This window comes from Yersinia vastinensis, from assembly GCF_902726565.1.
GTDB classification, from domain to species: Bacteria; Pseudomonadota; Gammaproteobacteria; order Enterobacterales; family Enterobacteriaceae; genus Yersinia; species Yersinia vastinensis.
In genome coordinates, this window is the sequence record NZ_CACVAF010000008.1 from 1 (window position 1) to 57,671 (window position 57,671).

The window sequence follows — 57,671 nt, forward strand, 5'->3', positions numbered from 1 at the left end:
TTTATAACAAAATACAGAATTGAAATAATGAGGGATATAAGATAGGGGGTAAGATTAATGTAGGATGTTTCCCACATTAATGATTATTTATATTGGCTCACAATAAGTGCCAATTATGGCGGGTACACTAACTGCTGGCTTGATCTGACGCTGCTGATGGACAGTAATTTGACATTACAAACGGCGCGCTCAGGTCTTTTTTATGGCATGAGCGCTAAAAGTTAAAATTAGTGGGTTTCTAATATCAAACATCAAGCTACAATTTCTATCAAATTTCCATCAGGGTCTTCGATGATAGCTTCATAATAGCCATCACCCGTCAATCTTGGTGCTCCGACCAAAATTCCTTTTTCTTTTGCGATCAAAGCCAGTTTATCCACTGCTTCTTGACTTCCTACAGATAGTGCTAGGTGTGCCCAGCCACATCTATTATTCGTTTGTTGCTGTTTTTCGAGGCCCGGCTTAGTCATTAACTCGATAGTCGGCCCTTCATTGAGTTGAATGAAGTAAGATTCAAACCCTGGGTTATTCATGCTGCTATATTTTTCATTGGCGATACCACCAAAGAATTCTTGCCAAAAAATAGCCTGTTCTTCCAGATTAGAAGTCCACAATGCAATATGAGCGACTTTCATTCCTAAACCTCCGGTTGATGATACAAAATAAAGTTAAGAACAAAATATTAGCGTTGCGCTAGGTATGAAATAGACAGAAGGAGGTTTGTGTATAATCCCCATGTCGCTGTCTTTATGACTTCCCGCTATTTAGGATATTAAGTACTTCTGTATGTAATTTTGAGTTGGCGCTAGCGACAATAGCCCCACCTTTTTCCGCTCTACCACCGTCGAGAGTGGTAACTATGCCACCGGCATGCTCAATAATTGGAATAAAAGCAACAATATCGTAGGGTTGCAGTGAATATTCGACGCATATGTCAATATTCCCCGCAGCTAACATTGCCATGGCGTAGCATTCTCCGCCATACCGTGTCATCAATGTCTTTTTCTTGAGTTGATCAAAATTATTATCTTGGTACAGATTTACAGACTCGGGTGATGTGGTGTGGAGGATGGCCTGTTCAAGTGGAATATCTCTTCTGGTTGCCATACGGGTGTCACCCAAACGACCTGAAAAGCGAGACGTCTGACCATCGGACCAGAATTTATCGCCAGTATAAGGTTGACTCATCATTCCCATCACGGCTTTGTTATTGTGCATTAATCCAATCAGACAACCCCAGACAGGTAAACCACAGAGAAAAGGCCGCGTACCATCAATCGGATCGATGACCCATTCGTACTCAGCTTCACCTGTCCGGCCAAATTCTTCACCCATGATGGCATGATCTGGATATCGTTCGCTGATAATTTCCCTCAGCAATAACTCTGTTTCGCGATCGACATTTGTCACAGGATCAAAACGAAACCCTTCTTTAACTTTGGTATCGATATCAATCAGTTTTGGGCTTAAATAACTTTGCAATGTTCTGGTTGCTGCAATATCAGCAAGTTCATGTAAAAAGCTTACATCGGGTAAAGGTGTGTTCATGTGAAATCCTTTAGAACGTAGACCACTGAAAATTTATTATGCTTTTTTGTGCTCGATTGTGCAATATTTGAATGTGTATCCGCTTTTTATCGACACAGCAATCATTACATTGCACAATGGTGCAATATCGAGCATTACTGACCGTTTGTCGGCGCTTCTGGTCATCATGCCTCTGGTAACGGTAGCAAAATATCAACCTAATCATGTTCACGGTGACAGAATGATAAAACTTATTATCACAGACCTTGATGGCACTTTCCTGAATAGCCAGGGCGACTACGATAGAGAATTATTTGCCAATGTCAGATTGCTGATGGCTGAAAAGAAGGTTCAGTTTGCAGCATGCACAGGAAAACAGTGTGAAAGAGTTGAAGAGCTATTTGGCGAATTTAGTCGGGATATGTGGATTGTTGGCGACAGTGCAACCCGCATCAAACATAAAGGCGAATATGTATTTCAATCGCTTATCTGCAATGAGCTTGGACGACGAATTATTCATCGGCTTCAAGAGCTTAATCCCCACCACGTTATTATTGCCTGCACTCCTGAAGGGGCTGTTATCTCCACCCATATTCCATCACGACTAAAAGATAAAATCAGAGGCTCTTATACTCACCTTACACAAGTTGATTGTCTGGATACCCTGCGAAGCGATTTCGTCAAGATTACCGTTTATGATGAGGAAGGTAACTGCCCTCAGACGCGTTTGGGCCTAGTTCCTTTTGAACGCGAGGCATACATTGTCGTGTCGGAAGCATCTTGGATTGATATTGCGGATTATGGTGTGCATAAGGGCACGACAGTGCAGAAACTTCAACAGATGCTGCAAGTCGGTCCACATGAAACCATGGCTTTCGGTGATGGCTATAATGATATCGAATTATTGGCCGAAGCAGAGTATAGCTTTGCTATGCGAAATGCATTTGAAGAAACAAAAGCTGTCGCTAATTATATCACTGGGACAAATGACGAGAGTGCGGTTCAAAAAACCATCTGTAGATTACTTTCACTCCAGTCCTGATAGATTTTAATAGCCAAGCGCTAATCCATCGGTGGATTTATTTTCAAGAAGGTAGGGAAAATACCTTCTTGAAACCTTATGGCGAGTCAATACAGTGGATTACTCAGCTAATTCGATATGCATACTGACACCCGAGAAATTCTGAATTTTTGCTCCCTTGATCACCACCGCGATATCAATATCTTCACAGGTTGCCACTTTATATCTTGCGATCTGAGATATTTTATCTTCTGTGGCGGCAGCAATGACTTCATTACTTTGACTGAGAACTTCTTTTTTAAAGCAGGCGTCTTCATAGTAAACCGCACTCAGCCCAGCCTGAGGATCAAGCCCACACACACCAATAAATGTCTGATCGAAAACCATACCGCGAATTTGATTTACCGGCTCAGAACCTAACGTACTTCCCGTTTGGGCATTGACCTTTCCTCCAAGCAGAATCAACTCACCTTTACTGCGCCCACAGGCTGCTGCGGCTATTTGTGGTGAGTTTGTGACAATGGTCAGTTCCAGCTCATCAGGGATAAATTCTACCATGGCGAGGTAGGTAGAACCGGCATCAATAAAAAGACAAGTATCAGGTCTGATCAATTGTGCGCACTTCTGCGCGAGCCTTGATTTTTCTTGCACGTTTTGTGACACGCGAGTATCAAAACTGGCGGATTGTTTTAGCTGACTGACTGCACCACCGTAGACTTTTTTGCACACGCCCTTTCGGGCCAGTTCCTGTAAATCTCTGCGTATAGTGTGCTCTGAAACGCCAAGCTTTCGGGCTACATCGGCGCAAACAACCCGGCCAGTTTCAGTCAGCATTTGATAGATAATGGACTGCCGCTGCTCGGGGAATACATCATAATCGGTCACGTCAGGTCCTTAAATCATCAGAAAGTATCTAAACCAAGCATAGTAAATACGACGCAATGATTTACGTCAAGACTCTCAAGGCGGGGAGGGGGGAGCCGCTAGACAGTGGTGAAAGTATTAATCTTACTTTCTTCACAAAGCAAAAAGCCCTAAAATTTTTGTTACCATAAATACGATGAGTATCTCGTCTTGATGGGGTCATTAGAGTGAATGCTCGGTGTTTTTACATAATGAAGAGACTACTGAGTTAGCCTTAGTGGAGACGACACGAAATGTCTTCATACCGCTGCCTAGTATCTTAGGTGTACTGGCACATACTCAATCAGTCACTTTTTTATCCTATGTGCAATCAGATCTGACAGTTGGTTTGGTGCCAGGAGCGGGCATTACCAGAGCCCCTTTATATTAATCAATAAGTCGCAGATCGGCCTGGTGAGTTTTATCCAAATAAGAATTTACAGCCAGTTATCATTGTAAACGTCATTATCAGATAAAAGAACTGACGTTGTGAAAGCGAGGGGAAGCAACCTTTTCTGGCCAGCGTATAGATGACACCTGCAAGTAAAATAAACGCAGTTGTTGAAGATGGCAGTTCACTAAGTAAAATCCAGAATGAGCGATCCATCAATACATCTCACCGTTGCCAAAACGGAATGTTATATTTTGTTTTCTGGTGTCCCTCACGCCTCCCATGTTGAGTAAATTTTCAACAACGGTGTTTATTGAAGAGCTTGGTATTTCATCATTAAAGTATGGTTGTCTGACTGGTCCTGCAACCAAATCGACATTATTTATTCTCTCAAATGACATTTTCCCTGAGAAGCCAGAACTGCATAGTGAATGAAGCTGCTTACGGATGAAGCCACTGACATATGCAGCAAACCACGGCCTGCTGAATACCGTTGTGTATTTTTTTTCTGAGGGCCATAGGTAGCAGTCCAGTTCTCTGCAGTTGTAGTTCAGTGTGTTTCCATCAATGTGTAAATATCCATACATTCTGAATCCAAACCATGGAAAGCTAATATGAGGATTGACTGTTTTGGTACGGCCCGCCAGAGCTGTCCGTTTGGCAAGCAACACTAAACATCTGTCTGTTTCATCGAGTACTTCATACCAGGAAACCGGAGCTGGCTCTCCCCAGTATTCTTCGTTATACAGGCAATTATAGACCTGAACGATATCCAGATCGTTTAATGTCTTTATACGGTCATTCACCACAGCCTCTGTTAAGGTGCCCTTCAGCGCTGCTAATTGGGATAATCGTTGAAGGTCAGATGCTGGCAGACGGTTTCTGTATGTCTGGAGTTCTTCTCGCATGTGAGCAACGATTTGCTGATCCTCGATAGCTATATCACTGGTGGTGTGATTTAGCAGATCTCCCCAGCTAGAAAACCGATAAAAATACGCGACCATCTCATAGGCATGGTTCAATTGAACATTGCAGTGATCTCTGAGGAAGCGAGCCTGTTTGCGAAGCTGATTGAGTGATGGGACATAACGGTGATCGTTAACATCGAGGTGTCGGAGCATTGCATATGCCTTTTACAAATACTCTGCGGCCTGTAAACACAGAGCAAAGTTAAAAGGATATGCTCTGAAAACTAAAGGGTAAAAAGCGCTTTGGCGGATTTGTCTACAGGCTGACAGGTCTGCGCATAACCTGTTAAGCAGATTATTAAACAATCCAATGACAGTCAATAGCCTGCGTTAATTATGTGCTCATGACTTAACTGGCCCTGAGGCAACTATAGTTTCATAACCCGCATTCTACATATTTTATTCTTAGGGAAAGTGAAGAGCTATCAACGTCCGCTCCTCGCTCACAGCAGTCGCACCTAAAGGTTTTCCATATAATAAAACGCTTTCACTAACTCATCTTCTGTAAGCGGCGATACCAAACTCGCCCCTGTATCTTTCTCAATCTTCATCAATAGCTCGCTACGGGTTATGCCCAATCTATTCGCAACATGGTTAGCGCAACTCCGTGCGTGTGACGCTCTATGCGCAAGAAGGCCTTCTGCGGCTAGAACTTTTCTTCTTGATGACGAATGTGACATTGCTTCCTCCTTTAGTCTAAATTACTCCCCATATAAGCATTATGCGATAAGAAAAATAACGATGTTTCTCGCTAGCTTTAACCGGGAAACACCGTAAGCGCAACTTCGTAAACCACAATAGCTGAAGTTGATAATAGTGTCCTCTGTTCGCTCTTGAGGGACAACCATACTCAAATCTCCCACACTTAAGGAGATTTGAGTATGAACTCGTCACCGTGGAACAAAGACCGTATCATCGGCCAAAAAAGACCGCTTCAGATATCTCATATCTGGGGGATCTGAATTAGACTTGAATTGGAAGGTAAAATGCGCGATCTGGCCCTGTTCAACATGGCTTTGGACAGTAAGCTACGGGGCTGTTATCTAGTTAAACTCAAAGTATCAGATATTGCATATGGCAGTTCTGTTTCAAGCAGAGCGACGGTGTTGCAACAGAAGACTGGTAGCCCAGTGCAATTTGAGTTAACTAAAGGGACAAGAGAAGCTGTTGCCGCATTGATAAAGCTTGGTCTTGAAGATTCGCTGTACAGCACACATTCCATGAGAAGAACAAAACCTTACCTAATCTACAAGAAAACCAAGAATCTTCGTGTAATACAACTCCTGCTAGGTCATAAGAAACTGGAAAGCACAGTCCGTTATTTGGGCATTGAAGTCGATGATGCGTTAGAGATCTCTGAGTCGATTGAAGTCTAAGATTGTCGGGGCTGCAACAGCAGCAGCCCTGTGCCAGGAGTGGACATCGTAAAAAGCTAAGCATATTGATTACTTAGTTACTATTCAGAATCACGAAAAGCACATTAAAGATTGGCGCGGGGTATCAGTAGAGCTTACTGTTGCTATCATGATTTCTGCCAAGCAATCGAGGAAAACAATGGCACGTCGAGCTGAGCTGAGGGGGATAGCCAATGCTCTTAATGAGAGCTTTGTAAGCCGTAACAACGATTTCAAAGGATTCAGGACTATTGGCCAGTTAAAGTTATTCGCTATTAATAACAACCTCAGCACTATGGTTTTTTTCCTTACTCCTCCTAAGAGTGTCCCCCACTGTAATCTGAGACATTATGTTGTACTCCACTATGCAGCCATGCTCGCGCATATATTAAGAAAGCAACAAATCCCTGATTTTTGGATAAGTGAAGCTAGCATTACGATCGACTTTAACGTTAATGCTGAACACGAACATTTGAATAAATGCTCAACATCAGGTGAGCCTTTTAAGTGCCATTGTCAGATAATTGATGACGCGGGTCGCAGTTACTCTTCCGCCGTTTACGGTAGATGCCAGGCTCACTCATCTGTGAAAGAATTAAAATCGACTCGAAAACTAACTGTGTAAAAAATCTGTTGAACTTCCGTTCTTCGCTCTTAGCTGACCCAGCACCTCGCTTGGTGCAGGAGCCGACGTTACCTACTTCACGTTATGCTAATCAAAATTGAACATTTTGAGAGGAATTATAAGGTTGAAGTTTGTTCCCTTTCAAAAAAGACTTTCGGCATGAGTAAAATGGTACGTAAGAATTATCCTGAGGTAGGTGAAGTGAAGGCTCCCTACGGTTGATTTGTCAGCAGTAGCTCAGCGTATAGTGATAAATTAGACTAATCATCTATTGATGTAGGAGAAATAATGTCTTTTGAACAAGCACCTCAACTTCAAACAGATCGCTTGATATTGAAGCAGTTTACACTCGATGATTTTCCTGCACTGAAGGCATCCTGGGACACACCTGAAATGGCAAAAATTAATGGTGGCGAAAATCCTTCAGCTGAAATGGTCTGGACCCGTTTACTCCGTTACATCGGACATTGGCATGCGTTAGGTTATGGGTACTGGGCAGTATTTGAGAAAGCTACAAATCGTTATGTTGGTTCGTTTGGTTTTCAGAATGCACATCGCGATTGCACACCTGAACTGAAATATCCTGAAGCTGGATGGTCTTTAATTTCAAAAGCCCGTGGCAAAGGTTATGCAACTGAAGCACTGGCCGAAATTTTACTTTGGGCCGACAATAATTTTTCTTCTCCAATATGCTGCATTATTGATGATGAAAATGAGCGTTCAAATTATTTGGCAGAGCGTTTTGGTTTCCAGTTTCAAACTTATGCTTCCTATCGTAGTAAGCAGGTAAGATTGTTGGTCCGTCGGTGAACTCTAAATTAGTGTTTTTAAATAGCCAACAGCCACTAACCTATACCCTGTTGGCTAACAACGTCTGGAACGACACCTTGATCAAAACTATCTTGGCAATTTATCGACAGATCTAACGTCTGCTCCTCGCTCATAGCAGTCCAAAAGCACGGTTGCTGGCAGCTTTGTGCCAGGAGCGGACGTTCAGAAAGTCCCATTGCGTGATTCAAACGAGAGTATTTGAGGCTATTGTGATAAAATAGATTATTATTAAACTCTATTTTTGAGGTGACGATGGGCCGTTCAACCAAAATACAGGCCGAATCTAATCGGGCATTGATAGTGGAAAAGGCCAGCGGCCTTTTCAGGGCTCATGGCATAGCTAATGTCAGTGTTTCGGACATCATGAAAGCTGCTGGCATGACAGCAGGCGGATTTTATAAGCACTTCGAATCCAAAGAAAGTCTGGCGCAAGAAGCTGTTAGTCTCGCATTTGACTCTTCCACTACCAACTGGAGCAACGTTTCCTTAGAGCAAGGTGGTAACCTACAGCGTGAGATAGCCCAATATTATTTCACGCAAAAACCGACAGATAAGCGTTGCCCAATGCTTGCCTTTGGTAATGACTTAATGAAACGTGATAACCCCTCACTCGCAGCAGAATGCACTGCAGGCATCAATAATCTGTTTGAGATTTTTGCGGACACAACTACATCGAGTGGATATGAGGATAGTGATCTCGTGAAGTTTGCGGCAATGGTTGGGGCGAATTATTTAAGTGAGCTGAGTAGTGATCCAGAATTTGCAAGTCGAATGAAAAAGGCTGTTCTTGAAAGCTTGTGATCCCAGGTCAGTGAATGCGGGAAAACAGAAGGTTTCCCGCATTTACTTAAGCTATTGGTAACTGTGAGGTAGCGGGTTTTTTGATTGCATTTACCAACTCCTCGGTGGTGAGAACTTCGGTAGCGTATGTTGGACCATCAATATCCATTGCAGCATGCAAGGCTTCGTGAGAACGGGCGGATGTTGCGTCTCTCACCAGAGTAACGTGGAAGCCAAGTTCCATACCAATGCGTGCAGTAGCCTCAAGACAGGTGTTGGCTAAAAGACCCACGCAGATGATTTTCTCCTTACCATAGCGTTTCAGTTTGTGCTCAAGATCAGTGTTTGGGAAACCGCTTGATCCCCAGTGTTCAGTTGCGACCACGTCGCCTTCATGTACCTTGAAGTCATCATGGAAGCTTCCTCCCCAGGTTCCTTTTGCAAATGCCTGACGCTGCCCAGCTCCCAACTGATAAGGTGACGGATATTTCCAGTCTTCATAATCGCCCGGCTCCCAACGATGGTGCGGAACGTGGTAAACGGTAATTCCAGCCTCGCGAGCAGCCGCCACAATTTTGCGCAGGTTCTCGTGCATGTTGTTTTCTTTTGCGATGTCCTTCACCCAGGGGAACAGTTTTCCGCCCTCGGCCAGAAAATCGTTATACAGATCGATACACAGCAATGCAGTGATTTCGGGTTCATACACCGGGTTGGTCATGTCTTACCTCTCAATTAGATGGTGCAAACAGCGTTAATGTAACAATAGATTATGATCATAATCTATTTTAGTAAAGAGAAAGTTAAGACAGCCTCTGGATGGGAAAAATACGAAACCCGTAACAATAATTTGGCGAAGGGATCCCGTGTGAGTAAGAACTTCGGGAAATACACGCCAGACAAAGGCTTACTATCGTTTTGTCGCTCCAGTATACGAGTTGACCGTCTGGTGCCAGCAGCGGACGTTGTTTTTTCTTCGGTATATCAATCATAGGGGAGATTAATTGGTACTATTAGTTGTTAATCGGCATTGCTATGTTTAGCTCATGCCTCATGAATCAAGTACTAGGAGTTATGGCATGGATATCAAAGAGTTTCCTCCGGGAGTGATGGAACATCTTGGCTGGTATGTATATCGATTAATTGATCCAAGGGATGGAAGTACATTTTACGTGGGGAAAGGGAAAGGGAATCGAGTATTTGCTCATATGCGCGGTGAAGTCGCTGCGGTTGATGATGATGATGAATTGCTCAGTAATAAACTCAAGCAACTTCGAGAGATAAGGTTGGCTGATCTTGAGGTCATCCATGTAATCCACCGGCACGGTATGGCAGATGAAAAGACCGCGTACGAGGTTGAAGCTGCACTTATCGACGCCTACCCCGGTTTAACTAACATCATGAGCGGTGCTGGCAGTAATGAATATGGTGCAGCACACATCAAAGAATTAATCGCAACATACCAACCCGAAACAGTCGTGTTCCAACATAAAGTCCTGATGATTTCCGTGAATAGAAGTTCAAAGGATGTAGACCTCTATGATGCCGTACGATTTAGCTGGCGTGTGCGTGTTGAGCGTGCTCGTAAGGCTGAATTTATACTGGCTACAGTGAGGGGAATCGTCAGAGGGGTTTATATAGCTGATGAGTGGCTCGAATCTACCCGCGAGAATTTCCCTGAGATGCCTTCATGGGATGCAGATGATGAGTTTGAATCTACTCAAAAATCCCGCTTTGGATTCAGGGGAAGACTCGCCCCTCCTGATATAGCAAAAATTTACCTTAGTAAAAAGATTCCGGACGTTCTAAGAAAGAAAGGCGCTATGTCTCCTGTGAAATATTCTCCAGATTTTTGATGTCTGAATAGTGAAAGGCCACTGTTTCTGTTAGCGCTTTTTTGGGAAAAAGTGGCAACGTCTTCTTTTCGCTCATCAGTGACAACCATACTCAAATCTCCCACACTTAAGGAGATTTGAGTATGGTTGTCACCGTGGAACAAAGACCGTACCATCGGCCAAAAAAGGCCGCTTCAGATATCTCATATCTGGGGGATCCGAATCAGACTCGAATTGGAAGGTAAAACGCGCGATCTGGCCCTGTTCAACATGGCTTTGGACAGTAAGCTACGGGGCTGTTATCTAGTTAAACTCAAAGTATCAGATATTGCATATGGCAGTTCTGTTTCAAGCAGAGCTACGGTGTTGCAACAGAAGACCAGTAGCCCAGTGCAATTTGAGTTAACCAAAGGGACTAGAGAAGCCGTTGCAGCACTCATAAAACTGGGCAATCTGTACAGTAAAAACTACTTATTTCAATCTCGGGTCAGTAATTGCCAACATATATCAACCCGGCAATACAAACGAATTTTTCATGGGTGGATAGCAAAGATTGGCCTCGAAGATTCGCTTTACAGCACACATTCTATGAGAAGAACAAAACCTTACCTGATATACAAGAAGACCAAGAATCTCAGGGTGATCCAACTGCTGTTGGGTCATAAAAAACTGGAAAGCACAGTCCGTTATCTGGGCATTGAAGTCGATGATGCGTTAGAGATCTCTGAATCGATTGAGGTCTAAGGTAGTCAGGGCTGCAATAGCAGCCCTATACCAGGAGTGGACGTAGATTGAAGGTAGCCTGCAAAAATGACTTTTATCCTTTTAGTTAACTTAACGTGTTGCTTGCGAAAGAACGATGATTACGCAAAAATGAATGAACGTTCATTCGTATCTGAATTGTGATTCATTCAATTCAGTCTGTTGTCAAAACAAGCAGAGGCAAATTATGACCAGTAAAACGCTCAGACTTTTATTTCCTCAATGGCAAGGAGGCAATAATCCCCCCTATCATCTTGGGTCGCTTCTTCTCTCGTATCTTTCCCCCGAATCGGATGGCCCCGTTGAGTCTGTTCCGGTCGATGAGCCCACAACGCAGCCACAGGCCGAAGTGGATGGCATTACCGCTAAACCTCAAATTATCAGGCAGCTCAAAGATGCAGCCACTCTGATTGAGAAACATAATCCCGATTCAATCGTCGTTTTTGGTGGCGATTGCCTGGTATCACTGGCTCCTTTTACACATCTGCTCAATAAATACGGTGATAAACTGGGTGTGCTCTGGATTGACTCTCACCCTGACGTACAGACTACTAAACAATATCCAAACGCTCATGCCCATGTTCTTGGAGCACTCATTGGAACGGGTGATAAAGATTTAGTTGCTCACGTAACCACCAGGCTTAATCCCTCAAAAATAATGATTGCAGGTATCCACGATCCACTGGCTTATGAAGCTGACTACCTTGCTCGTCATAACATTGCGACTATCGGTCCTGAACAAGTCAAAAACGGCGCGAAAGAAGTTATGGAGTGGATTGATAGGGAAAGTCTTGAGTATCTGGCGATACACCTGGATCTGGACGTTCTCGAACCGTCACTTTTCCGTTCTGTTCTTTTCGCCAAGCCTGGTAGAGGAGTGCACGACTTTGGTGACGTGGCAGAAGGCCAGCTGACGATTGAAGATGTACTCAACCTGATAGCTCAGACAACCTCAAAAACTGAACCAGTCGGCCTTACGATTGCGGAACATCTGCCGTGGGATATGCTGAACCTCAAGAATATGCTCAGTGCGTTGCCGCTGATGAAGTAACATCTGATTCTTGGAGCCAGACTACAGAGTTCAACACTGGCTCCAGGAATAAAAGCGCGCTACAGTCCTGACACCAGATTAAACACAATAGTCAACATGTTAAAGAAAACCGAAACCTACCATAAACTGATTACCGCTGCTGCTGCCTGCTTTGCAGAAAAAGGCTTTAGTGCGACAAGCGTGCGTGAAATTTCTACCCGGGCAGGGATCAGTCAGGGAGCGATGTACACGTATTTCAAAAGCAAGGATGACCTCATCAAGGCAATCGTTCTTGAAGAGCAGAATTCAGCGTTAACAGCGCATAATGCTCCATCTAACGGCACTTATTTCGACCGCCTTTGCGAGCAGATTACTTCGTGTATAAGCGATGTAGGATACCCAGTCACGCATCAACTGTGGGTTGAAATCATGGCGGAGTCTGCACGGAACCCTGAATTGCAAAAAACGTATATTTCCAGTGATACCATTATGCGGCAAAGTATTGCAGGGATTATCGTAGAAGGTATTGCTGCGGGAGAGTTTCGCCGGGATATTAGTCTGGAAGAAACCACGATTATACTTTTTGCCTTTATCGATGGTTTAATCGCACGCAAAGCCATAAACGCGTCCTTTTCTTTTAGCCGTGACCTGCCTATGTTTTTTGAGCTAATGTCAAAATTATTGAAATAATGCCAAACAGGTTTAGTCAAAACGATAATCCACGAATTGCAAATGTCCGCTTCTCGCTCATAGCAGACTTAGCGGTCCTACAACCCGACCGCTAAGTGCCAGGATCTGACATCCAATCGCTTTTATCAGCACACTTTTTGCACATGCCATCCCACGCAAATTTTTATTATGGCACTGCCATCGCCAGCCGAATCCCAACTGCAGTAAAGGCCAGTGCGACACCCCAACGAATGCCGGTCATCACCCTGTGATTTCCTAATACACTATGACTAACGGCCGAAGCAAAAATACCATACAGAGAAAATACAGCAAAAGTCATGGCTGCAAAAATAGCCGAAAGAATCAACATACTCTGTGTGGGGTGTACATCCTTGGTGGCGATAAACTGCGGAAGAAAAGCCAGGAAAAATAGCGACAGCTTGGGGTTAAGAAGATTGGCAACTACAGCTTGCTGTATCAAAGCGCGATGAGATAACGCCAGTCCGGGGTAGTCAGCGGATAAAAGTCCCTTATCCCGTAGCGTTTGCCACGCCATAAACAACAGGTAAGCCACACCGGTATATTTCACAAGGGAAAATAGCAATGGACTGGTATGTAATAAGGCGGCAAGGCCAGTAATAGCCGCCAGCATATGAGGCAACACCCCCAGGGTGCATCCCACTGCGGCAATTATCGCGCTACGTTTTCCCTGCCTTAGGCCTGCGGAAAGCGTAATGATGGCACCAGTACCGGGCGACATAACGATCAGCAGAGATGTCACCAGAAAATCATTATAAGGAATCAAAATTTTACCCTCACCGGAAGCTGAAAATAGCCGCTTCAGCATCTGATTAAGAGCGTATTTCTGTCTTGAATAAAATTGCAGAGTAGTGACAGCTAGATTTTAGAAATTTGTTGCACATAGAGGCCCGGCGTATAGCCATAACTGCGGACAAACAGACGAGTCATGTGGCTTTGATCCGCAAACCCACCGGCAATGGCTGCATCAACAAGGCTCATTCCGCCCGTAATAAGCTTTCGAACCAAGGACAGACGCCGTTGCAAAAGATAGGCATGCGGGGTCATCCCACTATAGTGTGCAAAAGCGCGCAGAAACTTAAATTGACCCAGCCCGGCAATTGCCGCCAGCTCAGAAAGGGATATGGCACTCCCCGGCTCATCATCCATTCTTTCCTTTGCGTACAACACTCCTTTTAATGGTATTTTCATCTGAAGTCTGGGCATTTGGGCCAATGTTGAGGTCATGACTAACATCACCTCATCCGCAGCCAACCTTTCTACATCGCCATTACCGCTAATAATGGAGTAATATAATCGATTAAAATTTTCAGCTATGCAGGCATTAGTCAACACAGGCAGAGTAAACTCGCCGCTGACAAATCTCCCATCGGTAATATCCCTAAAACAGCGATTGATAAGCTCAGTATCAAAATAAAGCATTCGCCAGGCTCGCGGACCGCCGAGAGGTGTCCCATCATGAACTTCCCCTGGGTTAACAGTAATGATATCACCAGCGATTGACTCGACATACCCGCGTCCACTCAGTGATTTTTGTCCGCCGTTGTCCATCAAACCGATGCCGAACTGGTCGTGAGTATGCCGCCCAAAAGAAAAATCGCTGTTGGCGTTTACCGCCTCGATACCAGCGACAGTAATAGGGAGAAGTTGAATCGAGTGTTGGCGCACGATATTAGACTTTTTCCTGTCGCAGTTGGTCGTGTTGCTCGAGTTCATAATCGATAAATGCATCGATCATAGTCCGATAGACCTTTTCGATAATCACTTCGGGAAGTCCTGCTTCAGTGGCTTGTTTACATACCTTGTCGATTACCTGCTGGACGCGGTCTGGAGCACGGACGGCTGAGTGGTCAATTTTGAAAACTGCTGCAGCTTTAACACATTCGCTGCGTTGCGCAATCATCTTAACCAGTTCTCTATCAATTTGATCGATTCGGTTTCTAGCGTCTTCAATTGACAAAAAATTCATTTTAAATCCACCTAGCTAGTACGTGAGTTTGTTAGGTTACATAAAATTTCGATTAAATACAGTATTGAACCTAAAAGGTTGTCGCTGAGAGTACGATATATCAAGTAAAACCTACCCAGAAACTCGCAGCTATTGGTCTGGTGATGAATTAGTGAGCCTGAAGGTTCGCCCCTCGATCATAGCTGCTCGATGTTTTTTAGGTGGTTTAGTGCCAAGAACGGACATTGCAAACATCACGGTGTATAAATTAAAGCAGAGTAGGTTGCATAGACAGTGAAACCTACGCGCAGAAAAGTTGTGCAGTAGCAGGGGAATGATAAGATTAACGATTGCTCCCTCTCAATAAGGAAATTAGCATGAGTAAGCTGGTACGGAGGAATTATTCTGAGTTGGGTGAGGTAAAGGCTCCTTATGTCCACTCAGTAAGGCACAATAACACGCTCTATATTTCAGGGCTGACTGCGTTTGGCACTGCCGCACAGCAATCAGGCATTGCCGTACAGGCTGAAGAAATATTCTGTCAGATAAGGGAAATAGCCAGTGCCGAAGGTGCTGATTTTTCGGCCCTTATCAAAGTGACCATATTTATTACTTCTTTTGACGAGATCAACGAACTGCGCACGGTACTCTACCGAAATTACGGTGATCATTTGCCAGCCAGTTCTCTCGTTGAAGTTAGCCGTCTTTTTTCGCCTGACCTCAAGATAGAAATTGAGACTATATTTGGCCTCTGATTCATGTTTTACAACCGGGTAGCAGCAGTATAGCGAAGGCCATACTGATGAATGCGTGCTGGGATATGCGTAACGGTACATTCTTAACACCTTGGGTTTCTGCCGGTGCCAGAATCATCTGGTCAGTTCTAAATCGGTCGCTTTTTGTATCAGCGTTTCAATACTCACTACACTCTTTAATTCAGCCAACCGACATCACTCCACGCAGTCTTACGCATCACTTTTCCTAAATCCTAAAATTTGACCCTATTCTTACGGGGGCTGACACTGGGAAACATGGGGCTTGCGCAGATAGGGCTATACCCAAACGGGATATTCTGCTGGTACTCATTGAATATTGGCGAATCTATTTCTCAACGTTAATGGGGGGTTATTTGCATAAATTTGCCACTCACATCTCTTTGTTGATTAACTGTAATACACAATGATGTTGCCTATCGATAAGTCATTTTTACGTTATTAGTGGTTAACTGATTCACGGTAATAATAGATAAGTCTCTTGTTAACCAATCTACTTCTAAAATATGTCCAATACACATCACATTTTTGAAAAAAATATTTGTAGGCACATTCCTACTATAAGCTTCATAAAGTCTCAGTTTAATTTCCATGATGTTTATTAATGCCTTTAACCATAGTGGGTTATCTGTCGGTTGTAAGAAATGTCTTATACATCAGTATGATGATCTATTTTTTATGAATGTTTGAAATTTACTTTTTGTTACATTTAACGTATTGGTGTTATATGGCTAACGTTTTTACACTGCGCGCACTGGTATTTAATTGATATGCTAATGCGTGTGAAAAATACCTTTTTGATTACAGTTTCATGCCATCCGATGAATGGATAGGGATATCTACAAAGAGTATTTTTACTTTAATGCACGCTGAGTTAATCAGTGGGTGGTGGATGTTGTGCCGGGTAATGTAGATTATTTTTATTCATTTTCTCAGCGGTGGATTTCTTAAATTTCCTTCCCTTAATAAGGAAAGTCGATGTCCTCTTCAAGCTTCCAAAATGAGATACCTAAGGCGCGCATTAATATTAAGCTTGACCTGCATACAGGTGGCGCTCAAAAGAAAATGGAGCTGCCCTTAAAGTTGTTGGTGATGGGTGATTACAGCAACGGTCAGGAACAGCGCCCTCTGTCCGAACGTGAAAAGCTCAATATCAATAAAAACAATTTCAACAGTGTGTTGGCTGAATTCCAACCGAGCCTGAAACTCGCTGTACCTGATACCTTGGCTGGCGATAACACCGATACCGCTGTTGCCCTGACTTTCCGTGACATGAAAGATTTCGAGCCGGAAAGTGTCGCCCGTCAAATTCCGCAACTGCGCGCCTTACTGGCCATGCGCAACCTGCTGCGTGACCTCAAATCCAATCTGCTAGACAACACCACTTTCCGCCGTGAGCTGGAAAATATCCTCAAAGACGAAGCTCTGAGCGATGAGCTGCGTGCTGAACTGGCGGCATTAGCCCCAAAAGACTGTTAATCAGCGGATTGGCCGCCAGTAAATAAAAAGATAAGAGAAGGAACATGCTGATGTCTGTACAGGAAAATGCTGCGCAGGGTAGTGCGACGACCGTATTAGAGAAGAACCGCCCCGTTGCCCAAGGGGTTTATGCCTCTTTATTTGAAAAAATCAACCTGAGCCCGGTGTCCTCACTGACGGGTCTGGATGCTTTCCAGAACAACGATACCCTAGCAGATGCCACGACTGATGAACGTGTCACTGCCGCCGTCAGTGTCTTTTTAGACTTGCTTAAGCAGTCATCCAAAAAAGTGGAAAAGCTGGATAAAACTCTGCTGGATGGCCATATTGCGGCGCTGGATGATCAAATCAGTCGCCAGTTGGATGCGGTGATGCATCACCCCGATTTCCAACGTGTAGAGTCCACCTGGCGCGGTGTGAAATCCCTTATCGATCAAACCGATTTCCGTCAAAACGTCCGTATTGAGCTGCTGGATATCAGTAAAGACCATCTGGTGCAGGATTTTGAAGATGCCCCTGAAATCGTGCAAAGCGGTCTTTACACTCAGACTTACATTCAGGAATACGACACCCCCGGTGGCGAACCGATTGCCGCGGCGATTTCCAACTATGAGTTTGACCGTAGCCCACAAGATATCGCGTTATTACGCAATATCTCCAAGGTAGCCGCGGCGGCCCATATGCCGTTTATCGGTTCAGTGGGTCCCGAGTTCTTTGGTAAAGAGAACATGGAAGACGTGGCGGCCATCAAAGATATTGGTAACTACTTTGACCGTGCTGAATACATCAAATGGAAGGCTTTCCGCGACTCGGATGATTCCCGTTATATCGGCTTGACTATGCCACGTGTTTTGGGGCGCTTGCCGTACGGTCCTGATACTGTACCAGTACGTAGCTTTAATTACGTAGAGCAGGTGAAAGGGCCGGACCACGACCGTTATCTGTGGACTAACGCTTCGTTCGCCTTTGCCGCCAATATGGTGAAAAGCTTCATCAAAAACGGTTGGTGCGTACAGATTCGTGGTCCACAAGCGGGTGGTGCTGTGACTGATTTGCCCATTCACTTGTACGATTTGGGTACCGGTAATCAGGTAAAAATCCCTTCAGAAGTGATGATCCCAGAAACCCGCGAGTTTGAGTTTGCCAATCTGGGCTTTATCCCACTGTCTTACTACAAAAACCGTGATTACTCTTGCTTCTTCTCGGCCAACTCTACCCAGAAGCCTGCATTGTATGAAACGGCGGATGCGACAGCGAACAGCCGTATCAACGCCCGCTTGCCGTACATCTTCCTGCTGTCACGTATTGCTCATTACCTGAAGTTGATCCAACGCGAAAATATCGGCACCACCAAAGACCGCCGTTTGTTGGAGTTGGAACTGAACAACTGGGTGCGCAGTCTGGTCACTGAAATGACTGATCCGGGTGATGATTTGCAGGCTTCCCATCCACTACGTGATGCAAAAGTCACAGTAGAGGATATTGAAGACAACCCCGGTTTCTTCCGCGTCAAACTGTATGCCGTACCACACTTCCAAGTGGAAGGCATGGATGTGAATTTGTCATTGGTCTCGCAGATGCCGAAGGCTAAGGCATAAGCGCAGATACGATGAAAATTTATCGTCCGTTATGGAACGAGGGGGCATTGCTGTCCCCTCAGCAGTTCCAACAACAATCAGAATGGGAAACTTTTAGAAGTGCTGGTGTGTCAGCATTGGCTTCCCCGTTCCCGTGGGGGGCGGAAAAGATAGAGTTTGACGACAGTTTACTTTCGTCTGGGCTTATACAAATCCGGCATCTTCGGCTCTGGCTTCCTGATGGCACTCTGATTGATACGCTAAATAGTGATTTATCCCCTGCAGCCCGTGAGCTAAACGCTGAACAACTCGTTGGTCAAGAATCCGTGACCGTTGTTCTTGCGCTGCCGTTGATGCAAACGGGGATGTCTAATGTACAGCAGGAGACATCGACTACTGAGCGCCCTCTGCGTTACCGCGAAGGATGGGTTACGGTTCCTGATGTCTTTGGTCCTGAAGAAGAATCTATGGCAGTAGCGCATTTTAATCTGTCTGTCCGTTATCAACATGAAAATAATGAGTCGTGGAATACCTGCGCGGTGACTCGTTTAGTTCGTGATGGGCAGGGGGGATGGCGTCAGGATCCTACATTCATTCCTCCGATGGCGCTTTTCTCAGCCAGTTTCGCTTTACGTGAACGTCTGGTTTTGCTGAATCGTCAATTACGGTCACGCCGCCAGCGCTTGATGTCGATGCGTCGTGAGAGTAACGAACGCCTAGCTGATTTCGCAGTGGCGGATGTTTCCCTCTTTTGGCTGCTCAATGCTCTCAACTCTCATGCCCGTGTTCTGACTGAATATGAACGTTTTCCCGCTCGTCATCCTGAGCAGGTATGGGCTGAATTAGCTCGTCTGGCGGGCAGTATGTTGACCTTCTCCCTCGACAGCGACCTTGACGCGATACCTGGGTATGATCATGCCGAACCAGGAAATACCTTTCCGCCGTTGTTTGATCTCATCACGAATCTTTTAGAAGCCAGTTTGCCATCTAGGGTAATAGCTTTGGAAATGTCACGTCCTGATGAGCAAACATGGAAAGCATCCTTACACGATGCTCGTCTACGTGAAGACGCTGATTTTTATCTGTCTGTTCGTTCTGATATTCCTGCATGGCAAATTGCTGATCGATTCCCCGCGCTTTGTAAAGCCGGTTCCCCGGATGAAGTGAATGAGATTTACAGTGCGGCGCTTAACGGCATTCCACTGATCGCGGTTAGTCGAGTCCCTGCTGCCTTGCCCGTACGTCTGGAAAATCAGTATTTTGCACTCGACATGGAAAGTGTGGCTGCTCGAGACATGCTTGATCAAGGTGTATGCATGTTCTATGTCCCGTCTCTGCTAGGTGCTCTGGAGCTTGAATTATTTGCGGTGTTGCGTTCATGAGACAAGAAATCGATATAGACCAATTAATGGCGGAAACTTGGCTAACGGTCACCTTGCTGCGCCATGGTGCTGTCACGCCTGATGGTAATGCGCTCTATCAAAATTGTCTAAAGCAGGTTGAGAATGTTCGTGATGCGCTGAAAAAAGCGGGATACGACGATGCCAGTATTGAGCATATCTCTTATGCACAGTGTGCTCTGCTTGATGAAACAGTGATGAGCCGTAAATCAGTGGGTACAAACGGCAGTGGGGCTATCAGTGCTGACGAGGGGCAGCGTGCATGGCGAACAGCCCCACTTCAGGCACGTTTTTTTGGTTCGCTACATGCAGGTGAAGCAATTTGGGATCGTATTGCTGAAGTGCTACGTCAACCTGCGCCTATCACGGCGGTATTGACCTGCTATCACCGGGTACTTTCTCTCGGTTTTCAGGGGCTGTACAGCGTGAAAACGGTTAGCCAGACCCAGAGAGATGAGACGTTGAAAGCCTTGAACGAACGCGTTTCACCACCGGATATCGGTTTATCCCTGATAGTTAATAAAACCGGCCGTCGTCGTTACAGCCTGCTACGCTCGGTTTGGTTTTGGGTCATCTTTGCTGTCGTGCTAACGGCGGGCGTCTGGTGGGGAGGGCATCACTGGTTGCAAACATTGCTGTCTGCTCAGATGCCGGAGTTGCGCCACTAATGCGTAAAACAGCCATCGTCTCTAGGGTGTTTCACGTACTCATCAGTGCCATTGTGCTGTTATGGCTGATGTGGAACTTCTTCCCGATTGCAACTTGGTTAAAGGGATTTGCCACGTTGGTGATCATTATGGCTACAGGCGTCTTCGTGTGGCGCCGTCATCTTAGCGCAACCACAGGCCTTGCTGTCCCAGATTTACCTCTCATTGAAAATCAGAATCCCATCGTACTGGTATGTGGTGATGGGATGGGTGAACTTTTCCGCGAGTTACCGTTAAGGAAGACCGGTCAAGGTTGCTGGCTTCGCGTCGGCGACGTTGGCGCACTGACAAGTATTGTACGTGACATTCAAGCAGAGCAGCCTAGCCAGCTAGGGCAGCTTTCTATTATGTATACCTGCTTACCGGACCAGCATCAAGATGAGGCCGTTCTGCGGGCTTCGCTTAACACACTGCGCCAGCAGGTTAAACATTTAAAGTCGATGACAGGTTTGCAATTACCCGTGGTTCTGAACTGTCAGTTTTCAGGGCCTGAAACACCATGGAGTGTTGTGCATGGAAGCGGCACTATTGTATGCCCAACAGATGAAGCTCCCGTTTCACTGCAAGAATGGCAATTAACATCAACCAGCTTGACGACTTTTCCAATTCTCAGTCAGGCATTCACCTTCATTCGTGAAATCTTACTGGATGAGTTGGCGAAAATTGACCGTCTTTATCTTCCAGTACACCCTTTTGCAGTTGCACTGAGAACAGGTCATCCACACGGAGAAAATAATTCTCTTTGGGCTCACTGGCTCTATCGCCGAACATGCCTTCATCTCCCTAAAACTCAGGTGAACTTAGTCACGTCAGAACGTTTTCCTGATGCGGTGCTACCACTGTTATCGCCTTATGCCTTACCGGTACAAGGCGGGCGTTCCTCTCGTCATCTGGTGGGCTTTCTTATGTTCTGTGCACTGGCGGCTGTCGGGTTCTCTATTGCTAATAATAGGAGCCTGATCCAACACATTGGGGCCGATTTACAGCGCTGGCGGGCCATCCCTATGGACCATTATGTCCCCAAATCGCAAGCACTTGCTGTTCTTCAACAAGATGCCTTGTTGCTTGAACGTTGGCAACGGCAAGGCGAACCGTTGCGATATAGCTTGGGATTATATCCAGGACAACGTCTGTGGTTAGCCGTTCAACAGGCAATTGATACCTACATTCCTCCTCCGTCTGCTCTGGCTCCTATGGATGAACAAGCACCGAAGACCGTTCGCCTTGACAGCCTATCACTATTTGATGTGGGCAAATTTCAGCTCAAGTCTGGCAGTACAAAAATGCTGGTCGATGCGTTGTTCAATATAAGAGCCAAACCCGGCTGGCTGATTATGGTGGCGGGTCACACAGATATCACCGGTGATGTGCAGGCCAACCAAACTCTGTCCCTCAAACGTGCTGAAGCGTTACGAGACTGGATGCTATCAACCAGCGACGTTTCGCCGACCTGTTTTGCCGTACAGGGCTACGGGGCAACGCGCCCTATCGCGAGTAACGATACGTCGGAAGGCCGCGCAGCCAACCGTCGGGTCGAAATTAGTTTGGTACCACAGGCCGATGCTTGTCAGGGACCAGAAACAGTAAACCAGTCGCAGGAACAAGCGACTTCATTCAGTAAGTAATAAGGAGTTTTACATGGCAATTCCAGTCTATCTGTGGCTGAAAGACGACGGCGGTGCAGACATCAAGGGTTCTGTTGATGTGCAAAGCCGTGAAGGCAGCATTGAGATCGTGGCTCAGGATCATAACCTGTACATCCCAACCGATAACAATACTGGCAAGCTGACAGGCACCCGTATCCATACCCCGTTCATTTTCACCAAAGAAATCGATGCGTCTACCCCTTATCTGTACAAGGCAGTGACCACCGGTCAAACGCTGAAAACCGCCGAGTTCAAATGGTACCGCATTGATGACGCTGGTCAGGAAGTTGAATATTTCAACACCAAACTGGAAAACGTCAAAGTGGTTAAAGTCGCGCCGAAAATGCATGACATCAAAGATCCGGCGAAAGAGAAGCACAACCACTTGGAACTGGTGGAACTGCGCTACGAAAAAGTCACTTGGACCTTTAAAGACGGCAACATCATTCATTCCGATTCATGGAACGAACGCGCCACCGCATAGTTACCCGTCATTCTTCGCGCCGCAGGTGCGTTGGCGACGTTCGCTCACCCTGATCACATAGTTATCTATGCTCTCAGGGGCTCGTTCACTTGCCGTCTGCCTGCAACACGAATTATTTAGGGTAACCCGCATCAGCAGGCGGTTCGCCGTCTGCTTTTTGTGTTTTTAGCTGAGTATCGGCTTATCGGTATTGCGTTAAACACACTGACAATTTATCAGATGACCTTATGGGCCTTGGTTTATGGCTATGGGCGGTAGCGTGCCTGACGCCAGCTTCATCCGGCTAACGTATTAGGTTTCGCATACAAGGAAGAGAATTTATGACCACGCATTCAGCACACTTATTACGCCGATTAAATCCTTATTGCGCTCAGGCACTGGCCGGTGCTGCAACCCTGTGCCAGACCCGCGCTCATGCCGAGATCACTATCGAGCACTGGTTGTTGAAATTGCTGGAACAAGGTGAAGGTGACATCACCGTTATTGCTCGTCGTTATGAGTGGGACATGGACAGCCTGTGGCAGGGATTATTGGCCCATCTAGAAACTTTACCGCGCACGGTACAGGGTAAACCTCAGCTCTCAGCTGCACTACAGCAACTGATCAAAAGTGCCTGGTTGGATGCCTCGTTGCAGGAAAACGTAGATGCAGTGCGTTCCTCCCATCTCCTGTCAGCCCTGATAAAAAAACCGTCATTACTGGTTGCCGATGCGGCTTGGCCATTGCTGAGTTTGAGCATGGCGCAACTTATTCGCTTGTTACCGCTGCTGGATAGCCAATCGGATGAGCGCCCTGAACTTCAGCAAACTGCGGCACTGGCAGACACGCCGGTTAATCTGACGGATGAAGCTCCGACTACCACCTCCGCCAGTGGTCAGGCTCAATTAAACGATGCTCTGCAAGCGGCGCTGGATAAATTCACGCTAGACGTGACCGCCAAAGCGAAAGCGGGGCAGATTGACCCAATTTTTGGCCGTGACACAGAAATCCGCCAAATGGTTGATATCTTGTCGCGTCGCCGTAAAAACAACCCGATTTTGGTCGGTGAACCGGGCGTCGGTAAAACCGCGCTGGTGGAAGGTCTGGCACTGCGTATTGCGGATGGCAACGTGCCTGATAGCCTGAAAACCGTCAGTCTGCGCACCCTTGACCTTGGTCTGTTGCAAGCCGGTGCGGGTGTCAAAGGCGAGTTCGAACAGCGCCTAAAAAATGTTATCGAAGCGGTACAACAATCGCCGACGCCAGTGCTGCTATTTATCGACGAAGCCCACACCATTATCGGTGCCGGTAATCAGGCCGGTGGCGCAGATGCCGCTAACCTGTTGAAGCCTGCACTGGCTCGTGGCGAACTGCGCACTATCGCGGCCACCACCTGGTCGGAATATAAACAGTACTTTGAGCGCGATGCTGCACTGGAGCGCCGCTTCCAGCGGGTTTTAGTGGACGAGCCGGATGATGCCAAAGCCAGTTTGATGCTGCGAGGCTTAAAAGGCCGTTATGCCGAGCACCACGGCGTGCATATCCTTGATTCCGCCATTACGGCTGCGGTCACCCTATCGCGACGCTTCCTGACCGGCCGTCAACTGCCGGATAAAGCTGTTGATCTGCTCGATACTGCCGGTGCTCGAGTACGTATGAGCATTGATACGTTGCCCGCTGCGCTGATGGAGATTAACGCTGAACTGGCTGCGCTAGAGATGGAACAACAGGCTATTGAACAGGATGTGCTCTTGCTGCCGAACGTCGGTTCAACACGCTTGCATGAGATTGAACAGCGCCGTGCTGAGCTGGTGGTTGAGCAACAGCAGCTTGAGCAGCAATATCAGGAAGAGAAACGACTGACTTCACTTATCGTTGAAGCGCGCCACGATATTGCTAACGTGGCGGATCTAGTCACGTTGCAGAAAGAATTAAGCCAGATTCAGGGTAACGCGCCGCTGCTGTCGCTGGATGTTGATGTCCGCACGGTGGCGACAGTTATCGCCGACTGGACGGGCGTCCCGCTGAGTAGCCTGCTGAAAGATGAACAGACCGATTTATTACAGCTAGAAAGTCACCTCGCGACACGTGTCGTTGGTCAGGATGTTGCGCTGGTTGAGATGGCGCAACGTTTACGTGCTGCTAAAACCGGCCTCACGCCGGAAAATGGCCCATTAGGTGTATTTCTGCTCGTCGGCCCCAGTGGTGTCGGGAAAACCGAGACGGCGCTAGCACTGGCCGATACGCTATTTGGCGGCGAGAAATCGCTGGTCACCATCAACATGTCTGAATATCAGGAAGCGCACACCGTCTCTCAGCTTAAAGGCTCACCTCCAGGCTATGTCGGTTACGGTCAGGGCGGCATCCTAACTGAAGCGGTGCGCAAACGTCCGTACAGCGTGGTATTGCTCGATGAGGTAGAGAAAGCGCACACCGATGTCATCAATCTGTTCTATCAGGTGTTTGACCGCGGCTTTATGCGCGACGGTGAAGGGCGCGAAATTGATTTTCGTAACACCGTGATCCTAATGACCGCCAATCTGGGCAGTGATCATCTGATGCAGCTACTGGATGAACAACCGGAAGCAACTTATAGCGATCTGCATGAGCTGCTGCGCCCGATCCTGCGTGATCATTTCCAGCCCGCGCTGTTGGCCCGCTTCCAGACCCTGATTTACCGCCCGCTAGACGCCACTGCGTTGCGTACCATCGTCGAAATGAAACTGGCACAGGTCGCTAAACGTCTGAACAAACATTATGGCCTGCATTGCACGATTGAAGAAAGTCTGTACGACACGCTGGTCGCCGCCTGCTTGCTACCAGATACCGGCGCGCGCAACATCGACAGTTTGCTGAATCAGCAGATCTTGCCGGTATTGAGCCAACAACTGCTGAGCCGATTGTCTGAACAACAGCGCACCTCGTCGCTGACATTGGGCTGGGATGAAGAAGAAGGGATTGTGCTGGAGTTTGGTGATGAGGGCGCGAAAGATGAGTAGTTCGATATTGAGTGGCGTAGCCAGTCAGTTAAAGCAAGCTCAGGGGCAGTCCCGTTACCATGTGGATGTACATGACTGTCCGCACTTCTTGGACGTGCTAAGTTTTCATGCCGAAGAGTCTTTCAGCCGCCCATGGCAATATAACGTCTCACTCACTTGCAGTGAATCTGATATTGCCTGCGACACGTTGCTGCTTAAACCCGGCTCTTTTACTTTCCAAGCTCCTGTATTTCAGGGGGGGGCAGCGGGGCCAGTGCGCACCGTCTATGGTGTGGTGCAATCTTTTCGCCGCCTCTCTACCTCGGCAGATGAAACTTGCTATTCACTGACGCTAGTACCTCGAATTGCACTGTTGAAGCACACGAAAAACAATGAAATTTACCTTAACCAATCCGTGACTGAAGTCGTGGAACAGGTTCTGCGTAAACACGGTTTTGAAGGCCCAGACTTTGAGTTCCGTCTGTCACAGGAATATCCCGCGCGCGAACTCATTACTCAATGGCGTGAAAGTGACCTGGAGTTTGTGCAACGCCTACTAGCAGAAGTCGGCATTTACTGGCGTTTTGAAATGGACAATCGTGTTGAACAGGACGTCGTGATATTTCAGGATTCTCAGGAGCAATACCAATTCGGTGTCCGTCTTCCGCTACGAAATCCCGCAGGTATGAGCGACAGTGGGCAGGAAAGTCTTTGGGATATCCAAACCACCTACAACGTGGTGAGCGAGAGCGTCGCGACTCGTGACTATAACTATCGTGAGGCGCTCATCCCGCAGGACAGCGCTGAAAGTATTAGTAGTTCAGAAGGCATTACAACAGGTGAAGTCTACCATTATGCGGAACCGTTCCTGTCAGAAGGTGATACGCAGAGCACAGAAACGGGGGCGTTTTATGCTCGATTGCGCCATGAACGTATCCTTAATGGCCAGTTGACTGTTAGTGGTCGTTCAACCAGCCCACTATTATCCCCCGGTCAGGTATTGGAGACGGATGGCGCACTACCGGATGGCTTAAAAGACGGTATTGTCGTGACGACAGTACGTAGCCAGGGTTCACGTAAAAGCAGCTTCCGGTTGGAGTTTGACGGTATTCCATACAGTGAAACAGTTTGTTATCGCCCCGCACTACTTAACCGCCCGATCATTTCTGGTTCACTTCCTGCCAGAGTAGAAAGCACCGAGAAAGGCGACACCTATGCTTGGCTCGATAGTCAGGGTCGTTATCGCGTGAAGCTAGATTTCGATCGCAATAGTACAGAGCAGGGATATGCCTATTTATGGTTACGTATGGCGAAACCTTATGCTGGTGACACGTACGGTTGGCATGCTCCATTGCTTGATGGAACAGAAGTGTCAGTGGTGTTCGACAGCGGCGATCCGGACAGACCTTATATCGCCTACGCACAGCACGATTCTGAATATCCTGACCATGTCACCAGTGATAACCACACACGTAATATTTGGCGAACCCCAGCGAATAACAAACTCAGGATGGAGGATCTTCGTCAGCAGGAACACATTAAACTTGCAACGGAGTTTGGTAAGAGCCAACTGAACATGGGGCATCTGGTCAATGCGCAACGTGAAAAGCGTGGTAGTGGGTTTGAACTGCGCACTGACGAATTTGGTGCCGTCCGTGCAGCCAAAGGTCTTTTCCTGACCGCTGATGACCAGTTGAAAGCTCAAGGTGAAGTACTGGAAATGGCGCCGGCCGTTAACCTGATTAACCAAGCTAATAGCGAAATGCAGGCACTGAATTCGGCTGCTGAACAGGCAGGTGCACTTGTTGCGGATATTCAGACTCAACTCAACTTGGTCAAAGATCGCCTATCAGGTTTGCAGTCAGCCGTTGTCCTGGCGAGTGCGCCGCTGGGGATTGCTGTCACTTCCGGTGAGCATCTACAACTGGCTAGCACGCGTAATACCATGATAAATGCAGGACAGCACCTCGATATTGGCGCAATGAAAAACCTCTCTGTTTCCGTCGAAAAGGCGCTGGGATTGTTTGTACATAAAGAGGGGGCGAAATTGGTGGCCAATCAGGGTGATGTGGAGATTCAGGCGCAGCACAACACCCTGGCACTCTTCGCCAAGCAGCAGGTTACGATTACCAGCAGTGAGGATGAAATCATCATCACAACCCCCAAAACGCTGACGCTAAACGGTGGTGGTTCGTATCTGAAACTGAGACAGAGCGGGATAGAGCACGGTTCGGCAGGGGATTATATTGTGAAGGCAGCGAATTATCTGGTGCCGGGTTCTGGTAGCAGCCTGCCTTTGGAAACCCCAGATTTTAAGCAAACGGAAGTCACGGTCACTACTAAAAATTCCGCCAAATGGGCCTGCGATTAACAGGGAAGGTCATCTATGTCAGCAAAACTACCCCAATTTAGTTATCCCGTTCCCTCGAATATGAATGGTCATGCATTTTCCACCGCGGAGGATTTGTTGTCGAAACTGGACGGGGAAAGTTCAGGGCAATACCTGGTGGGAAGTCAGGGCATGTGGCACGGAGGTATCCACATTACAGATGCGACCATCCCTTGGTGTGCTCTGAGCACCAACAGTGATGCTGAACAACAGTATCGCCGTGAACCCTATATAGGAGAGCAGTTCATTCGCTGCATGGCAGATGGTGAGATTGTTGCTTGGCGGATGTGTCAGGACTATGAGAGTACTGCGATCCCGTGGCGAGATGAAAGCCTGCACTTTTCAACATCATTTGTGTTAGTGAAACATTACATTCAGCCGGGCGATACCGATAACAGCGGGCTGACGTTTTATACGCTGTATATGAATCTGGCCCCCTTTGCTGCTTATGCAGAGCAGGGTGGGGATCGCGATAGAAAGAACGCGGGTTCTCAGCGGTATTACACCAGCGCGGAAGATGTGTTGGCCCCCAACGGTGGCAATGCTGCCGGAACACTCGCTAAAGATACGCCGTTGACCCTGGGTGACAGTATCATTACCCGCGGCAGTGATCGCCGGCAGTTCACTGAAGTCACGATAGCGGAAGAGACAAAAAATACGGCAGGCACCACGCTGAGTGTGGGGACTAAAATCTGGACGGTATCAGATAGGGGGAGCTTAAAAGCGGCTCCGTCGGTGGCGGTGCCATCCTGGTGGGCGAAATGTACACCGGCTTACGACACTCAGCCTGCAGGTAAGGTGAGTTGCACCTCCCGCACAGATTGGTCGTATTATCTGAGTCGTGAGGATGTACTGCAAACCAAGGCCATTGGCAGACTGTCAGCGGGGTTCCCGTTGAGCTACGAACCGGACAATACCGCACAGCAGGTCAGCCGGCCGGTAGCGGTTGCAGCAGGCGCCCCGCCAACGGATGCGGTGAATATCTTTAGCCTGGTCACGCTGGGTCGTGATGTGGGTAAACAGAAGAAAGGTGATCGTGTTTGGGTGGTTTCTGATGGCGACAGTTTAACACCGGTGACACCAACGGCCTCGGCAAGTGAGCCGGTATTTGGTGAAGTGGTCAACCCCCCGACGGCTATAGCCATTAAGGCGGGTGACAGTATCGGGCATATGGGTTTTTTCCAACTTCCGGAAGAGAATGGGAAACGCTCTCGCTATCAGGTGCATATTGAGTGTTTTAGCATGGATGATAAGCTTCCGACGTTTCTCACTAATCCAGAGCATGTGGGTGAGCAGCATCCTGCTTTTCTGAAGTACTCGAAGGCAGCGCCCCTGCTGACGAAGGATGCTCAGGGACAGATGGTGGACAGTACGCGCAAAACGCTGGCTTCGGGTATTGTGACATTGTCGAAAGTGCCGGTAGTGGAAGTCAATGGACAACCGGCTTATTACCAGATACACAAGGAAAATGGGTATCTGGCGGCAAACAGTGTGAAGACACTGTCGCAGTATGCGTTAGGTGAATTGGGTTTTGTGACGTTAGATAAGGCGTCGGCGAGTTTTAATCTGCTAGATGGGGTGGAGCAACCGGATAATGTTGTAAAAGGCATTCTGGAACAGATGCATAAAGCCGCGCAGGATGAAACGCGTACCAGCCATACGTTAAACGAATATAACTATCAGCGTTTGCTTGAGCGAATAGACAGTAATCATGATGGGCAGTATTCAGAGCAAGAATACTTGCAGGCAGTGCATAACACTTCTTATCGCGATCAGCGTTACCGGATAATAGCCAAGCATGGCAGTGAGTGGTATTACGGTAAGGATGACCCACTCTGGAAGACTTATCTGGACACATTGACCACAGATGCACCGCTGTGGAAAACGTATACGGAAGCGTTTATCGAGAAGATAAAGTGGATGGAAAAAGTCACAGGGCTGGGACCAAATCCATGGCATATGCACCCGGTGGTGTTTTTGAGTTCATTAAACCAGAAAAAGTCAAAATCAATTATTTTTCCTCTTAAAGTAAAACCTAAGAATGATATAAATGGAGTGTGGAAAAACTATTATTGGGCGGCAGCATTAACAGACCGCAATGCATCTCAGGCTATATTTGGTAGAAATAGAAGTAATGGAACAAGGAAGCACGCTGCACGGGATTTATATACAGAGCCATTGATAGAGGTTGTTGCTATTTGCAATGGTCAGGTTAAAAGTATATCTCATTATTATTATGGTACATGGCAAATTACCATGGAGCATGAAACGGATGACGGGAGACGTTTTTTTGTTCGATATGGTGAGGTGGATTATAATAGTATTTTAGTTAGAGTTGGTGATAATGTTCGACAGGGAGCCACTCTAGCTAAAACTGGATTAATGATTAACCCGAATACTGGACAGCATCCTAATATAATTTCTGGGCAGACTGTTTATATGCTGCATTTTGAGTATTATTCTGGTGGAGATACTACGTTCCCACCTAATAATACGTCGGATATTCCATATAGCAGAAGAGGGGACTTACATGACCCATTGGAAATTTTGCAGGAAGGATATCGAAATACATTCGAACAAGATTTAGTGACTAGAGATCGAATTGATATTGCTAATTTAAATATTTCTGAGGAAGGGAAAGCCTTCATTAAAGAATGGGAAGGTTTTCGAGCAAATGCTTATAATGACTCAAAAGGGTTCTGTACCATCGGTTATGGTCATTTAATTGAAATGCAAAGTTGTGAAAGTATTGAGTTGACTGACGAGTTTAGTAATGGAATTACAAGATTAAGAGCGGATGAGTTATTTGAAAGCAGATTGTCATCATATGTTAATGGCGTAAAAAACTCAGTTACAGTTCCATTGTATCAGCATGAGTTTGATGCATTGGTTTGTTTGCTTTTTAACATTGGAGCGAATGGCCTTAATGTAAAAACTCCAATGTTAACAAGGAAGGTAAACCTAGCTGATTATTCAGGAGCAGCGCAGGAATTCCTAGATATAACTAATGATGGTGACTCTGGCTTGGTGCTTCGAAGGGGGTCTGAGAGAAATTTATTTTTGAATAATATATATGATGCTTCTCATTAGATTATAAATTGAGGTTTTAAATATGTTACTTGGAAAGAAGTGTTTTTTATTTTTATTTTTATTTTTATTCATATGGAAAGGATATCCTAGTGAGGAGGGAATTAATGGTGTTTGGGAGTTTTATAAAGTTTCGAATATGGATGTTTATGGGGAACATGACTCTGATACCTTTCATAACCTAAACGCTATATATAAACAGGTTGAGGTGAAAGTTGATGATAGATTCCTTACGATAAGAAATCCTCTTCTTAATAGCAAAGACGTCTGTTCAATTGAGTATAGAGAAATAAAACAAACACCTATTCTTTACTTTCATTCGGATACTACGGTTTCGCTATATAGCAAGCTGTTTAGCCAAGAGGGTATCGAGTTGGAGAAAAATATAAGTGTATTGACAGCCAGTGAGCAATCTGAAGTTTGTCCATCAATTTATAATGAAATAATTAAAAATGATGATTATTTGGTTTTGATTGACCACTATTATATTGTGTTTTTTAGAAAAGCTACTGCTAATTTATTAACTCAGAAAGATAATAATGATGGATTTTTAGACTATTGCAAAAATGCTAATGTAAGTGACGTATTTGATGGTGATGATAAATATACATGTGAATTTGTTAAAATGGATATTAATAACGCATACACTAAGATAAGAGATATTTCTACTAATGCTAAGCTCATGAAGAAAACTCTGTTAATGGGAGATTTGAAATATTCTATTAAGGATGGAATGATAAGTCATCAGTGGAAAGGCCAGAATGTATTGAAAGTAATAATCTCTTATGGAAATGAAATTACCACTTATGAATTTCATGAAAAAAAATCAGGGACTTCTTTGGAAATTACTGTTGAAACTGGGTATTGAGAATAACCACATGAATGGGCCTGCGATTAACAGGGAAGGTCATCTATGCCAGCAAAGCTACCCCAATTTAGTTATCCCGTTCCCTCGAATATGAATGGTCATGCATTTTCCACCGCGGAGGATTTGTTGTCGAAACTGGACGGGGAAAGTTCAGGGCAATACCTGGTGGGAAGTCAGGGCATGTGGCACGGAGGTATCCACATTACAGATGCGACCATCCCTTGGTGTGCTCTGAGCACCAACAGTGATGCTGAACAACAGTATCGCCGTGAACCCTATAAAGGAGAGCAGTTCATTCGCTGCATGGCAGATGGTGAGATTGTTGCTTGGCGGATGTGTCAGGACTATGAGAGTACTGCGATCCCGTGGCGAGATGAAAGCCTGCACTTTTCAACATCATTTGTGTTAGTGAAACATTACATTCAGCCGGGCGATACCGATAACAGCGGACTGACGTTTTATACGCTGTATATGAATCTGGCTCCCTTTGCTGCTTATGCAGATCAGGGTGGGGATCGCGATAGAAAGAACACGGGTTCTCAGCGGTATTACACCAGCGCGGAAGATGTGTTGGCCCCCAACGGTGGCAATGCTGCCGGAACACTCGCTAAAGATACGCCGTTGACCCTGGGTGACAGTATCATTACCCGCGGCAGTGATCGCCGGCAGTTCACTGAAGTCACGATAGCGGAAGAGACAAAAAATACGGCAGGCACCACGCTGAGTGTGGGGACTAAAATCTGGACGGTATCAGATAGGGGGAGCTTAAAAGCGGCTCCGTCGGTGGCGGTGCCATCCTGGTGGGCGAAATGTACACCGGCTTACGACACTCAGCCTGCAGGTAAGGTGAGTTGCACCTCCCGCACAGATTGGTCGTATTATCTGAGTCGTGAGGATGTACTGCAAACCAAGGCCATTGGCAGACTGTCAGCGGGGTTCCCGTTGAGCTACGAACCGGACAATACCGCACAGCAGGTCAGCCGGCCGGTAGCGGTTGCAGCAGGCGCCCCGCCAACGGATGCGGTGAATATCTTTAGCCTGGTCACGCTGGGTCGTGATGTGGGTAAACAGAAGAAAGGTGATCGTGTTTGGGTGGTTTCTGATGGCGACAGTTTAACACCGGTGACACCAACGGCCTCGGCAAGTGAGCCGGTATTTGGTGAAGTGGTCAACCCCCCGACGGCTATAGCCATTAAGGCGGGTGACAGTATCGGGCATATGGGTTTTTTCCAACTTCCGGAAGAGAATGGGAAACGCTCTCGCTATCAGGTGCATATTGAGTGTTTTAGCATGGATGATAAGCTTCCGACGTTTCTCACTAATCCAGAGCATGTGGGTGAGCAGCATCCTGCTTTTCTGAAGTACTCGAAGGCAGCGCCCCTGCTGACGAAGGATGCTCAGGGACAGATGGTGGACAGTACGCGCAAAACGCTGGCTTCGGGTATTGTGACATTGTCGAAAGTGCCGGTAGTGGAAGTCAATGGACAACCGGCTTATTACCAGATACACAAGGAAAATGGGTATCTGGTGGCAAACAGTGTGAAGACACTGTCGCAGTATGCGTTAGGTGAATTGGGTTTTGTGACGTTAGATAAGGCGTCGGCGAGTTTTAATCTGCTAGATGGGGTGGAGCAACCGGATAATGTTGTAAAAGGCATTCTGGAACAGATGCATAAAGCCGCGCAGGATGAAACGCGTACCAGCCATACGTTAAACGAATATAACTATCAGCGTTTGCTTGAGCGAATAGACAGTAATCATGATGGGCAGTATTCAGAGCAAGAATACTTGCAGGCAGTGCATAACACTTCTTATCGCGATCAGCGTTACCGGATAATAGCCAAGCATGGCAGTGAGTGGTATTACGGTAAGGATGACCCACTCTGGAAGACTTATCTGGACACATTGACCACAGATGCACCGCTGTGGAAAACGTATACGGAAGCGTTTATCGAGAAGATAAAGTGGATGGAAAAAGTCACAGGGCTGGGACCAAATCCATGGCATATGCACCCAGTGGTGTTTTTGGATGCTGTAAATTTGGAACTGGAAAAACAAGTGATTTTCCCATTAATAGTGAAACCAGAAAACGATCCTGAGCACGTGTGGGCCCAATATGACTGGAGGAATATGCATCAACAGAATATGGCTGCATACGGTACTAATCGTAATGGTGGTCGCCGGAAGCATGCGGCGCGGGATTTATATACTAAACCATATGAAAAAGTGGTAGCGATCTGTGATGGAAAAGTTCTTGGTACTAGTCAATTCTATGATAGAACGAATGAGATAACGATTCTTCATACAACACCTGATGGCCGCAAATTTATTGTTAGATACGGGGAATTGGATCCACCAAGTATCGCTGTCAGAATAGGGGATGAAGTAAAACAGGGACATCATATTGGTAATACAGGCAAGCTTGTAAATTTAGCTACAGGCCAACCAACACTTACAATCGGTGGTGCCATAGTTTATATGCTACATTTTGAACTATACTCTGGCCAAATTGCTTATAACATTAATACACCTCTTACTGATAGAACATGTCCTCCATTTTTAAGACGTGGTGACTTGGCTGACCCTATCGATATCTTATCAGAGGGATATACAAATACATTTATGAGTAATACCTCTGATGGAGAACGTCTGAACATCAATACACTACATACATCTGAGAAAGGGAAGGACTTTATCAAAGGATGGGAGTCGTTAGGCCTTAATGCTTATAATGATTCAGAAGGGTATTGCACCATAGGTTTCGGACATTTAATAGAGAAGCGACGATGCGAAAATATTACATTACCATCTGAGTATCAAGGGGGAATTACTGAGAATAAAGCAAAAGAAATTTTTGAGGCTGATTTAATTAGATTTGAAAATGGTGTTAAAAGAGATGTTAACGTTGATTTATATCAGTATGAATTTGATGCTCTGGTTAGTTTGTTATTTAACTGTGGGGAGTATTTCTTTGCTGCCAATAAAGCACCTGCCTTATTAAGACTAATTAACTCTGAGGAATATGAGTTAGCTGCTCATGAATTTTTAGATATAACTAATCAGGGTGATACAGGGCTTGTGAGAAGACGGTCTGCAGAAAATAACATGTTTTTAAACAACATTTACGATTCCTCTCATTGATAATAAGGTGTTTTATAGTGATTAAGTCGCTACTGATTTTTATATTTATTTTAATTTCGTCTTTAGCAAGCGCGAAAGTGGATAGTTCTGCGCCTTTACTTCCGTTTTCGAATAATAATACAACAGTATGGAAGCGTTATGTAGTTTCTGAACGTATCGATCCGCAAGGGCAAGATGTGGCGGAATATTCAATAAATGAAGTTTTTAAAGGAAGAGAAATTGTTATTGATGATAAAAATGTAACTGTAGAAGGTGTTTGTAAATATGAGTACCACAAAGAAGAAATGACCCCTTTACAATACTGGGGTAGTCAAAAAGTCGTTGAATTATATTATGTTTTTTTGTCTGGTTACAATGTTGAACTGAATAATACATTGGAATTAATTACTCCGGTAAATCCTTCGATTGAATGTATATATCCATTTTCATTCTTTATTAAGGTTGATAGTTCATTAGTTTTTGTCCTTAAAAATAGAGCCGTTATTTATTCTCAATTGAGTGAGGGGGATAAGGTTTCTACTGCGGAGTGTGTGCATAAGGAACAAACTATAGAACAAGTTTATAAGAATGGTGATATTGTCGATTGTTACTATAAAAACATGAGTATTCTAGAATCCTATTCTAAATATAGAAATGAGTTAGCTAGTAGTGATAGAGCAAATCTTCAGGGGGAGATAGTATTTGGAAAAAACTTTTCCATGAAGTGTAATAATGATTGTATTATCACTGAATACAAGTGGAGTGGGCCAGGTAACCTTATTGTTACTCAGCAGTTTGATGGTGGTGAAAAAAAAATATATTTCAATGAAGAAGAGCAAGGCAGTCGAGTTGTGACCAAATCATTTCCAGATTGATTTTGGATCTATATTATTAGTTATATATTTCCCTGCCAGTGAGTTTTTAGTTAATGGTTATATGTCCAGAAGTAATACGTAAATAATAACAAGAATGGAAACCCTCCAATATCGGGCTACTAGTAATAATTAATCTCCGAGACAGATATGCTGAATATTATTCGCAAAGGCGATAAAACCACTCATGGTGGCACTGTATTAACCAGTTCAGAAAAAATGAAATTTGGTGGTATTGGTGTTGCCCGAAAAGGCGATGAGGTTTCCTGCCCGATCAAAGGGCATGGCCCGACCACCATTGTTGAGGGTAATCCAAATTATTTGGATAGCGGGATCCCAGTGGCGTTTCATGGGCATAAATGTGGCTGTGGTTGCACATTGATTAGCTCATTTTCGGCAGCGAAGGTGGGGTAACAATGCCTGTCTATCTGGATGCTATCCCTGAAGTGGCTCCTCAGATCCATCGGCCCGATACCCGCCGTTGGTTATATTTCCTTGGGGCCATCATGGTTATAGGGAATGCCATGACATTTGGGGTATGGACTGCAGAACGTACGGGGCCGGTATTCTGGTTTATGGCATCAGGATTACCCTTTTGCCTATGGGGCTTAATGTTTAGTATCCGCAGACTCGGCTATAAATGTGATCAGGTATGGGCTGTATCATGGGACTGTGAGCGGTTGCAATTACTCACAGAAGAAACAACGCGGGGGCAGAGATTCGCCTGGATTTTAAACTCTGGGATTATCACACAGCTTGGTACTGGGCCGGAGAAATTACTTAAAGCCATTAAATCCGCCGAGTCTCAACTCCATGTCCAAATACCTAGAGCAGGAGGTATGCCTGTTCGCCATTCCAGGTTACCGGGATTTAGTGACCATCAACAATCTCAAGATCTCGACCTTGGGATGAAGACAATCGTTAGCCAGATTAAGCCTGTACTGGCTAAAGTTCCCGTTAGCGTCCCCTGCGGGTTAATGGTCGACTGTGATATTACGGGTGTTCAGGATGCTGATGAGCAGATTCTGAACCTCCTCATGTCACAGACCGGCAGGAGGTTTCGTCTATTGCGCACTAAAGGTTTGACCGCTTTTGATCTTTGGCTGGATGAGGAATGGGAGCAACCAGCCGTTTTTGTCTCTATCAGCGCTGTGGTACGCGCAATGCCTCAGGAAGATGAAGGTGAAGCCATGACATGGGCTCTCCTACTAAACCGATATCACTCCGACTTTCCTGATGCTGTCAGGCTACATCGCCCTGAAAAAGGCAGCATTAATACACTCTCCAAAACCTTGGGTAGAGCTTTGTTATGGAGTAAAACCTCCGCAGAAATGGTGAAAGGGGCATTCACTACTGGTAACACACTGGCTGTAGGAGGGGAGTGGAGCTCAGCCTGTGAAGAAAATGGGCTGGTATTTAGCATGACTGAAGAAAGCCGCGATGTGGATCAGACGACGGGCTATACCGGCAAGGCCGCAGCTTGGATTGCTACCATCCTCGCGGCAACGCTAGCTCAACAGGGAGGATCACAGATTGTTGTCGCTGAAACTGACACAGCTGAAATCTGGGTTGTCGGTATTACACCCGGTGATAAAACAGGGATAAATCAGGATTTATTGTGAAAATAAAAACACTCATCGGGGCTATTGTTTCTGTCTTGATTTTTTTGACAGTCATCATCACCTTTTTATTTTTATCTATGCCAGAAAAAATGGCTGACTGGACAGGGATTGGTCCATTAGACCGTACCAGACTACTCACCCTCTGTCTGTCAATAGCCGTAACACTCATCTTACTGGGATGGCTCATCGAAAAAGGGTTCGAACGCGCGGGTAAGTCTGGTGTGCGGTTGTCGTTCCAAAAAAATCAGCAGTCGGTTAGTCGTGACGAAGCCAATTTCACTCTTCATTCTGAAGCAATAGCCAATAATTTCAACGCAGCCTCTCTCACGGAACACCTTCACCTGCGCTATGGCCGTTTCTGGAAAAACAAAGTCCGCATCCTACTGGTACAGGGAGATAGTGCTGACGTTGAGAAAGCGGTTCCAGGGTTAACGCGTGATAGGTGGCAGGAAGGTGACGGTATTGTTCTCGTCCATGCGGGTGATGCTCAGTTGCTGCCGGATAGCGTGTTCCTGACCTCATTGAAACAGGTGAGACCACGCCGCCCGCTAGACGGTATTGTACAAGTGTTCAATACCGATTCGCTCCCCTCGGCAATCGAACGTGATGCCTTTTTACGCAACCGCCAGAGAACCGATAAAGTGCTGGGCTGGCAGGCTCCGGTATGGTTGTGGTTGATAGATAAAGAAGACGGTTCACAGCAAGAAAGAGAACGGGCACCAATAGGCACTTTGTTCGGATTACGCACCTCGCCAGAAGAGGCGCTTTCTTCTCTTGATGAACTGGTTCCTCGGTTACGTCATGCCGGGATGGCGCAGATATTGAACGATTCCCGTCATGACTGGCTGTTGCGACTGTCTTCCCGTCTACAAGGTGAGCTAAAAGCCCGACTGACAGCCTTATTAAACGGACTGATGCAGGGGACTGCTGCTTATCGCCTTCGTGGCCTCATGATAAGCCCAGAACTTGTCGGTGCAGATATCACACCTCACGTTCGGCAGAGCAGCCCTGCTTGGCAGGCCGTGATAGAAGACAGCCAAAATGTGACCGCGAAAAAATTGACTGTCGATGGGTTGAAGTTGCTGCGGTTCTTACTCTTGGCTCTGGTTGCTTTTTGGGCTGCGGGTACGTTGTTGTCACTGAGTGTCAACCGGACACAAATATATCAGGCGCAAGAGACAGCCCGACTAGCTGGTGATATCAAACAGCCACTGCCAGAACGTCTGCGTAACCAACTCATCCTTCAACAGGCCATTGCTCGTTTACAAAACCGTGAGGCAAAAGGCGCGCCTTGGTATACCCGTTTTGGGCTAAATCAAGATAGTGACACTCTGGCTGCTCTCTGGCCACTGTATACCCGTAATAACAATGAACTCATGCGCGATGCCACGGCTGAACATCTTCATCAGCAACTGAACGCTTTTGTGCTGTTACCTCCGGCGAGCGAGGCCAGAGTACAGGGCACGCAACGTGCCTACGACCTGCTTAAAAGCTACCTGATGCTGTCTCATCCTGATAAAGCTGATGCAGTTTGGTTGTCGAAAAACACGATGCAGTCCTGGCCGAAACGAGAAGGTGTGCCTGATGGGGTTTGGCAATCGCAGGCACCGAAATTACTGGGTTTTTATGCCCAAAACCTCCCGAGACATCCGGAATGGAAAATAAAACCTGATACCGAACTGATTAGTACCGTTCGCCAAATTTTGCTTAAACAAATAGGGCAACGCAACGCAGATGCGGGGTTGTATCAAGATATGCTCAAGCGCATTGCCAGCAACTGGCCAGACTTAACACTGGCTGATATGACCGGTGATACGGATGCGTCAACATTATTCAGCACAGATGAGGTCGTACCGGGCATGTTTACCCGTCAGGCTTGGGAAGAGCAAGTCCAAGGGGCTATTGATGATGTAGTGAAAAACCGTCGCAATGAAATCGATTGGGTACTGACGGACAAAACATATCAACCGGATAGTGAGATGTCGCCGGAAGCTCTAAAAGCGCGACTGACGGATCGCTATTTTACTGACTTTGGCAATGCTTGGCTGAATATGGTTAACAGCATTCAATGGCATGCAGCGAGCTCACTCTCAGAGGCCATTGCTCAACTCAATCTGCTGGCGGATATACGCCAATCACCGTTAGTTGCTTTAATGGATACGCTTGCTTGGCAGGGGAAAACGGGCCAGAAAGGTGAGGCATTGGCGGATTCGATTGTAGATTCAGCGAAGAAACTGATGGGACGGGAAAAGAACGCTAAACAATTTATACAGCAAGCCCAAGGGCCTCGTGGTCCGCTGGACAGCGTATTTGCTCCATTATTAGGGGTTATAGAAGGCAAAGACGGTACGGGTAACAACGGTAATTTGAGTTTTCAGTCATGGCTCGCTCGCGTTACACAGGTTCGCTTAAAACTTCAACAAGTCACCAGTGCGCCAGACCCGCAGGCGATGTCACAAATGTTGGCCCAGACGGTCTTTCAGGGCAAAGCTATCGATCTGACAGATACTCGCGACTATGGCAGTTTGATGGCCGCGAGTCTTGGGCAGGAATGGGGCGGCTTTGGTCAGGCGCTATTTGTGCAGCCACTGGATCTGGCATGGCGACAAGTGCTGGCTCCAGCAGCCGGTAGCCTGAATGCCCGTTGGCAGAATTCTATTGTTGATCAGTGGAATAAAGCTTTTGCTGGTCGTTATCCATTTAAGGCGACGGGCAGTGATGCTTCGCTACCGTTGTTAGCACAGTTCCTGCGTAGCGATTCAGGGCGCATTACCGCATTCCTGAAAGCCAACCTCGCGGGGATTCTACATCAAGAAGGCAATCGTTGGGTGGTAGATCCTGCGGCTAGCCAAGGGATGACAGTCAATCCGGCCTTCCTTAATGCGATTAACCAGTTAGCGGATACTTCGGACATTGTATTTGCCCAAGGGGATGCCAGCGTGCATTTCGAACTCATGGCGCGCCCATCTAAAGATATCGCTCGAATTCAACTCACCGTTGATGAGCAGAATCTGGATTACTTTAATCAGATGGAGAGTTGGCAGAGTTTCACTTGGCCGGGAAATACCTACTATCCCGGTGTTCAACTTAGCTGGCGCGGCGTCAATACAGGCATGCGACTCTATGCTGATAACCAAGGTAATTGGGGTTTAATTCGTTTACTTGATAAGGCCCAAGTGACCCCTCTGGACAGCGGTCGAACTCAATTGGTTTGGACGACTCAAGACGGAAATCCCATCAAGTTCATCCTACGTAGCGAGCTCGGTGACGGGCCGCTGGCGCTCCTCAAACTTCAAGGGTTCCGCCTGCCTGAGTCAATTTTCAATATTGAGTCGGGGGCGGAAAGCGTTGAACAATTTATTGCACAAGCAGAATGACTGCGGTGACGGGCCAGTGGGAATGATGGGTGTGATGAAAAAAATAAACCAGCGGGGAAAAGCATGAGTTCACCGGAAGTATTATTAGCCGTATGCGCAGCAGATAAGGCCGAACAACAGAAATTACTCTCCCTTGCTGAAAATGCCTCATCCCTATGGAGTAGCTGGTTGATGCCCATCAGCCCTGAGGCTGATGCCGGTGAAGATCCCGCTTATCAAGACGATTTTCAGTCGATGAGAGAGGAGATCAACAAGCTTTCAGGGGCCAGCCCAGAACTATTGTGCCAACTAGCAGAGAAACTCCTTTGTCAGACTGCCAAAGATATCCGCGTAGTGACTTGGTACATTCAAGCACGTCTTCATTGTGATGGGGAAAAAGGGCTGGCAGAGGGGTTAACATTGCTGTCGGCGATGATAACTCGCTTTGGTTCCCTCTGCTATCCGCTACGCCCTGTTGCTCGTAAGAGCGCACTGGAGTGGCTTAATAGTGCAAAAGTGCTCGATAGCCTTGCGCTATGGCCAGAGGTAGCGCGTGCGGATGCGGAGTTAACGGCTGGTGCGCTCTATCATCTGCATGTTGCGGTCAGTCATTGGCCGGAGAATGAACAACCTTCTTTTGCTGGATTGTGCACTGCACTTGAAAATCGTTTGGCGCGTTCCGGTGGGCTGGGGGCGCTTGTGCCGCAAAATAGTAGCACTCAAGAGCCAGCATCCACCGTCGTTACCCGCCATTCTCCTCAGTTGTCTACCGTCCAGTCAGGCCGTGATTTACTGGATCAGACAAAATTACTTTCCCGCTGGCTCGGGGAGCAACCGCACGGTTGGCTTGCTTCACACCGGCTGATGAAAACAGTGCGTTGGGATACGGTCGACCAAATTCCAGCCTTGGATGCCAGCGGTCGTACCCGACTTCAACCACCAAAACCGGAGTACCGTGCACAGCTCAAACGCCTATATCGTCAGCAGAGTTGGGCAGAGTTGGTTGAGCAGGCTAGCCAGATGTACTGCGAAGGTGTGAACCATTTTTGGCTCGACGTTCAGTGGTACCTCTGGCAGGGGTTAAATCGAGCTGGCCAGCCCTGGGATGCATGGTCTGAATATATTTTGCTCGATCTACGGTTGTTCCTGAAACGTCTTCCTGCATTGGAAACTTTAGCTTGGAACGATGGCACTCCATTTGCCGATGAGGTCACCCTGAGCTGGATTAACGAGAAAGTGAGCGAAGATAAACTGACCTTCCATGATACGCCGGTCAGTGTTGCCAATAGCCAAGCTGATGATGTGCTTACGCTAGAAACCGAGGCCATGGAAAAAGGGGATAGCGAGGGCCCAGAAGCCGCAATAACTTGGCTACAGACACGCCCAGGTATGGACGCCCCCCGTCATCGTTGGCTAATACGGCTGCTGATGGCAAGGGTGGCAGAACAATATGGGCGTAACGATATGGCATTGTATTTACTCGGAGAACTCGCCGTGACAGGGCCGCACTTGACGCTCAGTGATTGGGAACCGGCTTTACTGTTTGAAGTGCAGGCTCGCCGTTTGAAATTATTGCGTATGAAAGCAGGTCGTAGCGAGTCTGATAAAGCTCGACTGACACCAGAAATGGAAACATTGATGGCCGGTCTTATTGCCATCGATCCGGCTCGAGCGATGGTGCTTTGTGGCTAACGTTATTTTTTCTTTGATGATTTTTAGGAGCCCTAGGCATGGATGATTTAACGCTGCGCTACTATGAAGCCGAAATGCGCTATCTGCGTGAAGCCGGTAAAGAATTTACCCGCGCCCATCCAGACCGAGCAGCCATGCTTAACTTGGATAAACCAGGCGGTCGAGACCCCTATGTGGAACGCCTGTTCGAAGGCTTCGCTTTCCTCATGGGCCGCATGCGTGAAAAACTTGATGACGATCTACCTGAGCTCACGGAAGGGCTAGTCAGCCTGCTCTGGCCACATTACATGCGCACTATTCCGTCCTTGGCAATTGTCGAGTTTTCACCCGATTGGCGTAACTTACGCCAAGCCGAGTCATTGACGGAGGGCTTTTCTGTTTTGTCCCGCCCTGTAGGGCAACATAAAACCCATTGCCAATACCGCACCACTCGGGATGTCACACTTCAACCAATACACCTTGCTGATGCGCAGTTACAGACAGAAACCGATGGACGTTCTGCCATACGCCTACGTTTTGAATGCACGGAAAAGACGGACTGGGCGAAAGCGGGGATAGATAAAGTGGCCATTTATCTCCATGCAGAAAGTCCTGTTAGCTCTGCACTGCATCTGGCATTAACCCGCAATGTTCATGCTATGTATGCCCGTCATGCGGGAACACGTACAGAACGCCGAATGTTTGATGGTTGGTGCAAACCCATGGGCTTTGACGATAAAGACAGGTTGTGGCCTAAAGCCGAGTCTGCTTTTAGCGGTTATCAGTTATTGCTGGAGTATTTTAGCTTTCGGCCGAAGTTTATGTTTGTGGAGCTGCATGGGTTAGAAACCATTGGCCTGACGCCAGATAACAACTGGTTCGAAATTGACATTGTACTCAATGAAGCTTGGTCGTCTGACTTGCCGTTTGAGACTGAAAACTTTCGTTTGCATTGTGCTCCCGTGATCAATCTCTTCACCCTAGAAGCCGATCCGTTGACACTCAACCCCTTGGATAACGAATATCTTTTGCGGCCGCTGCGTCTTCAGGATGGGCATACCGAAATATATAGCGTAGACAATATCCATGGCGCGGTTAAAAACGGGAAACATGCGTACGTGCCCTTTACCAGTTTTCGTCATCGAGGTGGCATGATGCGTCACGATGCGCCGGAGCGTTACTATCATACCCGTGTTAAACGGGGGGCATCAGGCTTGTACGATACTTGGCTTATCCTCGGTGGGCGCTCCTTTGAAATGGAGCAACTGGCAGAAAAACCAGAATCGCTCTCCATGCGCATTACTGGCACTAACGGCCAACTGCCCCGTAAAGCACTGGAAAGTACCCTACTGGATCGGGTGGTAAAAACGGGCAAAGTGCCGGTTCGAGTGCTCAACCTGTCGGCACCAAGTCTGCCGCTGTACCCTCCAGCGAATGATCGCTTTCACTGGCGGGTAATGAGCCACCTAGGTTCAAACTTCCTCAGTATGATGGATAACCCAGAGGTACTCCGAGGGACTTTGGCGCTCTACGACTGGACGGATGATGAGATGAATCGCCGCCGTCTGGAGGCGATTGTCGCGGTAAAACACACGCTTATTCGCCGTTTTGAGCGGGGGTTCATGCTAAGAGGCGTGGATATCGAAGTGACCCTCAATCTGGATAATTTTGCGGGTATTGGTGATGTGAATTTATTTGGTGAAATGTTGCATCGCTTCTTCGCACTCTACGCCGATATACATCTTTTCAACCAGTTAACTCTGGTGTTGCAACCCACAGGGAAACGACTGAGATGGTGCGAGAACCACAGTCAGCACGTACCGGGCTGACACAAGCATTAAGTCAAGATATCTGGCGCGTTAACTTTTATCGATTTTGTCAGTTGTTAGAGCAGGCCTCGCCGAATTCTCCTTTACTTGGGGGGACTAGCCACCCAGGAACCGATCCTGTGCGCTTTCGCCCATGGCCGGGAATGGGATTTCCAGTTAGCGAGTTAAAAGTCGTTGAAACCGAAGAAGATAATCCAGATTTACCGCCCACCGTACGGACCACATTTCTTGGCATGTACGGTGTGGACTCCCCGTTACCTAGTACGTATTTGGATGATATAGCCTTACGCCGAGAAGGACATGAAGCCCTAACGGCATTTCTGGATATATTTAATCATCGCATCACCACCCAGTATTATCGTATTTGGCGAAAGTATGCCTACCCTGCGACGTTTGAGGCGGGTGGTACAGACGCAACTTCTCAATGCTTGTTGGGGCTAGTGGGGCTGGGTATTCCTGGTACGGCAGAACACATCGCTACGCCAGTTTCCCGTTTTTTAGCGCTATTAGGCACGATGAGGTTACCCACACGTAATGCCGAAGGGATCCGTGCATTGGTCAATCTACTGGCACCAGATACTGAAGCCACGGTTGTTCAGCATGATCCGGTTAAAATCCACGTGACCCCTCGCAGTCGTTTGAGTCGCGAAAATAGAGTGTCGTTATCGCAGCGGGCGACATTAGGTAAAACAGCCAAAGAGGCTAACAGTCGCGTAAAGGTCACACTGTTGACGTCTAATCCAGCAGAAGCTAACGGTTGGCTTCCCGGCGGATCGCTACATACCGATTTACTGGCACTAATGCGAGTCTACTTGGGTTATCGGAGTGATGTACGTTTGCGCCTAACCGTGCCCGTCAAACTGCTGCCTGAGCCTCGGCTTGAAAAGAACCGACGTATCCAATTGGGGCGCACTGGCTTGCTTGGACTGAAGAATGGAAAACTCAACGATAACCGACAATTTATCACAGTCAGCTTGGGTTGCTATGAAGGGCTGACATGCGCGCCTTTGCCTCCGGCAGAAGATGGTCATTACCGCTTTGAATAACTCCCCCTATTTTCATGACTCAATAAAAGGAATTTCTGAATGGCAACACTAGTCACTGGATGGCGGCTGCTTCTCCTGACCCTGAGTGTCCTGCTGGCGGGTTGTGGTTTGACTCAGACCGTCAAGGATGGAACCGTTAATTTGACGAAATCCATTTTTTATAAACAGATAAAAACGCTGCATTTGGATTTTTCTCCCCGCGCAGCGATTAATGCTGACGGTGAGCAAACACCGTTATCGACGATGGTGCGAGTGTATCAACTGAAAGATAGAAAGAATGTGGATTCGGCCGACTATCAGACCCTGCTGCGTAATGCTGATACGGTGCTTAAAGACGATATTCTGGCCTCGCGGTCTTTACTGGTGATGCCGAAAGGCAACGTCACACTGGACATGCCAATGGATGAAAACACGCAATTTGTTGCCATCATAGGGTTGTTTAATCGTCCCGACATGAAAGAGAACACTTGGCGTCTGGTGCTGAGCCGAGATGAACTTGACCCAGACAAACCACGCACCATTGAATTGGGTAGCAATGGATTATCACTGGTGCCGATAAAGGGATAACGTTATGGATAACCGGTTACGGCTTTTTGATGGTCAGTCCGACTATGTGCTGGAAATTAACGACAGCACAGTGAAACCGGATGTATTGCGCTTTCGCGGGCGTGAGGCGTTAAACACACCTTTTAGCTGGGATATTGAATTTACCGTTCCGGCGATGAATATTCCGCCTGAGCAAATCCTGATGAAGTATGCCACTTTGCGGATGCGCAGCGGCAAAGTGGTTTACGGGGTGCTCACTCAACTGGAATGGTTGTCCACCTCTGTTGACCAGTCGCACTACCGTGTCATCCTTGAATCCCGACTTGCGTTACTTTCTCACACTCGAAGCAGTGGAGTTTTCCTGAATCAGTCCGTGCCTGAAGTCGTGGAAGGGATCCTTCGTCAACATGGGTTGGAAGGGCCAGACTTTGACTTTCGCCTTGAACGGACATACCCGTCGCGAGAATTGATAACCCAATGGCGGGAAACGGATTTACAGTTTATTCAGCGGTTACTGTCTGAAGTGGGTATTTGGTTCCGCTCTGAAATGCAGTCAGCGACGGAACAGGAGATGCTGATATTTGCCGACAGCCAGTTACATTACCAGTTTGATGTGCGTCTTCCTTATCGCGAACCTTCGGGCCTTGACGATGGTGCTGTGGAGTCTGTTTGGAATGTCCGCAGTTGGCATCATGTTGTCACTCAGGGTGTCAGCACCCGTGACTACAACTATCGTTTAGCCATGACGCCACTGGATGCCACTGTCGATGTGCGTAACGATACGGTGACCACCGGTGAATATTACTATTACGGCGCCCCTTATTTGACGGCCGGTGATGATACAGACCCCGAACCGGAAACGGAAAGTGGTGCGTTTTATGCCCGACTTCATCATGAGCGTGAGCTAAATCAATCCGCCCGTCTTCATTTGTTCAGTAATGCGTCCAGCCTGACACCGGGTATGGTATTAGAGCCGCAAGGGAATGTGATTGAAGCCATGAAAGAAGGCGTGGTTATCACACTCACCACTTTCAGCGCCGCCCGAGATTCCCGCCTGCATGTTTCGGTGTGGGGCATGCCGTACAGTGAGCGTTATTGTTTTCGCCCGACAGTAATTGCGCGTCCACAAATCCACGGCACACTCCCAGCAAGAATAGAGAGCCGAGAGAAGAACGACCCGTATGCTTGGCTGGATGATACGGGCCGCTACCGAGTCAAACTGGATGTTGACCGTAACGGCACGGAACAAGGGTTTGCCTATTTATGGTTACGAATGGCGAAGCCGTATACCGGTGAAACTTATGGCTGGCATACCCCACTGATCGATGGTGCAGAGGTGGCGATAGCGTTCAGTAAAGGCGATATTGATTTACCCTATATTGCCTATGCACTTCACGACTCAGAATATCCAGATCACGTCACCCGAGATAACCACACCCGCAATATTCTCAGGACGCCTGCCAATACAAAATTGCGGATGGAAGACAAACGTGGCGAGGAGCATATCAAGTTCGCCACCGAATTTGGCAAAACCCAGTTGAGTCACGGCCATCTGGTGGATGCGCAGGGGAAAGCACGTGGGATGGGCGCAGAGTTACGCACCGATGAATACGGCGCAATACGTGCGGCTAAAGGGTTGTTTGTCAGTGCCGATGGGCAGCAGAAAGCAGCTGGTCAAGTATTGGATATGGATGTCGCGCTGAAAGAGATAGATCACCTTCAGCAGCAGATAGAACAGCTGGAAGCTGCCGCCAGACAGGCAGAAGCGCTCAAGGCTGATATTGATAGCCAGAGGGCGATGTTTACGCAGCGGCTGGAGCCACTCAATGAGGTTATTCATTTCTCGGCCCCACAGGGCGTGGCGCTCACCAGTGGTGAAGATATGCAGCTAAGTGCCCGTGACAATGTGGTGATCAATGCCGGAGGCGATATCAGTGCCGGTGTGATGGGCAATATGACGGTGCTGACCGGCGATAAACTGGGGCTGTTTGCCCGTAGCGGGCAGTTAAGCTTGAAGTCGGGGGAAGGTCCGGTTGAGATGCAGGCCCAGAATGGCAATATGCGGCTATTTGCCGAACAGAAACTCACCTTCACTTCAGCCGATGACATTTTATTTGCGGGTAAAAAACGCATCACGCTCAACGGTGGCGGCAGTTACCTGAAAATCGAGCCAGGGAAAATAGAGTACGGCACGACAAGCCAATATGTGCGGAAAGTGAAAAGGACGGCGATGACGGCAGCAGCGACAATGCCATTTCAGGCGGTGGCAGGGAGTGGTATTTGCCTCAGTTGCCTGATGAAGGCTGCGATGAATGGCGATACTTTTGTTGTTAGAGGTGAGTCATGAATATGAGTTTCAGCCTTGCAAGCCAGGAGTTGATCGCATCGACAAGAACCTCGTTGTTTGCCCTGGTAGATGGCCTCCAGTATGAGCGCCACTATGGTGAGGCGCTTCAAACCACTGATAGTGCTGTCCTGCCATTATTTGATAAATATCCTGATTCCAGAATTGCTTTCGCAGGGCCCTGGCTGATTGATATGCGCACGGCTATGGCGTTCAGAGAACAGTTAACAGAACTTGAACAACATTTGCCAGCCGTATCCTGGATCCTGTCTGCATTATCACTCTCTGAGCTACTAGCACATTTACAACAGTGCCTGAATGCTGAACTGCCTGATGGGAGAATTGCTTTGCTGCGTCTTCAGGATCCTAGAGTTCAGGTCAGGCTCGGTGAGCAACTGAACGAACAGCAACACTGGAAATTAACCAAGGATATCGCTCAATGGTACTCCACTGTGGATAAACGCGTTTATTCATTGAAGCAAAAGGAATTTATATGCTGAAACTGACGGAAGAGCAGTGCACCGAAGTTAATAAAATGGAGGACGATGATTTTGTCCGAGATACAGCTCAAAAACTGAAGAAGAAATACCCGGTCATAAAAGAACCGGATGACATATTCCTCGCCCGCCTGAGGAAAGCGCTGGACTATGCAAACACGTTGCAATTGAGTGAAAAAAACGTGAGGCGGGATTTTTTGCGACTGGAGGTTTTTTATCCGGAGTTTTATCAGAAACCTGAAGTGGAAAAATGGCTGAAAACTTACAACGGCTATTCAGCGGATCAGCGCCTGAAAGATTTTAAACATGTGGTGATAAACAGGGAAAGGAGAGGACTCTGATGGCCTTCATTGGTATAGGGACAGGAGTTGCGACAGGTAGTGCAGGAGCAGCGGGCGGTGCAATTGGCTCGCCTACATACCCAATGTCAGGAAGTGACGGAGGCTGGGACGATTACGGTATGTCGGATCCTACTTATGGAGGGGCATGGAGCAGCAGCAAAGGCGGATTTGATTACCAGGGGAAAGCTTACGATCCTGCTCTACATGAGCCAATAGCTGTCAGCGCTGAAACTCACGGTGATTTCTGGGAAGACGATATGGATCATTCGGAAACCGTGAGTTATGAGGGTGCGGATACCAAAACGCGAGCACAGGCCAACACGGGAGCACAGGCCAAAACCGACGAAAAAACGTGTAAAAACTGTCCCCCGGAAGGAAAAGTATTACCTATGGTAAGACGTTGCTCGCGCTGGAGCATTATTACCATAAGTTACCAGACGCGCATTTGCGGCACATTTTATAACTCTGAAACGCAGCAGATTCAGGAGTTTAAGTACTGTGGTGTTTCATTTGACGGCTGGAAAGATAAACTGTGTCAGTTCTGGGAGGCGAAAGCGAGGTATGATCAGTTTTTCATTAGTTCCCGACAGAAAAAATCTTGGTGGCAGGGTGATAGAAGCGCAATTAACCAAGCATCACGGCATCAGGCAGTCACAACCGTTAATCAGCCTTTAAAAGTTATCTGGATCTTTATGCAGCCTATTAGCTACGCTTATTTTCAAAGTATGTTTTCCGGGATGAAAGATATTATTGTAAGGTATCAGCCATGAAGTTAGATTTCAGAATAGTGCAAGAGTTTGGTTGTGAAACACCAATACGCCCCATGACATTAGCTACTATTTTTAAAGGGATCACCCAACAATTAGATTTGATGTTGGGAACTAAAAAAAAATGGTATGAACAAGGATACTCGAGAAAACAGGCCCTACAACATCAGGTTTTTATTGAGGACGATATTTCAAAAGAAGTATTGGTTCGTTGGGGAAAAAAATACGAAAAAGACTATCCTAACTGGACCACAGGTATATGGGATGGTAGTCCAGATGAAGATAGCTGTGGTATCGATTGTTATCCATCATATTCCAGTCTAGGGCGCAGAAATAATCCACTCAGTATTGTTATCAGTTTCTATGTTGATTTGAATGAACAAAAAATTAATGTGGATACAATGCTCCGGTTTTTAGATTACCTTTTGAAAGTTAATAATAATTGTACGAATTTATATGTGGAATCTGCTGGTTATAGTTTTCCTGAAATAATCACAAAAGATGTTGGATATACTGAGGTCTTTAAAAAAGTGTTCCCAGATAGAATATCATGTGGCTGGATGGTATATATCCCATTTATTCTCCTGCCGGAATTAATTCCAGAAGCGGCAAGAGTTGTGCCTGTCATACATGAAGGGCAACAAAAAGGAACTATCATTGTTTCAACTGAAGATGTTTTTGATGGAAATAATAAAGAACATATAGGCAAGGCTAATGATGTTGAGATCAAACTTCTTGATCTGGGTTTCCTTCCTTTAATGACTGAACTTTAAACTTAGAACAATTAGCACTTCTGGTAGAACGTATATCGGAATAGGTGTTAGAACAGTATGGTGTCTGGAGTAAAAAATAAGTTTTTTTAAAATTAATAATTTTTGTTATATCAATGGTTATTATGATTGGTAGTTACATTCTTGGCTCGACCTTGTATATGAGTATGTTTGATGTTACTTCCCACAGAAGTGTTGGAATGATATTTATATCTTTCTATTTTTTATTGATTGCATCCCCTGTTTTATTTGTAGCTTTGTTTGCGGAATTTAGAATGGGCTTTGCGATTTTATTTTTTGGAATGTGTTATTTGTTTTTTGAATGGTACTCATTGCATCCACTCAGGGTTATATTGATGGCGGGGAGTGTGATAAATGGATATGTTTTTATTTTTGCGACTAGAAAAATATGGGATCTGGAATAAATAAAAAATTTGTGTTCAAGATTATCATCGCATTGATGGGGTGTTTTGTTGTTTTCTCTATCCATCAACTAGGCTATGAGTTGTATATGGGCAATTTTAAACCTCAGAGCAGAGGGGTAACATTAGGTTTCGTTATGTTTTATATGATTTTTGTAGTAATACCTGCTGTTTTCTTTTCTGCATTTCTGAAAGTAAAATCTTCATTAATAATGATAGCGTTAGTCTTTGTATTTATGTTTGTCACATGGTATGGAACAAATCCTCTCAGAGTAATATTGATGTTCTTATCTGGTTGTATGGGGTATTTTTTTGTGATGTTAAGTATTGCTGTTGAAAATAAAATTCATAAAAAGAAAAATAGTTGATAATACAGAATTAGATTAAGTAGAGGTTATGTCCAGTATTGGTTTGATTAAATAGAGTGTTTGTAACTAAAAGTGAAGTCATTAAGTTAAGTTATACTCCATCGTTGCTCCGATAGTTTATTGAATTTTTTATAAATTAATTTTATAGTGAAATTAACATAGTCCGTTAAGAAATAAATTAAGGTGATGGCTAAGTTTATTTCTTATGCCAGTCCCGCTGGCTATTTATATTTATGACTTTTTATTATGATTAAGTGTTATTTCACTGAAAGTCACGATGGTGATAATTTTTATATGAATTAAGTCAGTGGTTTTTTTGCACTGACATGTTATCAATGTAATATATATTCAGTCAGGTAGATATATGAACCCAAGCTCCCCCTCCTTATATGAGCTCCTCACTGGTAATTTCACGGGTGATTTACCACTCGATGCTGCGAATGAAGAAGAACAAGTCATCTTATCGGTACTGGATAATATCCAACGTATCTTGAATTCCCGAGCCGGAGCTATTTCACATCTACCTGATTATGGGTTGCCTGATATGACTAAGATATTACAAGGTATGCCCGGTTCTGCACACCAACTGATAGATACCCTCTCTAATGTATTATTGAAATACGAGCCACGGCTGAAAAGTTTGCAGGTGTTGCTGTTGCCGCAGACCGCCCCCGGCCATTTGGAGTACGCCATTGAGGCTGAATTGAAAGGGCTTGGGCTGGTGCGTTACGGTACGGCATTTATGCCGGAAGGAAGGGTGTTGATCCGTCATCTTAAACACCAATATCTTGATAAAACAATGAGAGTCTGAAGTGCGTTATCGGATTCTGGACGCTGGAGTCCACACTCTTTATTTCTGTTTCTGATAAGGATATTTCGATGAAACTGCACACCAGCATCAGACTGGCGCTACTGCTCAGTGTCATTATCAGTACGCCATCAATGGCACATTCCGGGCGAACCAACGCCGAGGGCTGTCATAGTAACCGCAAAACGGGTGAGTATCACTGTCATGGTGGTCGAAGTCGGCAGGTTGATTATTTTGGCCAGGATGCAACGCCAACCCCGGTTAAAAAAGCAAAGTCACGTTCTGAGAAAAAAGAGAACGGAACAAGAACTGCGGAAATGGGGAGAGCGGTGAACGAACAAAATGCCAAGAGTTCTGTATTACCTGCGATATCTCCACCTCCGGATGTGCGGGCACAATGTGCAAATAGTCGGAATCTCAATGCGTATTGGGAACCTGTTACAGAGCGATGTTTGGACAGGTCTACAGGAAGAGAAATGACTCACTGAATATCATTGATAGATATTAGGCTGGGCATGACTTCGATACCCAGATAGCTACAGTACCGTGACCCCGAGTGTCATTGTGCTGACCTTCGGATACTTTTACCCTTCTTGAGTTATTACCATGACATTCTTACCTGAACAACACCTAAAAACCGGCGGAGATCCCCGCCATTTTGCTGAATTTAGCGCCTTACGTGACGAAATTGGCAAGTTACATCATCCGGCTCGCCCGGATGTTGATTGGGGTAGGGTTGAGCAACTGTGTTTGGCGTTGTTTCGCCAGAACGGGGTTGAATTGCAGACCACGGTTGATTTTACACTGGCCCGGACGCACATTGCCGGTCTTGCTGGGCTATGTGAAGGGCTGGAATTGCTGGCGGGGTTAGTCTCCCATCAGTGGACTGCATTGTGGCCACCGCAAACACATGCCCGGGTTGAGTTGTTGGCATGGCTAAGTAGCCGGTTGCAGCAAGTCTGGCGGACAATGACACCGTGCTACGGTGATTTGGCACTGATTTATCGGGCAGAACGCGCTCTGGAACAATTATGTACCCAGTTGCAAACGCTGGAGCTTAAACACCTGAGTAAACTGGACGGTGTTCGTCTGATGTTACATAACGCTGCATTGCGTTTGGAAAGTGCTGAGGCAGCCTCTGATACCTCTGACCGATTGAGCATACCCACGCGGCATGTCGGTATATCAGCCCCAGAATCTCACCCCGAACCGACATTCACGTCGTCGGCCGTCAGTGAACCATTGGTCTATATTGTCAACGAACCGACACCGGCACGTGTTCAGGTAGAATTGTCGCCACCTTCGCCGCCCCCTCCTCGTTGGAAAGCGAGTCATGGTTTTGTTGCTGGCTTATCGTTGATGGCAGTTCTGGTCGCCGGTGGTTTCTTTATCTGGCAATCAGTATCATCTCATCCGTTACAGGAGGCGTTGCTGGCCAGTACCGCACCTTTACCTGCATCTCTGCCTACCAAATCAATGGATGAATTGAAAACACATACTTCGGATACAGCATTGGCTGCTTTGGCTGAACCTGTATTACAGGGCACGGGTTCACTGTTAGAGCAACTAACCCAGCTGCCACCATTGTGGGCACAGGTGCAAGGTGATGGATTGTTGTCACAGGCGCAACAACTTTGGCCGGCCAGTCAAGAGGTCAAGCGGCTGAATGCTTGGTGGCAACAACAGCGAGAAGCTGCCGCCGCCCCCGTGGCTGAGTTGGAACAATTTGCACTGGCGCAAGAACGTTTACGTCAACTTGCTGAACGTCTGAATGGGCTGGATGAGAAGAAAGGGCGCTATATGACGGTTTCTGAGCTGAAATCGGTGGTTTTTTCCATTCAGCAACCGCTAGAAAAAACATTACCGCTGGAAGAACTGCTGCGTCAGTATCAAGCTCAATCTACTTCAGGACAAACACCACCTTCGGCTCTACGCCAACAGATAGATAGCCGGTTCACGCAATTACTGAGCCGGTATGCGTTGCTGGTCCAGTCTGCGGATACGAAGCCAGTAACACACTAACCTCTTACACGGTTGTCAGATTAGAAAGACTAAGGATTTATTACCAGTACCGAGAAGGGCGGAATAGGGCAGAACGTAAGGAAGCCCACAATGAATGATATAGGAGTCATCGAACTGCATGGGTAATTGACGAATTACATTTTGTGGGAAACAAGCGTTTTGCAGATAAGTAATGGAGTTCGATGGAACTCCATTGACTTGAATTTGGCTCCTCTGACTGGACTCGAACCAGTGACATACGGATTAACAGTCCGCCGTTCTACCGACTGAACTACAGAGGAATCGTGTGAACGAGGCGAATAATAGCGGGGGTGGTGGAGTTTGTCAAAGTAGAAAAACACCAAAAATGTGCGTTTGCTGAGAGAATGAGCTTATTGGCTTGTTTTTCAGCAAACTTGTCTATTTTTGTACACCTTTTCTCTATTGTGTTACCGCGTCACTTTTACTAACTGACTGTTTTTGACCTGATTACCCGCATCATCAAAGTAAATATAGTCCAGTGTTAGCTCACCGTTGAGTGAAGTGGGTTGATGTTCAAACTGATATTGGCGTTCAGCAAAAGGGGAGACCATCATGTCCATCTCTTGCGCGATAGTATGACTTTGTTGTTGATTTTTTTGTCTATTATGCAATTGCATTTGGCCGAACGAAACATGGTAGGGGGTGGGGTTTTTGGCGATGAGAATGTATTTTTTATCTTGTTCGCGTAGGGAAAAACTGACTTTCTTCATCGCCTCCTCTGGTGTTAGCGTGAGGCCATGCGGGCGATAGAAAATTTTCATTTGGGTGTTCATCGCCATGGCCACTTGAGCATGAGCTTCCGTGTCGTGCCGCGATTTTGGCGGGATTTCATACAAGTTTAGCCAATAAACTGACTCTCTGTCGGTGGGAAGATTGTCCCCTTTGTTGATGATTCGCAACCCCTGAGCCGCACCTGGTTGCATCTTGAAGACCGCGGGCAGCACCATAAAAGGGGCTTTAGCTTGGTCAGGCGTGCTATCTACATCGCCATCATCAATCCAGGTTTGTACTACCACCGGATAATCATTGGTATTGGCCAGCATCAGTGTGCGTTCACGCGATTCGGGCAGATAAATTATGCGGGTTGCCCCAGCGACTAGACCGGCGGTAGCGTGTTGATGAACAGTGAATATCAGTAAGAATAGGTAAAAGTATCTCATTGTATTTTCACCAAAACATATGCAGTGGCATCAACTTTTCCGGCTGTAGGTGTACTATTAGGCAGTTTTTTTAATGTAGCGGTGAAGTTGTGTGAATAGTTGTTGAAGCCGGTGGCATTGCTACCATTGGCGTTAGCGCCGGTAAGAACCGGATACCAACCAGCACTGGCAGTGGAGATGCAATCTTTAACACATCCGCCCCAACCCACGAAATTCATCATAGCTCCGCTGCTGTCACTCAGGCTGATCCCAACGCCAGTGGCAATACGGCTGTCAGTGCCATAGTTGTCAGAAAGTAGATAACTCACCCCTCCAGCCGAATTGACTAGCCCTAATCCTTGCGCCTTCAAATATCCCGGTAGTGAGGTTTGGATCCCGAGAGCGGTTTGTCCACTGTTAACGCCCGATTCCGTGCCGGCCTGGCATTCAATATCGACAGTAATGTCGGCACTGCGTGTTTGGTTATCGTTCAGTTCATTCACCGTGATGATGGGGAAAACCACATAAGGCGTTACATTGCGTACTACACAGGTATTTTTGCGTGTCAGAATTGACACGGGTGATGTATTCATCCCAAACGCCATATAGCGTCCTGTTCCCCATGTCTGATAATTGGTTGCCGAATCATAGCCGGCCTCAGGTACGGGCATGCCCGGGCCTTTGAAAACAACATAACCATTAGGCTGATTGCAGGTATAGCTACCGGAATAGTTATCTGCCGCAGGCCCAGAACATCCCCAACTGGCAGGGCCGGGAGTACGATCGACTGAACCCACTTTTTTTAACTCTGCGCGGATTTGGCTGAAATGCTTACCTTTAACCTGAATCTTATTGCCGACGATATCGTATTTACGTAAGGGGACTTGCTGCCAAATGCGAGTGAATTCGATGCCTGAGTCAACGTGAATCAGCTTCAGTGCGGTATAAGGGAAAAACGTTTGAAAATAGTTATCCCCCATATTGGTGTAGCCGCCCACATTGCTATCACCATTAGTGGCAAAAACCTCGAATAAGCTGTCTTTATCGGCCACATCACATTCATAGATAACGGCTTCAGGGTCTGACCAGAAACGAGCAGGAACCAAACTCACGATACTGGAGGCAAGAATGGAATCAACAGGCTGAATGTAATTGCTGGTTAGATTGATATTGCCTAGCTGCAATGACGCGCCATAATTATCACCACCGATATTGGCCCCTTTCCAGACACATTGCGCATAACCGGGTAGCGACACACTGAGCAACCCGAGGGATAACAATAAACGTATCCTTCGCCAAAATAGGGGTTTGTGTCGATATAGGGTTGCAGCGTGGGGTGTCATAGCGTTCATACTGTTTCTCTGATTCAATGGGGGAAGACACACAAGGCATCAAGTTTATACAACTGTTTATCGTTATCGGGCTGACCTAAATCGTAATCCAATTGGCAGCGTTCATTGGCCGCATCCCCCCAGACCAGAATGAGCGTGCCGCGCGGTTTTTCAGCCCGTAAATACGCCTGACTGGCTTGTCCAACCAGACCGACTTCTTGGTGTGGCGCGTCATCATTGTTATCGGTTTTGCTTGCGGCGTTGTAAACCACCGCCCCCATCGGCAGTTGACTGCCATCGGCCAATTTGACGGTAATTAATAGCGGATATCCGCTGAGGGTTCGGAAGGCCACTTTTACGGCAGAACCGGCATAAGGGGCGATTTGTCGCTCACCGTCCTGAAGCTCGGTATTGAAATCCATGCCATCGGGATCAAGAGTAATCGTGTTATAGCGATAGGGGGTCAGGGTAGGGACCAAGGCGTAGCCAAAGCGGTCAATTTTCGCCCCTTGCCCATACATCACTTTTGCGCCACTGGCACCTTTGGCTTCTACCAGTGCGAAAGTGTCACTCAGGTATGGCCCCAACGTGACACCACCGCTGTGGAATGCCACTGCACCGCGAGCACTGGCCGAACCTTGCCAATAACCTGGACTGCGTGATGCACTGCCACTCAAGCTGGTGATGGGGAG

47 protein-coding genes, 1 tRNA gene and 1 pseudogene (1 of these 49 running past the window's edge) are annotated in these 57,671 nt (G+C 46.7%); 37 read left to right on the top strand and 12 right to left on the bottom strand.

From position 1 onward, the window contains the following. Positions 1-251: 251 nt before the first annotated feature. Both HUZ92_RS13060 and HUZ92_RS13065 read right to left on the bottom strand, forming a co-directional pair. Positions 252-635, bottom strand: a complete 384-nt coding sequence (locus HUZ92_RS13060) for a VOC family protein (RefSeq protein WP_145579710.1) — start codon at positions 633-635, stop codon at positions 252-254. 112 nt (positions 636-747) lie between these two features. After that, the gene (locus HUZ92_RS13065; RefSeq protein ID WP_128451071.1) at positions 748-1,548 is read right to left on the bottom strand and encodes an inositol monophosphatase family protein; all 801 of its coding nucleotides are present in this window, start codon (positions 1,546-1,548) and stop codon (positions 748-750) included. A gap of 220 nt (positions 1,549-1,768) precedes the next feature. On the opposite strand from HUZ92_RS13065, the gene HUZ92_RS13070 reads away from it, so the two are divergent. Further along, a complete protein-coding gene (locus HUZ92_RS13070; RefSeq protein ID WP_050295571.1) occupies positions 1,769-2,569 on the top strand; it encodes an HAD-IIB family hydrolase in 801 nt (266 codons plus the stop codon). A gap of 99 nt (positions 2,570-2,668) precedes the next feature. Here the strand turns inward: HUZ92_RS13070 and HUZ92_RS13075 are convergent, their stop codons facing one another. Continuing rightward, a complete protein-coding gene (locus HUZ92_RS13075; RefSeq protein WP_050140753.1) occupies positions 2,669-3,433 on the bottom strand; it encodes a DeoR/GlpR family DNA-binding transcription regulator in 765 nt (254 codons plus the stop codon). A gap of 624 nt (positions 3,434-4,057) precedes the next feature. Beyond that, positions 4,058-4,963 carry a hypothetical protein gene (locus tag HUZ92_RS13080; protein ID WP_145579711.1) on the bottom strand — a complete coding sequence of 302 codons (906 nt, stop codon included), beginning with the start codon at positions 4,961-4,963 and terminating at the stop codon, positions 4,058-4,060. A gap of 728 nt (positions 4,964-5,691) precedes the next feature. Here HUZ92_RS13080 and HUZ92_RS13085 point away from each other — a divergent pair. The 3 genes and pseudogenes from HUZ92_RS13085 to HUZ92_RS13095 all read left to right on the top strand — a co-directional run bounded on the left by HUZ92_RS13085 (position 5,692) and on the right by HUZ92_RS13095 (position 8,461). Further along, positions 5,692-6,186 (top strand): annotated as a pseudogene (locus tag HUZ92_RS13085) (integrase). Positions 6,187-7,117: 931 nt separating this feature from the next. Next, positions 7,118-7,639 (top strand): GNAT family N-acetyltransferase, encoded by a 522-nt coding sequence (locus HUZ92_RS13090; RefSeq protein ID WP_050098439.1) that lies wholly within the window; start codon positions 7,118-7,120, stop codon positions 7,637-7,639. Positions 7,640-7,912: 273 nt separating this feature from the next. Next, the gene (locus HUZ92_RS13095; protein ID WP_050098438.1) at positions 7,913-8,461 is read left to right on the top strand and encodes a TetR/AcrR family transcriptional regulator; all 549 of its coding nucleotides are present in this window, start codon (positions 7,913-7,915) and stop codon (positions 8,459-8,461) included. Positions 8,462-8,507: 46 nt separating this feature from the next. Here HUZ92_RS13095 and HUZ92_RS13100 read toward each other — a convergent pair whose 3' ends face one another. Further along, positions 8,508-9,158, bottom strand: coding sequence for a cysteine hydrolase family protein (locus HUZ92_RS13100; protein WP_050098437.1), 651 nt, complete (start codon positions 9,156-9,158; stop codon positions 8,508-8,510). Between the two features lie 358 nt (positions 9,159-9,516). Between HUZ92_RS13100 and HUZ92_RS13105 the strand changes: the two genes are divergently transcribed. The 4 genes from HUZ92_RS13105 to HUZ92_RS13120 all read left to right on the top strand — a co-directional run bounded on the left by HUZ92_RS13105 (position 9,517) and on the right by HUZ92_RS13120 (position 12,754). After that, entirely contained in the window at positions 9,517-10,293 is a 777-nt protein-coding gene (locus HUZ92_RS13105; RefSeq protein WP_050098436.1) for an LEM-3-like GIY-YIG domain-containing protein, read from the top strand. 126 nt (positions 10,294-10,419) lie between these two features. Next, positions 10,420-11,016, top strand: coding sequence for a tyrosine-type recombinase/integrase (locus HUZ92_RS13110; RefSeq protein WP_145579712.1), 597 nt, complete (start codon positions 10,420-10,422; stop codon positions 11,014-11,016). A gap of 205 nt (positions 11,017-11,221) precedes the next feature. After that, positions 11,222-12,085: an arginase family protein gene (locus HUZ92_RS13115; protein WP_050098434.1), complete on the top strand. Its 864-nt coding sequence runs from the start codon at positions 11,222-11,224 to the stop codon at positions 12,083-12,085. A gap of 96 nt (positions 12,086-12,181) precedes the next feature. Further along, positions 12,182-12,754 (top strand): TetR/AcrR family transcriptional regulator, encoded by a 573-nt coding sequence (locus tag HUZ92_RS13120; protein ID WP_050140755.1) that lies wholly within the window; start codon positions 12,182-12,184, stop codon positions 12,752-12,754. Positions 12,755-12,920: 166 nt separating this feature from the next. On the opposite strand, the gene HUZ92_RS13125 is transcribed toward HUZ92_RS13120, so the two are convergent. The 3 genes from HUZ92_RS13125 to HUZ92_RS13135 all read right to left on the bottom strand — a co-directional run bounded on the left by HUZ92_RS13125 (position 12,921) and on the right by HUZ92_RS13135 (position 14,741). Beyond that, the gene (locus HUZ92_RS13125) at positions 12,921-13,535 is read right to left on the bottom strand and encodes a LysE family translocator (protein WP_080985776.1); all 615 of its coding nucleotides are present in this window, start codon (positions 13,533-13,535) and stop codon (positions 12,921-12,923) included. A gap of 95 nt (positions 13,536-13,630) precedes the next feature. Beyond that, complete coding sequence (locus HUZ92_RS13130; RefSeq protein ID WP_235896987.1) at positions 13,631-14,503, bottom strand: AraC family transcriptional regulator; 873 nt, start codon at positions 14,501-14,503, stop codon at positions 13,631-13,633. Next, positions 14,445-14,741: a chorismate mutase gene (locus tag HUZ92_RS13135; protein ID WP_050098430.1), complete on the bottom strand. Its 297-nt coding sequence runs from the start codon at positions 14,739-14,741 to the stop codon at positions 14,445-14,447. Before HUZ92_RS13135 ends, HUZ92_RS13130 begins: the two co-directional genes overlap by 59 nt. A 356-nt stretch (positions 14,742-15,097) precedes the next feature. Here HUZ92_RS13135 and HUZ92_RS13140 point away from each other — a divergent pair, with 356 nt between their 5' ends. The 29 genes from HUZ92_RS13140 (at position 15,098) to HUZ92_RS13280 (ending at position 54,488) form a co-directional block, all read left to right on the top strand. Further along, positions 15,098-15,475 (top strand): RidA family protein, encoded by a 378-nt coding sequence (locus tag HUZ92_RS13140; RefSeq protein ID WP_050098429.1) that lies wholly within the window; start codon positions 15,098-15,100, stop codon positions 15,473-15,475. Between the two features lie 996 nt (positions 15,476-16,471). Beyond that, a complete protein-coding gene (gene tssB / locus HUZ92_RS13145; RefSeq protein ID WP_050098428.1) occupies positions 16,472-16,972 on the top strand; it encodes a type VI secretion system contractile sheath small subunit in 501 nt (166 codons plus the stop codon). 44 nt (positions 16,973-17,016) lie between these two features. Further along, positions 17,017-18,570 (top strand): type VI secretion system contractile sheath large subunit, encoded by a 1,554-nt coding sequence (tssC, locus tag HUZ92_RS13150; protein ID WP_050098427.1) that lies wholly within the window; start codon positions 17,017-17,019, stop codon positions 18,568-18,570. An 11-nt stretch (positions 18,571-18,581) separates the two neighbouring features. Next, entirely contained in the window at positions 18,582-19,931 is a 1,350-nt protein-coding gene (tssK, locus tag HUZ92_RS13155) for a type VI secretion system baseplate subunit TssK (protein WP_050098426.1), read from the top strand. Beyond that, positions 19,928-20,617 (top strand): type VI secretion system protein TssL, short form, encoded by a 690-nt coding sequence (gene tssL, locus HUZ92_RS13160; RefSeq protein WP_050140760.1) that lies wholly within the window; start codon positions 19,928-19,930, stop codon positions 20,615-20,617. The genes tssK and tssL overlap by 4 nt, the downstream gene beginning before the upstream one ends. Beyond that, positions 20,617-22,281, top strand: coding sequence for an OmpA family protein (locus HUZ92_RS13165; RefSeq protein ID WP_050140761.1), 1,665 nt, complete (start codon positions 20,617-20,619; stop codon positions 22,279-22,281). The genes tssL and HUZ92_RS13165 overlap by 1 nt, the downstream gene beginning before the upstream one ends. A gap of 13 nt (positions 22,282-22,294) precedes the next feature. Beyond that, entirely contained in the window at positions 22,295-22,786 is a 492-nt protein-coding gene (locus HUZ92_RS13170; RefSeq protein WP_050098423.1) for an Hcp family type VI secretion system effector, read from the top strand. Positions 22,787-23,106: 320 nt separating this feature from the next. Next, positions 23,107-25,764 (top strand): type VI secretion system ATPase TssH, encoded by a 2,658-nt coding sequence (gene tssH, locus HUZ92_RS13175; protein WP_145579713.1) that lies wholly within the window; start codon positions 23,107-23,109, stop codon positions 25,762-25,764. Beyond that, positions 25,757-28,114 carry a type VI secretion system Vgr family protein gene (locus HUZ92_RS13180; RefSeq protein WP_145579714.1) on the top strand — a complete coding sequence of 786 codons (2,358 nt, stop codon included), beginning with the start codon at positions 25,757-25,759 and terminating at the stop codon, positions 28,112-28,114. Before tssH ends, HUZ92_RS13180 begins: the two co-directional genes overlap by 8 nt. Before the next feature lie 15 nt (positions 28,115-28,129). Further along, entirely contained in the window at positions 28,130-31,222 is a 3,093-nt protein-coding gene (locus HUZ92_RS13185; RefSeq protein WP_145579715.1) for a glycoside hydrolase family protein, read from the top strand. 22 nt (positions 31,223-31,244) lie between these two features. Further along, on the top strand, positions 31,245-32,087 hold the full coding sequence (locus HUZ92_RS13190; RefSeq protein WP_145579716.1) for a hypothetical protein: 843 nt from the start codon (positions 31,245-31,247) through the stop codon (positions 32,085-32,087). A gap of 45 nt (positions 32,088-32,132) precedes the next feature. Then, positions 32,133-35,228, top strand: coding sequence for a glycoside hydrolase family protein (locus tag HUZ92_RS13195; protein WP_145579717.1), 3,096 nt, complete (start codon positions 32,133-32,135; stop codon positions 35,226-35,228). A 17-nt stretch (positions 35,229-35,245) separates the two neighbouring features. Continuing rightward, positions 35,246-36,082 (top strand): hypothetical protein, encoded by an 837-nt coding sequence (locus HUZ92_RS13200; protein WP_145579718.1) that lies wholly within the window; start codon positions 35,246-35,248, stop codon positions 36,080-36,082. 147 nt (positions 36,083-36,229) lie between these two features. Beyond that, the gene (locus HUZ92_RS13205) at positions 36,230-36,493 is read left to right on the top strand and encodes a PAAR domain-containing protein (RefSeq protein ID WP_145579719.1); all 264 of its coding nucleotides are present in this window, start codon (positions 36,230-36,232) and stop codon (positions 36,491-36,493) included. Positions 36,494-36,495: 2 nt separating this feature from the next. Next, positions 36,496-37,701 carry a hypothetical protein gene (locus tag HUZ92_RS13210; RefSeq protein WP_145579720.1) on the top strand — a complete coding sequence of 402 codons (1,206 nt, stop codon included), beginning with the start codon at positions 36,496-36,498 and terminating at the stop codon, positions 37,699-37,701. Continuing rightward, positions 37,698-41,078 (top strand): ImcF-related family protein, encoded by a 3,381-nt coding sequence (locus tag HUZ92_RS13215; RefSeq protein WP_235896988.1) that lies wholly within the window; start codon positions 37,698-37,700, stop codon positions 41,076-41,078. The genes HUZ92_RS13210 and HUZ92_RS13215 overlap by 4 nt, the downstream gene beginning before the upstream one ends. A 63-nt stretch (positions 41,079-41,141) precedes the next feature. Next, the gene (gene tssA, locus HUZ92_RS13220) at positions 41,142-42,749 is read left to right on the top strand and encodes a type VI secretion system protein TssA (protein WP_145579721.1); all 1,608 of its coding nucleotides are present in this window, start codon (positions 41,142-41,144) and stop codon (positions 42,747-42,749) included. Positions 42,750-42,787: 38 nt separating this feature from the next. Further along, positions 42,788-44,557: a type VI secretion system baseplate subunit TssF gene (gene tssF / locus HUZ92_RS13225; protein ID WP_050098414.1), complete on the top strand. Its 1,770-nt coding sequence runs from the start codon at positions 42,788-42,790 to the stop codon at positions 44,555-44,557. Further along, positions 44,521-45,603: a type VI secretion system baseplate subunit TssG gene (gene tssG, locus HUZ92_RS13230; protein WP_050140771.1), complete on the top strand. Its 1,083-nt coding sequence runs from the start codon at positions 44,521-44,523 to the stop codon at positions 45,601-45,603. Before tssF ends, tssG begins: the two co-directional genes overlap by 37 nt. Positions 45,604-45,642: 39 nt before the next feature. Next, positions 45,643-46,170 carry a type VI secretion system lipoprotein TssJ gene (gene tssJ / locus HUZ92_RS13235; RefSeq protein WP_145579722.1) on the top strand — a complete coding sequence of 176 codons (528 nt, stop codon included), beginning with the start codon at positions 45,643-45,645 and terminating at the stop codon, positions 46,168-46,170. A 4-nt stretch (positions 46,171-46,174) separates the two neighbouring features. Further along, positions 46,175-48,496, top strand: a complete 2,322-nt coding sequence (locus HUZ92_RS13240) for a type VI secretion system Vgr family protein (protein WP_145579723.1) — start codon at positions 46,175-46,177, stop codon at positions 48,494-48,496. Next, positions 48,493-48,993, top strand: coding sequence for a DUF4123 domain-containing protein (locus tag HUZ92_RS13245; RefSeq protein ID WP_050098410.1), 501 nt, complete (start codon positions 48,493-48,495; stop codon positions 48,991-48,993). Before HUZ92_RS13240 ends, HUZ92_RS13245 begins: the two co-directional genes overlap by 4 nt. Next, complete coding sequence (locus HUZ92_RS13250) at positions 48,987-49,331, top strand: hypothetical protein (protein ID WP_032820011.1); 345 nt, start codon at positions 48,987-48,989, stop codon at positions 49,329-49,331. Before HUZ92_RS13245 ends, HUZ92_RS13250 begins: the two co-directional genes overlap by 7 nt. Beyond that, positions 49,331-50,101 (top strand): Tox-REase-5 domain-containing protein, encoded by a 771-nt coding sequence (locus tag HUZ92_RS13255; RefSeq protein ID WP_050098409.1) that lies wholly within the window; start codon positions 49,331-49,333, stop codon positions 50,099-50,101. The genes HUZ92_RS13250 and HUZ92_RS13255 overlap by 1 nt, the downstream gene beginning before the upstream one ends. Beyond that, complete coding sequence (locus HUZ92_RS13260) at positions 50,098-50,871, top strand: Imm52 family immunity protein (RefSeq protein WP_050098408.1); 774 nt, start codon at positions 50,098-50,100, stop codon at positions 50,869-50,871. Before HUZ92_RS13255 ends, HUZ92_RS13260 begins: the two co-directional genes overlap by 4 nt. A 406-nt stretch (positions 50,872-51,277) precedes the next feature. Next, positions 51,278-51,658, top strand: a complete 381-nt coding sequence (locus HUZ92_RS13265; RefSeq protein WP_050098406.1) for a hypothetical protein — start codon at positions 51,278-51,280, stop codon at positions 51,656-51,658. Between the two features lie 364 nt (positions 51,659-52,022). Then, positions 52,023-52,469, top strand: coding sequence for a type VI secretion system baseplate subunit TssE (gene tssE / locus HUZ92_RS13270; RefSeq protein WP_050098405.1), 447 nt, complete (start codon positions 52,023-52,025; stop codon positions 52,467-52,469). A gap of 68 nt (positions 52,470-52,537) precedes the next feature. After that, positions 52,538-52,954: a DUF1283 domain-containing protein gene (locus tag HUZ92_RS13275; RefSeq protein ID WP_174846835.1), complete on the top strand. Its 417-nt coding sequence runs from the start codon at positions 52,538-52,540 to the stop codon at positions 52,952-52,954. 118 nt (positions 52,955-53,072) lie between these two features. Beyond that, on the top strand, positions 53,073-54,488 hold the full coding sequence (locus HUZ92_RS13280; RefSeq protein WP_145579724.1) for a VasL domain-containing protein: 1,416 nt from the start codon (positions 53,073-53,075) through the stop codon (positions 54,486-54,488). Between the two features lie 205 nt (positions 54,489-54,693). On the opposite strand, the gene HUZ92_RS13285 is transcribed toward HUZ92_RS13280, so the two are convergent. The 4 genes from HUZ92_RS13285 to HUZ92_RS13300 form a co-directional block, all read right to left on the bottom strand. Beyond that, positions 54,694-54,769 (bottom strand) — tRNA-Asn (locus tag HUZ92_RS13285). A gap of 147 nt (positions 54,770-54,916) precedes the next feature. Beyond that, positions 54,917-55,669: a fimbrial biogenesis chaperone gene (locus HUZ92_RS13290; RefSeq protein ID WP_050101873.1), complete on the bottom strand. Its 753-nt coding sequence runs from the start codon at positions 55,667-55,669 to the stop codon at positions 54,917-54,919. Beyond that, complete coding sequence (locus HUZ92_RS13295) at positions 55,666-57,000, bottom strand: fimbrial protein (RefSeq protein WP_050101872.1); 1,335 nt, start codon at positions 56,998-57,000, stop codon at positions 55,666-55,668. Before HUZ92_RS13295 ends, HUZ92_RS13290 begins: the two co-directional genes overlap by 4 nt. 14 nt (positions 57,001-57,014) lie before the next feature. After that, positions 57,015-57,671, bottom strand: the 3' end of a protein-coding gene (locus HUZ92_RS13300) for a fimbria/pilus outer membrane usher protein (protein ID WP_145579725.1). 1,935 nt of this gene lie beyond the right edge of the window; only the last 657 of its 2,592 coding nucleotides appear in the window; the start codon falls outside the window, past its right edge; it ends in the stop codon at positions 57,015-57,017.

What these genes read in the sequence shown, in the direction of transcription:
- HUZ92_RS13060 (WP_145579710.1), bottom strand. Translation starts at nt 635, where the DNA reads ATGAAAGTCGCTCATATTGCATTGTGGACTTCTAATCTGGAAGAACAG.
- HUZ92_RS13065 (WP_128451071.1), bottom strand. Translation starts at nt 1,548, where the DNA reads ATGAACACACCTTTACCCGATGTAAGCTTTTTACATGAACTTGCTGAT.
- HUZ92_RS13070 (WP_050295571.1), top strand. Translation starts at nt 1,769, where the DNA reads ATGATAAAACTTATTATCACAGACCTTGATGGCACTTTCCTGAATAGC.
- HUZ92_RS13080 (WP_145579711.1), bottom strand. Translation starts at nt 4,963, where the DNA reads ATGCTCCGACACCTCGATGTTAACGATCACCGTTATGTCCCATCACTC.
- HUZ92_RS13090 (WP_050098439.1), top strand. Translation starts at nt 7,118, where the DNA reads ATGTCTTTTGAACAAGCACCTCAACTTCAAACAGATCGCTTGATATTG.
- HUZ92_RS13095 (WP_050098438.1), top strand. Translation starts at nt 7,913, where the DNA reads ATGGGCCGTTCAACCAAAATACAGGCCGAATCTAATCGGGCATTGATA.
- HUZ92_RS13100 (WP_050098437.1), bottom strand. Translation starts at nt 9,158, where the DNA reads ATGACCAACCCGGTGTATGAACCCGAAATCACTGCATTGCTGTGTATC.
- HUZ92_RS13105 (WP_050098436.1), top strand. Translation starts at nt 9,517, where the DNA reads ATGGATATCAAAGAGTTTCCTCCGGGAGTGATGGAACATCTTGGCTGG.
- HUZ92_RS13115 (WP_050098434.1), top strand. Translation starts at nt 11,222, where the DNA reads ATGACCAGTAAAACGCTCAGACTTTTATTTCCTCAATGGCAAGGAGGC.
- HUZ92_RS13120 (WP_050140755.1), top strand. Translation starts at nt 12,182, where the DNA reads ATGTTAAAGAAAACCGAAACCTACCATAAACTGATTACCGCTGCTGCT.
- HUZ92_RS13130 (WP_235896987.1), bottom strand. Translation starts at nt 14,503, where the DNA reads ATGCATTTATCGATTATGAACTCGAGCAACACGACCAACTGCGACAGG.
- HUZ92_RS13135 (WP_050098430.1), bottom strand. Translation starts at nt 14,741, where the DNA reads ATGAATTTTTTGTCAATTGAAGACGCTAGAAACCGAATCGATCAAATT.
- HUZ92_RS13140 (WP_050098429.1), top strand. Translation starts at nt 15,098, where the DNA reads ATGAGTAAGCTGGTACGGAGGAATTATTCTGAGTTGGGTGAGGTAAAG.
- tssB (WP_050098428.1), top strand. Translation starts at nt 16,472, where the DNA reads ATGTCCTCTTCAAGCTTCCAAAATGAGATACCTAAGGCGCGCATTAAT.
- tssC (WP_050098427.1), top strand. Translation starts at nt 17,017, where the DNA reads ATGCTGATGTCTGTACAGGAAAATGCTGCGCAGGGTAGTGCGACGACC.
- tssK (WP_050098426.1), top strand. Translation starts at nt 18,582, where the DNA reads ATGAAAATTTATCGTCCGTTATGGAACGAGGGGGCATTGCTGTCCCCT.
- tssL (WP_050140760.1), top strand. Translation starts at nt 19,928, where the DNA reads ATGAGACAAGAAATCGATATAGACCAATTAATGGCGGAAACTTGGCTA.
- HUZ92_RS13165 (WP_050140761.1), top strand. Translation starts at nt 20,617, where the DNA reads ATGCGTAAAACAGCCATCGTCTCTAGGGTGTTTCACGTACTCATCAGT.
- HUZ92_RS13170 (WP_050098423.1), top strand. Translation starts at nt 22,295, where the DNA reads ATGGCAATTCCAGTCTATCTGTGGCTGAAAGACGACGGCGGTGCAGAC.
- tssH (WP_145579713.1), top strand. Translation starts at nt 23,107, where the DNA reads ATGACCACGCATTCAGCACACTTATTACGCCGATTAAATCCTTATTGC.
- HUZ92_RS13180 (WP_145579714.1), top strand. Translation starts at nt 25,757, where the DNA reads ATGAGTAGTTCGATATTGAGTGGCGTAGCCAGTCAGTTAAAGCAAGCT.
- HUZ92_RS13185 (WP_145579715.1), top strand. Translation starts at nt 28,130, where the DNA reads ATGTCAGCAAAACTACCCCAATTTAGTTATCCCGTTCCCTCGAATATG.
- HUZ92_RS13190 (WP_145579716.1), top strand. Translation starts at nt 31,245, where the DNA reads ATGTTACTTGGAAAGAAGTGTTTTTTATTTTTATTTTTATTTTTATTC.
- HUZ92_RS13195 (WP_145579717.1), top strand. Translation starts at nt 32,133, where the DNA reads ATGCCAGCAAAGCTACCCCAATTTAGTTATCCCGTTCCCTCGAATATG.
- HUZ92_RS13205 (WP_145579719.1), top strand. Translation starts at nt 36,230, where the DNA reads ATGCTGAATATTATTCGCAAAGGCGATAAAACCACTCATGGTGGCACT.
- HUZ92_RS13210 (WP_145579720.1), top strand. Translation starts at nt 36,496, where the DNA reads ATGCCTGTCTATCTGGATGCTATCCCTGAAGTGGCTCCTCAGATCCAT.
- tssA (WP_145579721.1), top strand. Translation starts at nt 41,142, where the DNA reads ATGAGTTCACCGGAAGTATTATTAGCCGTATGCGCAGCAGATAAGGCC.
- tssF (WP_050098414.1), top strand. Translation starts at nt 42,788, where the DNA reads ATGGATGATTTAACGCTGCGCTACTATGAAGCCGAAATGCGCTATCTG.
- tssG (WP_050140771.1), top strand. Translation starts at nt 44,521, where the DNA reads ATGGTGCGAGAACCACAGTCAGCACGTACCGGGCTGACACAAGCATTA.
- tssJ (WP_145579722.1), top strand. Translation starts at nt 45,643, where the DNA reads ATGGCAACACTAGTCACTGGATGGCGGCTGCTTCTCCTGACCCTGAGT.
- HUZ92_RS13240 (WP_145579723.1), top strand. Translation starts at nt 46,175, where the DNA reads ATGGATAACCGGTTACGGCTTTTTGATGGTCAGTCCGACTATGTGCTG.
- HUZ92_RS13245 (WP_050098410.1), top strand. Translation starts at nt 48,493, where the DNA reads ATGAATATGAGTTTCAGCCTTGCAAGCCAGGAGTTGATCGCATCGACA.
- HUZ92_RS13250 (WP_032820011.1), top strand. Translation starts at nt 48,987, where the DNA reads ATGCTGAAACTGACGGAAGAGCAGTGCACCGAAGTTAATAAAATGGAG.
- HUZ92_RS13255 (WP_050098409.1), top strand. Translation starts at nt 49,331, where the DNA reads ATGGCCTTCATTGGTATAGGGACAGGAGTTGCGACAGGTAGTGCAGGA.
- HUZ92_RS13260 (WP_050098408.1), top strand. Translation starts at nt 50,098, where the DNA reads ATGAAGTTAGATTTCAGAATAGTGCAAGAGTTTGGTTGTGAAACACCA.
- HUZ92_RS13265 (WP_050098406.1), top strand. Translation starts at nt 51,278, where the DNA reads ATGGGATCTGGAATAAATAAAAAATTTGTGTTCAAGATTATCATCGCA.
- tssE (WP_050098405.1), top strand. Translation starts at nt 52,023, where the DNA reads ATGAACCCAAGCTCCCCCTCCTTATATGAGCTCCTCACTGGTAATTTC.
- HUZ92_RS13275 (WP_174846835.1), top strand. Translation starts at nt 52,538, where the DNA reads ATGAAACTGCACACCAGCATCAGACTGGCGCTACTGCTCAGTGTCATT.
- HUZ92_RS13280 (WP_145579724.1), top strand. Translation starts at nt 53,073, where the DNA reads ATGACATTCTTACCTGAACAACACCTAAAAACCGGCGGAGATCCCCGC.
- HUZ92_RS13290 (WP_050101873.1), bottom strand. Translation starts at nt 55,669, where the DNA reads ATGAGATACTTTTACCTATTCTTACTGATATTCACTGTTCATCAACAC.
- HUZ92_RS13295 (WP_050101872.1), bottom strand. Translation starts at nt 57,000, where the DNA reads ATGAACGCTATGACACCCCACGCTGCAACCCTATATCGACACAAACCC.